This is a genomic window from Acidomonas methanolica (assembly GCF_004346035.1).
Classification (GTDB): domain Bacteria; phylum Pseudomonadota; class Alphaproteobacteria; order Acetobacterales; family Acetobacteraceae; genus Acidomonas; species Acidomonas methanolica.
Genome location: NZ_SLZN01000008.1, coordinates 57,672 through 115,342, shown reverse-complemented (window position 1 = coordinate 115,342; position 57,671 = coordinate 57,672). Strand labels below are relative to the sequence as shown.

The 57,671-nt window shown below is 66.2% G+C and carries 49 protein-coding genes and 1 other RNA gene (2 of these 50 cut by a window edge); 30 read left to right on the top strand and 20 right to left on the bottom strand.

All coding sequences use genetic code 11. The features are described 5' to 3' along the window. On the bottom strand, positions 1-1,148 hold the 5' portion of the coding sequence (locus tag EDC31_RS08530) for a malate synthase G (protein ID WP_042057487.1). It extends 1,012 nt beyond the left edge of the window; 1,148 of the gene's 2,160 nt are visible here — the first part of the coding sequence; the start codon lies at positions 1,146-1,148; the stop codon falls past the left edge of the window. Positions 1,149-1,338: 190 nt separating this feature from the next. Then, complete coding sequence (aceA, locus tag EDC31_RS08525; RefSeq protein ID WP_042057485.1) at positions 1,339-2,613, bottom strand: isocitrate lyase; 1,275 nt, start codon at positions 2,611-2,613, stop codon at positions 1,339-1,341. A 163-nt stretch (positions 2,614-2,776) separates the two neighbouring features. Between aceA and EDC31_RS08520 the strand changes: the two genes are divergently transcribed. Further along, positions 2,777-4,213 carry a helix-turn-helix domain-containing protein gene (locus tag EDC31_RS08520; protein WP_042057506.1) on the top strand — a complete coding sequence of 479 codons (1,437 nt, stop codon included), beginning with the start codon at positions 2,777-2,779 and terminating at the stop codon, positions 4,211-4,213. A 21-nt stretch (positions 4,214-4,234) separates the two neighbouring features. Here EDC31_RS08520 and EDC31_RS08515 read toward each other — a convergent pair whose 3' ends face one another. Then, positions 4,235-5,452 carry an NADP-dependent isocitrate dehydrogenase gene (locus EDC31_RS08515; protein ID WP_042057483.1) on the bottom strand — a complete coding sequence of 406 codons (1,218 nt, stop codon included), beginning with the start codon at positions 5,450-5,452 and terminating at the stop codon, positions 4,235-4,237. 354 nt (positions 5,453-5,806) lie between these two features. Between EDC31_RS08515 and EDC31_RS08510 the strand changes: the two genes are divergently transcribed. After that, complete coding sequence (locus tag EDC31_RS08510) at positions 5,807-7,384, top strand: inorganic phosphate transporter (protein WP_081797500.1); 1,578 nt, start codon at positions 5,807-5,809, stop codon at positions 7,382-7,384. An 85-nt stretch (positions 7,385-7,469) separates the two neighbouring features. Here the strand turns inward: EDC31_RS08510 and EDC31_RS08505 are convergent, their stop codons facing one another. Beyond that, positions 7,470-8,066 (bottom strand): nitroreductase family protein, encoded by a 597-nt coding sequence (locus EDC31_RS08505; RefSeq protein WP_042057478.1) that lies wholly within the window; start codon positions 8,064-8,066, stop codon positions 7,470-7,472. Between the two features lie 175 nt (positions 8,067-8,241). Between EDC31_RS08505 and EDC31_RS08500 the strand changes: the two genes are divergently transcribed. After that, the gene (locus EDC31_RS08500; RefSeq protein ID WP_042057504.1) at positions 8,242-9,486 is read left to right on the top strand and encodes an FAD-dependent oxidoreductase; all 1,245 of its coding nucleotides are present in this window, start codon (positions 8,242-8,244) and stop codon (positions 9,484-9,486) included. Continuing rightward, positions 9,486-9,920 (top strand): c-type cytochrome, encoded by a 435-nt coding sequence (locus EDC31_RS08495; RefSeq protein WP_052511797.1) that lies wholly within the window; start codon positions 9,486-9,488, stop codon positions 9,918-9,920. Before EDC31_RS08500 ends, EDC31_RS08495 begins: the two co-directional genes overlap by 1 nt. 64 nt (positions 9,921-9,984) lie before the next feature. On the opposite strand, the gene EDC31_RS08490 is transcribed toward EDC31_RS08495, so the two are convergent. The 3 genes from EDC31_RS08490 to xseA all read right to left on the bottom strand — a co-directional run bounded on the left by EDC31_RS08490 (position 9,985) and on the right by xseA (position 12,868). Next, positions 9,985-10,908: an MBL fold metallo-hydrolase gene (locus EDC31_RS08490; protein ID WP_042057476.1), complete on the bottom strand. Its 924-nt coding sequence runs from the start codon at positions 10,906-10,908 to the stop codon at positions 9,985-9,987. Between the two features lie 119 nt (positions 10,909-11,027). After that, on the bottom strand, positions 11,028-11,426 hold the full coding sequence (locus EDC31_RS18100) for a hypothetical protein (protein ID WP_239641602.1): 399 nt from the start codon (positions 11,424-11,426) through the stop codon (positions 11,028-11,030). Then, a complete protein-coding gene (xseA, locus tag EDC31_RS08480; RefSeq protein WP_042057475.1) occupies positions 11,423-12,868 on the bottom strand; it encodes an exodeoxyribonuclease VII large subunit in 1,446 nt (481 codons plus the stop codon). The genes EDC31_RS18100 and xseA overlap by 4 nt, the downstream gene beginning before the upstream one ends. A 54-nt stretch (positions 12,869-12,922) precedes the next feature. Here xseA and purD point away from each other — a divergent pair, with 54 nt between their 5' ends. Together purD and EDC31_RS08470 are read left to right on the top strand one after the other, a co-directional pair. Then, complete coding sequence (purD, locus tag EDC31_RS08475) at positions 12,923-14,179, top strand: phosphoribosylamine--glycine ligase (RefSeq protein ID WP_042057472.1); 1,257 nt, start codon at positions 12,923-12,925, stop codon at positions 14,177-14,179. After that, positions 14,176-15,102, top strand: a complete 927-nt coding sequence (locus EDC31_RS08470) for a hypothetical protein (protein WP_042057470.1) — start codon at positions 14,176-14,178, stop codon at positions 15,100-15,102. Before purD ends, EDC31_RS08470 begins: the two co-directional genes overlap by 4 nt. A gap of 22 nt (positions 15,103-15,124) precedes the next feature. Here EDC31_RS08470 and EDC31_RS08465 read toward each other — a convergent pair whose 3' ends face one another. The 5 genes from EDC31_RS08465 to EDC31_RS08445 form a co-directional block, all read right to left on the bottom strand. Next, positions 15,125-15,847, bottom strand: coding sequence for a class I SAM-dependent methyltransferase (locus EDC31_RS08465; RefSeq protein WP_158310319.1), 723 nt, complete (start codon positions 15,845-15,847; stop codon positions 15,125-15,127). Positions 15,848-15,959: 112 nt separating this feature from the next. Then, entirely contained in the window at positions 15,960-17,639 is a 1,680-nt protein-coding gene (locus EDC31_RS08460; RefSeq protein ID WP_042057497.1) for a M3 family oligoendopeptidase, read from the bottom strand. Positions 17,640-17,838: 199 nt separating this feature from the next. Continuing rightward, the gene (locus EDC31_RS08455; RefSeq protein WP_239641601.1) at positions 17,839-19,224 is read right to left on the bottom strand and encodes a cytochrome-c peroxidase; all 1,386 of its coding nucleotides are present in this window, start codon (positions 19,222-19,224) and stop codon (positions 17,839-17,841) included. Between the two features lie 22 nt (positions 19,225-19,246). Further along, positions 19,247-21,022, bottom strand: a complete 1,776-nt coding sequence (locus EDC31_RS08450) for a glycosyltransferase family 4 protein (protein WP_042057468.1) — start codon at positions 21,020-21,022, stop codon at positions 19,247-19,249. Further along, complete coding sequence (locus tag EDC31_RS08445; protein ID WP_132127001.1) at positions 20,985-23,186, bottom strand: glycosyltransferase; 2,202 nt, start codon at positions 23,184-23,186, stop codon at positions 20,985-20,987. Before EDC31_RS08445 ends, EDC31_RS08450 begins: the two co-directional genes overlap by 38 nt. Before the next feature lie 617 nt (positions 23,187-23,803). Between EDC31_RS08445 and EDC31_RS08440 the strand changes: the two genes are divergently transcribed. Further along, complete coding sequence (locus tag EDC31_RS08440) at positions 23,804-24,358, top strand: helix-turn-helix domain-containing protein (RefSeq protein WP_052511793.1); 555 nt, start codon at positions 23,804-23,806, stop codon at positions 24,356-24,358. Between the two features lie 26 nt (positions 24,359-24,384). Here the strand turns inward: EDC31_RS08440 and EDC31_RS08435 are convergent, their stop codons facing one another. After that, positions 24,385-26,532, bottom strand: coding sequence for an FUSC family protein (locus EDC31_RS08435; protein ID WP_158310318.1), 2,148 nt, complete (start codon positions 26,530-26,532; stop codon positions 24,385-24,387). A 174-nt stretch (positions 26,533-26,706) separates the two neighbouring features. Here EDC31_RS08435 and EDC31_RS08430 point away from each other — a divergent pair, with 174 nt between their 5' ends. Both EDC31_RS08430 and bfr read left to right on the top strand, forming a co-directional pair. Then, a complete protein-coding gene (locus tag EDC31_RS08430) occupies positions 26,707-28,473 on the top strand; it encodes a DEAD/DEAH box helicase (protein WP_042057464.1) in 1,767 nt (588 codons plus the stop codon). 98 nt (positions 28,474-28,571) lie between these two features. Continuing rightward, complete coding sequence (gene bfr, locus EDC31_RS08425) at positions 28,572-29,060, top strand: bacterioferritin (RefSeq protein ID WP_042057461.1); 489 nt, start codon at positions 28,572-28,574, stop codon at positions 29,058-29,060. Here bfr and EDC31_RS08420 read toward each other — a convergent pair. The 5 genes from EDC31_RS08420 to EDC31_RS08400 form a co-directional block, all read right to left on the bottom strand. Further along, entirely contained in the window at positions 29,051-29,656 is a 606-nt protein-coding gene (locus EDC31_RS08420) for a hypothetical protein (RefSeq protein WP_042057458.1), read from the bottom strand. The two genes, bfr and EDC31_RS08420, sit on opposite strands and share 10 nt — an antisense overlap. 53 nt (positions 29,657-29,709) lie before the next feature. Next, entirely contained in the window at positions 29,710-29,940 is a 231-nt protein-coding gene (locus EDC31_RS08415) for a (2Fe-2S)-binding protein (protein WP_186820001.1), read from the bottom strand. Between the two features lie 169 nt (positions 29,941-30,109). Further along, the gene (locus EDC31_RS08410) at positions 30,110-30,532 is read right to left on the bottom strand and encodes a hypothetical protein (protein ID WP_042057454.1); all 423 of its coding nucleotides are present in this window, start codon (positions 30,530-30,532) and stop codon (positions 30,110-30,112) included. Positions 30,533-30,566: 34 nt separating this feature from the next. Further along, positions 30,567-31,481 carry a PPK2 family polyphosphate kinase gene (locus EDC31_RS08405; protein ID WP_042057489.1) on the bottom strand — a complete coding sequence of 305 codons (915 nt, stop codon included), beginning with the start codon at positions 31,479-31,481 and terminating at the stop codon, positions 30,567-30,569. Then, positions 31,474-32,229, bottom strand: a complete 756-nt coding sequence (locus tag EDC31_RS08400) for an SDR family NAD(P)-dependent oxidoreductase (RefSeq protein WP_042057452.1) — start codon at positions 32,227-32,229, stop codon at positions 31,474-31,476. The genes EDC31_RS08405 and EDC31_RS08400 overlap by 8 nt, the downstream gene beginning before the upstream one ends. Positions 32,230-32,367: 138 nt before the next feature. Here EDC31_RS08400 and EDC31_RS08395 point away from each other — a divergent pair, with 138 nt between their 5' ends. After that, positions 32,368-32,985: a YqgE/AlgH family protein gene (locus EDC31_RS08395; protein WP_042057450.1), complete on the top strand. Its 618-nt coding sequence runs from the start codon at positions 32,368-32,370 to the stop codon at positions 32,983-32,985. Positions 32,986-33,039: 54 nt separating this feature from the next. Here EDC31_RS08395 and EDC31_RS08390 read toward each other — a convergent pair whose 3' ends face one another. Then, the gene (locus EDC31_RS08390; RefSeq protein ID WP_239641600.1) at positions 33,040-33,309 is read right to left on the bottom strand and encodes a carboxymuconolactone decarboxylase family protein; all 270 of its coding nucleotides are present in this window, start codon (positions 33,307-33,309) and stop codon (positions 33,040-33,042) included. A gap of 241 nt (positions 33,310-33,550) precedes the next feature. On the opposite strand from EDC31_RS08390, the gene efp reads away from it, so the two are divergent. The 10 genes from efp (at position 33,551) to EDC31_RS08340 (ending at position 45,827) form a co-directional block, all read left to right on the top strand. Continuing rightward, entirely contained in the window at positions 33,551-34,117 is a 567-nt protein-coding gene (efp, locus tag EDC31_RS08385) for an elongation factor P (RefSeq protein ID WP_042057446.1), read from the top strand. Between the two features lie 66 nt (positions 34,118-34,183). Further along, positions 34,184-35,014 carry an inositol monophosphatase family protein gene (locus EDC31_RS08380; protein WP_042057444.1) on the top strand — a complete coding sequence of 277 codons (831 nt, stop codon included), beginning with the start codon at positions 34,184-34,186 and terminating at the stop codon, positions 35,012-35,014. A gap of 63 nt (positions 35,015-35,077) precedes the next feature. Then, positions 35,078-35,827, top strand: a complete 750-nt coding sequence (locus EDC31_RS08375; protein WP_132127000.1) for an OmpA family protein — start codon at positions 35,078-35,080, stop codon at positions 35,825-35,827. Further along, positions 35,824-36,999: a hypothetical protein gene (locus EDC31_RS08370; RefSeq protein WP_042061064.1), complete on the top strand. Its 1,176-nt coding sequence runs from the start codon at positions 35,824-35,826 to the stop codon at positions 36,997-36,999. Before EDC31_RS08375 ends, EDC31_RS08370 begins: the two co-directional genes overlap by 4 nt. A 7-nt stretch (positions 37,000-37,006) precedes the next feature. Continuing rightward, the gene (locus EDC31_RS08365) at positions 37,007-38,011 is read left to right on the top strand and encodes a peptidoglycan -binding protein (protein WP_042061062.1); all 1,005 of its coding nucleotides are present in this window, start codon (positions 37,007-37,009) and stop codon (positions 38,009-38,011) included. A 205-nt stretch (positions 38,012-38,216) separates the two neighbouring features. Then, positions 38,217-40,019 (top strand): translation elongation factor 4, encoded by a 1,803-nt coding sequence (gene lepA / locus EDC31_RS08360; RefSeq protein WP_042061075.1) that lies wholly within the window; start codon positions 38,217-38,219, stop codon positions 40,017-40,019. A 94-nt stretch (positions 40,020-40,113) separates the two neighbouring features. After that, positions 40,114-42,255, top strand: coding sequence for an AsmA family protein (locus tag EDC31_RS08355; protein WP_081797806.1), 2,142 nt, complete (start codon positions 40,114-40,116; stop codon positions 42,253-42,255). An 86-nt stretch (positions 42,256-42,341) separates the two neighbouring features. Next, positions 42,342-43,592 carry an alkaline phosphatase family protein gene (locus EDC31_RS08350; RefSeq protein ID WP_132126999.1) on the top strand — a complete coding sequence of 417 codons (1,251 nt, stop codon included), beginning with the start codon at positions 42,342-42,344 and terminating at the stop codon, positions 43,590-43,592. 74 nt (positions 43,593-43,666) lie between these two features. Next, positions 43,667-45,025, top strand: coding sequence for an NCS2 family permease (locus EDC31_RS08345; RefSeq protein WP_042061059.1), 1,359 nt, complete (start codon positions 43,667-43,669; stop codon positions 45,023-45,025). A gap of 58 nt (positions 45,026-45,083) precedes the next feature. Beyond that, positions 45,084-45,827 carry a hypothetical protein gene (locus EDC31_RS08340; protein ID WP_042061057.1) on the top strand — a complete coding sequence of 248 codons (744 nt, stop codon included), beginning with the start codon at positions 45,084-45,086 and terminating at the stop codon, positions 45,825-45,827. Here the strand turns inward: EDC31_RS08340 and EDC31_RS08335 are convergent. Then, the gene (locus EDC31_RS08335) at positions 45,814-46,803 is read right to left on the bottom strand and encodes an alpha/beta hydrolase (protein WP_042061055.1); all 990 of its coding nucleotides are present in this window, start codon (positions 46,801-46,803) and stop codon (positions 45,814-45,816) included. The genes EDC31_RS08340 and EDC31_RS08335 overlap by 14 nt on opposite strands. A gap of 84 nt (positions 46,804-46,887) precedes the next feature. Between EDC31_RS08335 and rnpB the strand changes: the two genes are divergently transcribed. From rnpB to EDC31_RS08285, 10 genes are all read left to right on the top strand, one after another. Next, positions 46,888-47,287: RNase P RNA component class A (rnpB, locus tag EDC31_RS08330), an RNA gene on the top strand. A 377-nt stretch (positions 47,288-47,664) separates the two neighbouring features. After that, positions 47,665-48,129 (top strand): division/cell wall cluster transcriptional repressor MraZ, encoded by a 465-nt coding sequence (gene mraZ, locus EDC31_RS08325; protein ID WP_042061052.1) that lies wholly within the window; start codon positions 47,665-47,667, stop codon positions 48,127-48,129. Between the two features lie 29 nt (positions 48,130-48,158). Further along, positions 48,159-49,178, top strand: a complete 1,020-nt coding sequence (gene rsmH / locus EDC31_RS08320; protein ID WP_261753953.1) for a 16S rRNA (cytosine(1402)-N(4))-methyltransferase RsmH — start codon at positions 48,159-48,161, stop codon at positions 49,176-49,178. Further along, a complete protein-coding gene (gene ftsL, locus EDC31_RS08315) occupies positions 49,175-50,044 on the top strand; it encodes a cell division protein FtsL (protein ID WP_042061049.1) in 870 nt (289 codons plus the stop codon). The genes rsmH and ftsL overlap by 4 nt, the downstream gene beginning before the upstream one ends. A 10-nt stretch (positions 50,045-50,054) precedes the next feature. Then, complete coding sequence (locus EDC31_RS08310; RefSeq protein WP_042061046.1) at positions 50,055-52,028, top strand: peptidoglycan D,D-transpeptidase FtsI family protein; 1,974 nt, start codon at positions 50,055-50,057, stop codon at positions 52,026-52,028. A gap of 7 nt (positions 52,029-52,035) precedes the next feature. Continuing rightward, positions 52,036-53,499: a UDP-N-acetylmuramoyl-L-alanyl-D-glutamate--2,6-diaminopimelate ligase gene (locus EDC31_RS08305; protein ID WP_042061043.1), complete on the top strand. Its 1,464-nt coding sequence runs from the start codon at positions 52,036-52,038 to the stop codon at positions 53,497-53,499. Then, positions 53,496-54,875 (top strand): UDP-N-acetylmuramoyl-tripeptide--D-alanyl-D-alanine ligase, encoded by a 1,380-nt coding sequence (locus EDC31_RS08300; protein WP_042061041.1) that lies wholly within the window; start codon positions 53,496-53,498, stop codon positions 54,873-54,875. The genes EDC31_RS08305 and EDC31_RS08300 overlap by 4 nt, the downstream gene beginning before the upstream one ends. Next, positions 54,875-55,966 carry a phospho-N-acetylmuramoyl-pentapeptide-transferase gene (mraY, locus tag EDC31_RS08295; RefSeq protein ID WP_132126998.1) on the top strand — a complete coding sequence of 364 codons (1,092 nt, stop codon included), beginning with the start codon at positions 54,875-54,877 and terminating at the stop codon, positions 55,964-55,966. Before EDC31_RS08300 ends, mraY begins: the two co-directional genes overlap by 1 nt. Next, the gene (murD, locus tag EDC31_RS08290; RefSeq protein WP_042059886.1) at positions 55,966-57,384 is read left to right on the top strand and encodes a UDP-N-acetylmuramoyl-L-alanine--D-glutamate ligase; all 1,419 of its coding nucleotides are present in this window, start codon (positions 55,966-55,968) and stop codon (positions 57,382-57,384) included. The genes mraY and murD overlap by 1 nt, the downstream gene beginning before the upstream one ends. A 6-nt stretch (positions 57,385-57,390) precedes the next feature. Next, positions 57,391-57,671, top strand: the 5' portion of a protein-coding gene (locus EDC31_RS08285) for an FtsW/RodA/SpoVE family cell cycle protein (RefSeq protein WP_081797687.1). It continues 937 nt past the right edge of the window; only the first 281 of its 1,218 coding nucleotides appear in the window; the start codon lies at positions 57,391-57,393; the stop codon falls past the right edge of the window.

Here is a 57,671-nt window from a genome sequence, read left to right as displayed (position 1 = left end):
CTATTGCGATGAGGCGTCCTGCCGTCCAGATCCTGCTTCGCGATGGCGGCGGCGAGGACGACGTCAAGCAGCCCCTCGGGGATCTCCTTCCCGTCGCGATCCAGCACCGCATCGGTGAACATGTGCCAGCCGACGGAGCGGAACAGCATCACGCTGCGCCCCGACACCGTGTGGTCCGACCCGTCCGGCGCGGTATAGACGCGGTCCTCAGCCAGTTTGCGGAGCTTGACGCCGTCCTTGTCCGGCACTTCGGCGGAGAGCGAGCCGTCGATCAGCCCCAGCCAGTTGCCATAGACCAGCAGCTTGTCCTCGGCATCCACGGCGGAAACGCTGTCCTCGGCGTCGATGATCGTGGTCAGCGCGGATTCGAGGACCACATCCGCGATGCCCGCCTTGTCCTTCGCCCCGACCGGCGAATGGCGCGAACGGCGGATGTCGATGTGCAGGCCATTATGGACGAGCAGGATCGAACTCGGGGAAGCCGCGTCGCCCTGATAGCCGACGAGCTGGTCCGGATGCAGCAGCCCAGACGTGCGACCGCCCTCCAGATCCACATGAAGCCGGCCCTTGAGGATGGAATACGCGGTCGCGTCCGCATGGCTGCCGGAAAGCAGCGGCGCGGCCTCGTCGAGGAAGGCGCGCACACGGGCGACGACCGCGCGGCCGCGCGTCTCGTTATAGCCCCTGCCCGGCGCGAGATCGCCCTCGCGCGGAATCGCGTCCGTGCCGTACAGCGCGTCGTAGAGGCTGCCCCACCGGGCATTGACGGCGTTCAGCGCATAACGGGGATTGGTGACGGGCACGACGAGCTGCGGACCGGCCAGCGTCGCGATCTCCTCATCGACATCCGGCGTCGAGACGGTGAAGGCGGGCGGCACCGGCTCCAGATAGCCGATCTCCCGCAGGAAGGCGTCCTGACGTTCGGGCGCGCGGTTCGCCGGATCGGCCAGGAAGGTGTCGATCTGCTCCTGCATCCGGTCGCGCACGGCCAGCGCCTCGCGCGCGCGGGGGGCGATGTCGTGAACGATCGCAGCGAAGCCGCTCCAGAACGCCGCCTCGTCCAGACCGATGGCCGGCAGCACCTTCGCCGCCACGAAATCCTTCAGCCCCGCATCGACGCGCAGGCCGCCAATCTCACTGTACCCCATCTTCAATCCTCTTGAGAGTCTTTCCGGTGAGGGACCGATCGCGCTTCAGGCCGATAGCCTGAAGCGACCAGACCCTAACGGAAACAGCGGAGGACCGCCTCGCGCAGCCATCCGCCGTTCAACATAACGTCGCAGCAGGAGCGGCCGCCCCGGGCGATGATGCCCGGGGCCGTCGCCCGATCTCCGTCACTCAGTGATGGAACTGCTCCGTCTCGGTCGAGCCGGACATGGCCGTGGTGGAGGATGCCCCGCCCGAGGCCGCGACCGCAACCGCGTCGAACCAGCCCGTGCCGACCTCGCGCTGATGGCGGGTCGCCGTGTAGCCTTCCGATTCCGCCGCGAACTCGGCCTGCTGCAACTCGGAATACGCCGCCATGCCCGATGCGGCATAGCCCTTGGCGAGCTTGAACATCGAGTAGTTCAGCGCATGGAAGCCCGCCAGCGTGACGAACTGATACTTGTAGCCCATCGCGCCGATCGCCTTCTGGTACTCGGCGATCTCCTTGTCGGAGAGCTTCTTCTTCCAGTTGAAGGAAGGCGAGCAGTTATAGGCGAGCATCTTGCCGGGGAAGTGCTTGTGGACTTCGTTGGCGAACTCCTCGGCTTCCTGGATGTTCGGCTCGGAGGTCTCCCACCACAGCAGATCGGCATAGGGCGCATAGGCGAGGCCGCGGGCGATCGCGTATTTCACGCCGAGACCTTCCTTGATGCGGAAGAAGCCTTCCGCCGTGCGCTCGCCGGTGAGGAACGGACGGTCGCGCTCATCGACGTCGGAGGTCAGCAGCTGGGCCGAGTGCGCATCCGTGCGGCAGACCAGCACGGTCGGAACGCGCTCGATATCGGCGGCCAGACGCGCGGCGTTCAGCGAACGGATGTGCTGGGAGATGGGGATCAGCACCTTGCCGCCGAGATGGCCGCACTTCTTTTCGGAAGCGAGCTGGTCCTCATAATGGACGCCGGCGGCGCCGGCCTCGATCATCGACTTCATCAGCTCGAAGACGTTCAGCGGGCCGCCGAAACCGGCCTCGGCATCGGCCACGATCGGCGCCATCCAGTAGGTGTCGTCGCCCTTGCCTTCCAGATGGGCGATCTCATCGGCGCGGCGCAGCGCGTTGTTGATGCGCTTGACGACCATCGGCACCGAGTTCGCCGGATAGAGCGACTGGTCGGGATACATCTGGCCCGCGAGATTCGCGTCGCCCGCCACCTGCCAGCCGGAAAGATAGATCGCCTTCAGCCCGGCCTTGACCTGCTGCATGGCCTGGTTGCCGGTCAGCGCGCCGAGGGAGTTGATGTACGGCTCCTCGTGCAGCAGCTTCCAGAGACGCTCGGCGCCGCGGCGAGCGAGCGTGTGCTCGATGGTGAACGAACCGGAGAGCTTCTCGACATCAGCGGCCGTGTAGTCGCGCTTGATCCCCTTGAAGCGTTCGGAATTGAGGAATTCTTCCACGGAGCGAATGGTCACAGCCAGGCTTCCTTCTCGTTAAGCAAAACAGGCCACGGATAAAATGGCTGGCGCAGACCTTAGGCGCGGAAGCGGGGACGCCCTAGCGCAAATGCCGTGAGATGTGCGGAAATCTGTAAAACTCTTTACATATCGATGCGCTATTTTGTATAAATATAACATCATGAGCGGCACCCGCATCGGCAAGATCATCCGGCGACTTCGGCAGGAACGCAGTCTGACACAGCAGGCCCTTGCCCAGCGCCTCGGAATTTCGACCGGCTATCTCAACCTGATCGAACACGATCAGCGTTCCGTCACCGCGCCGCTCCTCATCAAGTTCACCCGCGTCTTCGACGTATCCATCGAAACACTGTCCGGCGTCGAGGAGCAACGGACCGAATCGCAGCTGCGCGAGGCGCTGCTCGATCCCGTCCTGACCGGCCAGACCGAAATCCCCTCCCATGAGCTGGAGGCGCTCGCCGCCCAGCCGGCGGTGGCACGCGCCGTGCTGGCGCTGCATCAGGCCGCCCGCGCCGCCCGCCACGACGCCGACAGGACGCAGCTTCCCGGCGAACGCTTCGTCATCCTGCCGCAGGAGGAAGTGCGGGAAATCTTCGACCACCGGCGCAACCACTTCGCCGAGCTGGAGGAAAAGGCGGAACTCATCCGCGAGATGCTCGCCCGCGAGATGGGGCTCTCCCGCGGCGAGGAACTCCCGCCCTCCGAGATGAACCACGCCATCGCCACCCGCCTGCGCCGTCATCATGGGCTGGTGGTGCGCGTCACGGCGCTCGACGGGGTGATGCGCCAGTACGACCCCGTCGCCCGCCTGCTGCTCGTATCCGACCTCATGCCGCGCGAAAGCCGGGGCTTCCTCCTGTGTTTCCAGTTGATGCTGCTCGAAGCCGGCGACGTCATCGACGCGATCATCGCGGAAGCCAATCCCAGCTCCTCGGAGGCGCGCACGTCGCTCCATATCGGATTGGGCAATTACGCCGCCGCCTCGGTCCTGATGCCCTATGCCACCTATCTCAGGGCGGCGACGGACCTGCGCTACGACATCGACTGCCTCGCCACACGGTTCGGCGTCTCGTTTCATCAGGCCGCGCATCGGCTGACGACGCTTCAGCGCCCCGGCGCGCGCGGCGTACCCCTCTTCTTCGCGCGGGTCGATCCGGCGGGGAATGTGAGCAAGAGCTTCTCGGCGTGCGATTTCCCGATCCTGCGCCAGGGCAATCCCTGCCCGCGCTGGAATGCCTGCTCCATCTTCGCAACACCCGGCCAATGGCGGGCGGAGACGGCGCAATTCTCCGACGGCCGGACCTTTCTCACCTTCGCCCGCACGGTCACGGGCGCATCGCTGACCTATAACGACATTCCGCCCGTCCACAGCATCGCCATGGGCTGCCCCATCGAACACGCGGCGGAGGTCGTCTATGCGGACCGTCTGAATCTGGATGCCGAACCCTCGCGGATCGGCCTATCCTGCTATCTCTGCGACTGGACGGACTGCCGCTCCCGCGCCTTTCCGCCTCTCAAGCACCGGCTTTCGCCGACGCTCGATCACCGTCTCTCCACCCCCTATGCGGCGGGGGTGGAGCAAGGCCCCGATCTCTGATCCGGCCGCGAGGCGCAGCCGCTATGCGCCGAGCACGCGCTTCAGCCGTCCGTCGATCGTGTCGAGAAAGGACTGCGTGTCGAGCCATTTCGTGCCGCTCCCGACCAGCAGGGCGAGATCCTTCGTCATCTCGCCGCCCTCGACGGCCTCGACGCAGACGCGCTCCAGCGTCTCGGCGAACCGCACCACCTCAGGCGTGTCGTCGAACCGGCCGCGATAGATCAGCCCGCGCGTCCAGGCATAGATCGAGGCGATGGGATTGGTGCTGGTCGAACGCCCCTTCTGATGCTCGCGATAATGGCGCGTCACCGTGCCATGCGCGGCCTCGGACTCCACGATCCGCCCCGTGGGATCGAGCAGCACCGAGGTCATCAGCCCCAGCGAACCGAAGCCCTGCGCAACGATGTCGCTCTCCACGTCGCCGTCATAGTTCTTGCAGGCCCAGACATAGCCGCCCTCCCATTTCAGGCACGACGCCACCATGTCGTCGATCAGGCGATGCTCGTAGGTCAGGCCCAGCGCGTCGAACTCCGCCTTGAACTCGCGGTCGAAAATCTCCTGGAACGTATCCTTGAACATGCCGTCATAGGCCTTGAGGATCGTGTTCTTGGTGGAGAGATAGACCGGCAGCTTCCGGTCGCGTCCATAATTGAACGAGGCGCGCGCGAAGCCCTCGATCGATTTCAGCGTGTTATGAATGCCCAGCGCGACGCCCGGCCCCGTGAAGTCATGGACGTTCAGCTCCACCGGCGCGCCCCCATCGGCGGGCGTATAGGTCAGGGCGACGCGCCCCGGCCCCGGCACCTTCATTTCCGCCGCGCGATAGATATCGCCATAGGCATGGCGGCCGATCACGATCGGCTTGCTCCAGTGCGGCACGAGACGCGGCACGTTGCTGCAAATGATCGGCTCACGGAAGATCGTGCCGTCGAGGATATTGCGGATCGTCCCGTTCGGCGAACGCCACATCGTCTTGAGGCCGAATTCGGCCACACGCGCCTCGTCCGGCGTGATGGTGGCGCATTTCACGCCCACGCGATGTTCCTTGATGGCGTTCGCCGCATCGACTGTCACCTGGTCGTCGGTGGCGTCCCGATGTTCGATGCCGAGATCGTAATATTTGAGATCGATGTCGAGATAGGGAAGAATCAGGCGGTCCTTGATGAAGTGCCAGATGATGCGCGTCATCTCGTCACCATCGAGTTCGACGACCGGATTTTTCACCGTGATCTTTGCCATAGGACCAACTCTCTTCAAGAATCCCACAGCAGGTGCGGGAACATTTTTCCGTGACCTCCACGTCGCGGGAACGTGACATTTTGGTCCGGGCATTGGGGTAACACGCCCGGGCGCATGAACCCACATCGGCGAAGGTCACAAATTCGACAACGTCGCGGCATCCGGCGAGGACGCGCAGGGGGACACGGGCCGAGGCGTTTTGGAAGAAAAATAGAGCGTAACACGCCAGCCTTCGGGGAGTTGTCATAATAAATTAACTTTCATCCCGGACCTCTTCTGGTGTCATTCCGGGCCGGTTCCCCCTTGCGATGAGGACTCATCTTGTCAGATACGAGCGCTCCCCACGGCCATTACATGCGCCCCCGCATGAACGCGGGTGAAACGCCCGCCTTCCGCCTGTTTTTCCTCTCGATCCTTGCCCTCGCCCTCGCCTTCGTGGGCTACAGCGTCTTCGCCGACCTGCAGGCGGCGGGCGAGCACGGCATCGCCGTCGGCGCCTTCGCGCTGCTGGGCCTCGCGCTGGTGATCGCGCTGGCCTTCGAGTTCGTCAACGGCTTCCACGACACCGCCAACGCGGTGGCGACGGTGATCTACACCAACAGCCTTCCGCCGCTGGTGGCCGTGGTCTGGTCCGGCATGTGGAACCTGTTCGGCGTGCTGGTCTCCTCCGGCGCGGTGGCCTACAGCGTCATCACGCTGCTGCCGGTGGAACTCATCCTGCAAGTCGGCTCCGGCGCGGGCTACGCGATGATCTTCGCGCTGCTGATCGCGGCCATCATCTGGAACCTCGCGACCTGGGCCGTCGGCATCCCCAACTCATCGTCGCACGCGCTCATCGGCTCCATCATGGGTGTGGGCATCGCCAACCAGCTCATGGCTCCGGCGGCGGCCACCTACGGCGTGGATTGGGGACAGGCCCGGAAAGTGTTCGCCTCCCTGCTGTTCAGCCCGATCTGCGGCTTCATCCTCTCCTTCGCCCTCCTCTGGATCTTCCGCCTGGCCCTGCGCCGTCACAAGAGCCTGTTCCAGGCCCCGGAAGGCCACAAGCCCCCGCCGGGATGGATTCGCGGCCTGCTGATCTTCACCTGCACCGGCGTCTCCTTCTTCCACGGCGGCAATGACGGGCAGAAGGGCATGGGCCTCATCATGCTCATCCTGATCGGCGCGGCGCCGACCGCCTATGCGCTCAACCGCGCCATGCCGGAATCCGCGATGCCCGCCTTCGTGCAGTCGGCCGACCGCGCGGCCGGGGTCTTCCATGCCCATGCGAACGGCGCGGATCAGATCGGCGTGGAGGCCGCGCGCAGCCTCGTGACCGACGCGCTGCGAAACAAGAACGCCGCGCAGCCGGGCGTCTATGGCGCGCTGGCGGTGATTTCCGACGATATCTCCCACTCCGTCGCCAGCTACAAGACGCTCGAAGCCATCCCCGCCAGCCAGGTGTCGAACGTCCGCACGGACATGTATCTGGTCTCCGACGCCATCCGCACGCTGAGCAAGGACGCGGCCTTCAGCGACGGCGACGCGGGCACGCTGAAGACGTTCATGGGCAAGCTCAACGCGGGCACGCGCTTCATCCCGATCTGGGTGAAGATCGCGGTCGCCGTGGCGCTGGGCATGGGCACCATGGTCGGCTGGAAGCGCATCGTCGTCACCGTCGGCGAGAAGATCGGCAAGACGCACCTGAATTACGCGCAGGGCGCCTCCGCGGAACTCGTCGCCATGGGCACGATCGGTCTGGCGGAAGGCTACGGCATGCCGGTCTCGACCACCCATATCCTGTCCAGCGGCGTCGCCGGCACCATGTCGGCCCAGGGATCGGGCCTCCAGTGGTCCACCCTGCGGAACATGGCGATGGCCTGGATCGTCACCCTGCCGGCCGCCATGCTGATCAGCGGGGTTCTGTTCTTCATCCTCCGGCACGTCTTCTGAAACCACGGCCGGAGCGGCGCGGGGAGCGCCGTTTCACCGGCTTGGCCTCCCCGTCAGGCGGGAAAGGCCATGCCGGCCACGATCGTCACGAGGGAAAACGGCCCTCGAAGACCAGCGTGTCGAGCGGGACACGATCCGACGGCACCTCCCGCGCGCGCAACCCTTCCGGCAGCGCTTCTGCCTTGCCCTGCCGTCCGATGGCCACCGCCGCATGCAGCGCGTAATCCTCCGGCAGTTCGAGCCCCGCCCGGGCGCGGGCGCCGTCGAAGCCGCTCATGGGATGGGTGGCCCAGCCCTCCCGCGCCGCCTGAAGCTCGATCATCGCCGAGGCCGCCCCCGCATCGAAGGCATGGGTCGGCGAGGGAACGGGCTCGGCGCCGCCCGGCGGGGTCATGACCATGTGCGAGGCGATATAGACGATGGCCGACGCATTGGACGCCCAGGACTGGTTGAACGGAATCAGCCAGGACAGGAAGCGGTCCCAGTCCGGCGTGCCGCGCCGTGCGTAAAGAAAACGCCAGGGCTGGCTGTTATAGGCCGACGGCGCCCAGCGCCCGGCTTCGAGCAGTCCCAGCAGATCCGTCACGCTGATCTCCACCGGCTCGAAGGCCCGGGGCGACCAGCGGTCCAGAATGAAAGGCGCGGCCGTTGATTTTTCCGCTCTGCTGGGAGCCTTGGTCATCTTGTCTCACTTTCTGTCGTGACGAGGGATGCGATGTCGCTCCCGGATCATAGCCGACGTCGTAGCCCCACTGTCCATAGAGCAGCCGCACGGCAGGCCATGGCGGCCAGTGACAGATTGAATCCCCACCCGGACATGCTATCCGTTGCATGTTGATAACAGTATCGGCGCGCCCATGCCCTCCACCCCCTCCCTCTCCCGCCGTTCCCTCGTCGCGGGTGGCATGGCTCTCGGCGGCGCGGCCACGCTGGCCGCCGAACGGTCGGGCCCGACCTTGAGCCGGGCCGAATCGCCGCCCGCGCCTCCGGCACACGGGCCGCGCCTCTTTCTTCCCCCCATGCGCGAGGACCAGATCGCCGACATCAAGGTCTGCCTGCGCCCGTTCCGCGCCGCCGGGCCGCGTTACGACGTCGAAAAACTGGGCGACAAGACCGTCTTCCATCACTACGGCCATGGCGGCAGCGGCTGGTCGCTCTCCTGGGGCTCGGCGGATTTCGTCGTCGGACGAATCGCCGCGACGCTGGAAAGGAGAATCGCGGTCATCGGCTGCGGGATCATCGGCCTGACGACCGCGCTGACCGCCCTGCGCGCGGGGATGGACGTCACGATCTATACGCGCGACCTGCTGCCGCGCACGCGCTCCGTGCGCGCCAACGGAAGCTGGACGCCATCCTCCCGCATCGCCCTCGCCAGCGCGGCCGGCCCCGCCTTTCCCGATCTCTGGGAGCGCATGGCCCGTTTCTCATGGGCGAGCTATCGCAGCTATCTCGGCCTGCCGGGCGAGCCGATCATGTTCCTGGACACCTATCGGCTGGAGGATCAGCGCAACGAGGCCAAGGCGAACGGCGAGGACCATTCCGCCGCTCCGGCACAACCCGGCAAGGACGATTTCGCGCGGTACGACACGCGTATCCGCGACATCATTCCCGCCGCGATCGACCTCCAGCCCTCCGAAAATCCGTTCCCCGTGCCTTATGCGAAGCGCGCGGCGATGATGATCTTCAATTTCGGCGCCTATGGCGATCACCTCCTCTCCGAATTCCACCAGTCCGGCGGCCGCATCGTCATGCGGGAATTCCACAGCCCCGCCGATCTGCGCCACCTGCCTGAGCGCGTGATCGTCAACTGTCCCGGCTATGCGGCGCATGACTGGTGGCAGGACCGCTCGCTGATCCCCGTGCGCGGCCAGACCACCTGGCTGCCGCCCTGTCCGCAGGGCCGATACGGCGTCGCCTATCGAGGGGCGGAGATGCTCTGCAAGACCGACGGCATCATGGTGCAGGGCTATGATCTCGACGGCCTCGGCGAGATGGCGGGGGTCGGCAATGCCTTCGAACATCCGGACCGGCGCGAGGCCGCCCGCGCCATCGGCGTCTTCACCGATCTCTTCCGCCGCACCGCCGCGAGCCGGAGCGCATGATGAGCTGGCGATCTTTCCTTCGCACGGCAGTCCTGCCCTGTGCCGCCCTGCTCTGCGCGCCGCTTCCCACCCAGGCCCGGACGCATCACGCCGCCGCACCCGGTTATACCGTTGCGCAGGCGGAACGCGGCGCTGAACTCTATGCGCGAAGCTGCGCGCTCTGCCACGGCGAAGATCTCGGCGGCACCTTCCAGACACCCCCTCTCACGGGCCGGTTCGTGCGAAACTGGGCGGGGACGCCGCTCTCGGAACTGGCGCGTTACATCCATGACGCCATGCCCCTCATGGCGCCGGGCACGTTGTCATCCGGGGACGTTCTGGCGCTGATCGCCTATCTCTTGCAGGAAAACGGCGCGAAACCGGGCAAATGGCCCCTCCCCGACCGGCCGGCGCGCCTCGACCATCTCGTTTTCCCCGCCAGCCCGGCACGCTGATTGGGCGCCGCCGCATAGGGGAAATTCACTTAAATACTTTAATTAAATAACAAGTCACCACCGCTCAGAGCGTGTCGAGCGGAATCTTCAGGTAGCGCGTCCCGTTTTCCTCCGGCTCCGGGAAGCGCCCGCCACGCATGTTGACCTGGACCGAGGGCATCAGCAGCCGCGGCATGCCGAGCGTCGCGTCCCGCGCGGTCCGCAGCGCCACGAACTCGTCTTCCGTGACTCCGTCATGCACATGGATGTTCCGCGCCCGCTCCGCGCCCACCGTCGTCTCCCAGACATACGCGTCGCGCCCGGGCGCCTTGTAATCATGGCAGAGAAACAGCCGCGTCTCCGGCGGCAGGGCCAGAAGCCGCCGGACCGAACGGAAGAGCTGCCGCGCATCCCCGCCGGGGAAGTCGGCGCGCGCCGTCCCGTAATCCGGCATGAACAGCGTGTCGCCGATAAACGCCGCATCCCCGATGATAAAGGCCATGTCGGCAGGCGTATGACCGGGCACATGCAGCGCGATGCCCGGTAACGCGCCGAGCGGCACGGCATCGCCGTCCTGGAACAACACGTCGAACTGCGAGCCGTCCCGCGCGAATTCCGTCCCGGCATTGAAGATCTTGCCGAACACGGTCTGCACGGTCATGATCGCCGCACCGATGCCGAGGCGGCCGCCCAGCTTCAGCTGGAGATGGGGCGCGGCCGAGAGATGATCCGCATGGGCATGCGTCTCGATCTGCCAGACGATTTTGAGGCCCGCTTCGCGGATATAGGCGATGATTTCGTCCGCGCCATGCGTGGAGGTCCGGCCCGAGGCCGGGTCGTAGTCCAGCACGCTGTCGATGACAGCCGCTTCGAGGGTCACGGGATCATGCGCGACATGAGTGGCCGTGAAGGTCGCCTCGTCAAAGAAGCTCCGTACCACCGGACAGGCCCCGCGCGCCCGGGCCAACTCGATCTGAGCAATCGCCCGCGCCAATGCCTCGTCCGTCATCCTGCGTTCTCCCTGGAACACGGACAGATTGAACGAGACTGGACGATTCTTCAAATATAAATTTAGTTAAGTGATAAACTGACACCGGAGGCCGCAGACATCTCGCGCCGCACGTCCCGTCAGCGGCAGACGCTGCGCGCGCCTGTCGCGGCAATGAACGTGCCGGTCAGCGGCTCGAAACACGCGTTTTGCGGGCAGGTGCTGCCACTCGTCAGCCCGTCCGGATAGACGGCGGCGGCGGTAGCGATCGCCTCCTTCGCCGCGCTGCCGCAGAGCGGCGTGTCGATCGGCGCGGAAGGATCGTTGGCCAGAACCGGCGCACCCGGCGCGGGCGGCGTCTCGGCGGTATATTCCGGCGCGAAACTCTGCGCCGTGACGGTCGGATGAGGCCTCGTCGCGGCAACCGGTCGGGCGGGCGTTTCCCCGCATCCGGCCAGACCTGCCGCCGTCAGAAGCAGCAGAGCCAGCCTCGCGCGATTCTCCATGCAATTCCCCACGCGCCCCATCCCCTTCGTCACAGGCTGAACTCCCCCTGAACCGACGGCTCGCCCCGCCCGGCCTTGTCCATACGCCCCACACGCTGCCCATCAGCGAATGCGATCACGATCCGGCCGCCTTCCGGATGCTGCGCCGCCCGCGTCAGCGGACGGCCCGACGCATCCTGCACCACCACATAGCCGCGTTCCAGCACCGCACGCGGCGAAACCGCCTCCAATTGCCCGGACAGCCCGCTCAGCCGCGCCTGATCGAGGCGCACCACCGCGCCGAGCATCTCGGGCGAAAGACGCGCCCGCGCCGCCCGCATCCGCCGCGCCTGCACCAGCCCCGTCACCGCGCCGTCCAGCCGCCCCGCGATCTTCCCCAGCGCCTCGCGCCGCCGCGCGATCAGCAGATCGGGCGAGGGAACACGCCGCTCGACCCCCACCAGACGCGCCCGCGCGCGCTCCGCGACCCGCGGCAACGCCAGCGACAGCCTCTGCGCCCGGTCATCCAGCCGCATCCGCGCCGTCTCCACCATGGCCGGGAGATCGGGCATCCGTCCCGCCGCCCGGTCGAGCGCGGACCGCGCCTCCTGGAGACGCCGCACCAAAGCGCCGGAGAGCCGCGCCGCGCGATGGGCGAGATCCGCCACCATCTCGGAGCGGAGCGGCACCGCCATCTCCGCCGCCGCCGTGGGCGTGGGCGCGCGCCGGTCGGAGGCGAAGTCGATCAGCGTCGTATCCGTCTCATGCCCGACCGCCGAAATCAGCGGAATCGGACTCGCCGCCGCCGCGCGGACGACGCGCTCGTCGTTGAACGCCATGAGATCCTCGAGCGAGCCGCCGCCGCGCGCGACGATCACCACATCGGGGCGCGGGGAAAGCCGCGCGAATCCTTCGATCGCCGCCGCGATCCGCGCCGCCGCTCCCTCGCCCTGCACCGGCACCGGCCAGACCAGCACCTCACGCGGGAAGCGCCGGGCGATGGTGGTGCGGATATCATGCAGCACCGCGCCGCGCGGCGAGGTCACGACCCCGACCAGACGCGGCAGAAACGGCAGCGGCTTCTTGCGCGCGACATCGAACAGCCCCTCGGCGAGGAACTGCTTGCGCAGCGCCTCGATCCGCGCGAGCAGCGCGCCCTCCCCGGCGAAGCTCATCTGCTCGATGATGAGCTGGTAGCTCGACCGCTCCCCATAGGACGAGACCTTGCCGGTCGCGATGACCTCGATCCCGTTCTCCGGCGTCAGCCCCAGCCGCGAGACCGAGCCCCGCCAGACCACTCCGGCGATCTTCGCGCCCTCGTCCTTCAAAGACAGATAGACATGGCCCGACGGATAACGCTTCAGCTCCGTGATCTCGCCGCGCACGCGCACGCGGGCGAATCCGCCCTCCAGCGTACGCCTGATCGCCCCGGAAATCTCACTGACGGAATATTCGGGCACATTGCCCGGGTTCCGCCGATCCTCGCTCTCACTCATGCCGCCAGTCTATGCTAGACGGCGGAACTCGGAAACAGAGGAAGGACGACAAGGATGAAGGTGCTGCTGGTCGGATCGGGCGGACGCGAACACGCGCTGGCCCGCGCCATCGCCCGCTCCCCGGAGCTGGACGCGCTCTTCATCGCCCCCGGCAACCCCGGCATGGCGGAACTCGGCACCCTCCTGCCCATCCGGGCGGATGACGTGGCGGCGCTGGTCCGCTTCGCCCGCGAGACAGGCATCGACCTCGTCGTGCCGGGGCCGGAAGCGCCGCTCGTCGCGGGTCTGGCCGACGCTTGCGCCGAGGCCGGGATTCCCTGCGCCGGGCCGAGCCGCGCCGCCGCCGCGCTCGAAGGCAGCAAGAGCTTCACCAAGGAGATCGCCGACGCGGCGGGCATTCCGACCGCCCGCTGGGAACGCTTCGAGGACGCCGACTCCGCGCTGGCCTTCCTCCGCCGCCGGGGGGCGCCGATCGTCGTCAAGGCGGACGGGCTGGCGGCGGGCAAGGGCGTGATCGTCGCCGGGACGCTCGCCGAGGCCGAGGCCGCGATCCGCGACATCATGACCGGCCGCACCTTCGGCGAGGCGGGCGCGTCGGTCGTCATCGAGGAATGCCTGTTCGGGCAGGAAGTCTCGCTCTTCGCCTTCTGCGCCGATGAACGGGCCGTGCTGATCGGCGCGGCGCGCGATCACAAGCGTATCGGCGAGGGCGATACGGGGCCGAATACCGGCGGCATGGGCGCGATCTCGCCGCCGCCCGGCTTCGGACGCGCGGAGCAGGAGGCGGCGCTGGACCTCCTCGTGCGCCCGATGCTGCGGGAGATGGCCCGGCGCGGCACGCCGTTCCGCGGGATCATCTTCGCCGGGCTGATGCTGACCGAAGACGGCCCGAAACTCATCGAATACAATGTCCGCTTCGGCGATCCCGAGGCGCAGGCCCTGCTGATCCGCCTGCGCTCCGATCTGCTGCCCGTGCTGAAGGCGCTCGCCGACGGCGATCTCGACCGTGCGGAGATCGCCTTTTCGGATGACGCCTCGATCTCCGTCGTCCTCGCCGCGCGCGGCTACCCAGGCACGCCCGCGCAGGGCGGCCGCATCGCCGGGATCGACCGCGCCGAGGCCGTGCCCGGCGTGCAGGTCTTCCAGGCCGGAACCGCGCTGAAGGATGGCGCGCTGGTCGCGTCGGGCGGCCGCGTGCTCACCGTCTGCGCCGCCGCCCCCACCGCCGGGGAAGCCCGCGCCCGCGCCTATCAGGGCGTCGAGGCGATCATCTGGGATGACAAGATCTTCCGCCGCGACATCGGTGCATGACGCGACGACGCGACGTTGTCGGACTTGAAGCGGTGCTGGCATTCCTCTGCGCCGTCATGGCGATTGCGGGGCTGTCGAGCGGCGTGGCCGAAGCGTCTTCCGGCCAAGAGCAAGACATAACCGTGTATGGTGTCTCGGCCGCTCGGTTGCGTGACTTTATTCATACAATGACCGGGCCGGTGACGGATCGCCAGCTTGCCCGCTGGAATGACAAGCTTCGAATTTGCGTATTCGGGCTCAAACCGGAGTTCGCGGCAATTCTTGTCAGAACGCTTCAAAGCGCGGCCGAGAGTACCAACTTGAAGTCATCAGTGGATTGCAATGATCCAAATGTTCTGATTGCCGCCGGCAACGGACATACCGAGATAATGAAAAGCATTATCGAAAAATATCCAGACATGCCATTTATCAACAACTATATCGGCATGATCTATCAAACGAGCAACGGCATTTCAGATCATCTCAGACAAAAACTTACGGAAGCAAAAGCCGTCCGGTGGTATTGGTCAACGGAGATGACACCAAATTCCGATTCATCGATCGGATTTTTCATCCAGACTGACCATGGAGTCGTCATGCAGCCCCATGTCGACCAGTCCGATATTTCAGCTCTGAGAGAAAGCAGCCATCGGGAAACGCATCTTGCAATTGTGACAATCAATACTGACCTGGCGCAGGGCGTCTCCTGGGGAGCGTTGGGCAGTTATGTCGCGATGGTTGCGCTGACTGATCCACCCATGGACGCCTCATATCCGGCCTATTCGATCATGTCCCTCTTTGAAGTCAAAATAGCCTCGAAGCCGGACAGGCTGACGGAGTTCGACACCAGGTTTCTGAAAGCCTTTTATGCCAGCGAAAACGATGTTTCCGCGAGCGATCAGGTGGACGAGATCTTTCGTGACATGACGCGGGGACGGCCGTGACCTGGTCGCGGCGTCGCGTTGCTCAAGCGAATTTTCCGCCTGACAGCGATCTCCCCTGAAATTCATGGACCGGCTGACCCTTGCACACACAAACCGGCCCAAGATTTACGGCGTGCGGCAGGGGCGACGAACTCGCGGGCATGTAGCGCCAGACGCTCGCGGGCGGGAAGTTCAGGGGGGTCCAGGCTTCACGCGCCTTCGACAGATCATGCGCCTTCGCCGGAAGCGGCGAGGTAACGCAATAGCTGTAATGCAGGAAACCCCGCCCCGGCGCGACGGCCTCGATCGCGTCAATGAAGCGGCGCTGCTCGCTCTTGCGCAGCAGGACGAGCGGAATCCCGCAAATCACATCGCCGATCCGGCCATGCCATTGACGCGGAATGAGAGTCGGCAGATCGCGCGCATCTCCCTCGATGACGTTCACACCGGGGAAACTCCGCCGCAATTGCGCCGCCATGCCGGGGACGATCTCCACGACGAAGAGTTTTTCCGGCGGCACGCCCGCGGCCAGAAGGGCGCGGCTGACCGGCCCGGTTCCCGCGCCGAGTTCGATCACCGCCTCGTCCGGAGCCCGGCGCGTCTGACGGACCAGCCGGGCGCACAAGGCCGGAGAGGATGGAACGACGGAACCCGTCCGGAGAGGATTTTTCATCCAGCGCGACAGGAGGCCGAAGCGGGACTCGTTTTCCACCGCGTCCCGGGCCAGATCCCCGTGCCGCGCGCTCTTGCGTAGTGCCTGGCTCATGCTGTCTCCGTCTGCCCGCGCCGCGCGGATCGGCGGTGCTAAAGCTGGAGTCTATGGCCGGAAGCGCGGCCCGCCACCAGCGACAGTTCCATGAAATCTCACCGCGAGGCTTTCACCGCAGAAGAACGGCCTCCGCCTCCTGCACCACCTCGACGATCGCTCCGGGCTCGAAGGGAGAGACCAGCCCGGCCTCCGCGAGCAGTTCGGTGAAGGGCTTGCTGCCCCCCGCCGCGCAGAGCGCCTTATAGGTCTCCATCGTGCCCTTGCGGTCCACCCGGCTGCCCAGCCAGAGTTGCAGGGCGCAGCACAGCGCAAGGGTGTAGTCGATATAATAGAACGGCGAGCGGTAGATGTGCATCTGTGCCTGCCAGCGGCCGCCCTTGCCGGGATAGGCGAGATCGCCCCAGTTGCGCCACGGCATGTAGAGCTTTTCGAGCCGCTGCCAGAGGGCATGACGCTCCTCCGGCGTCATGTCGGGGCGCGCGTAGATCTCGTGCTGGAAATGGTCGACGCAGGCGCCATAGGGCAGGAAGCACAGGCTGTCGATCAGATGCATGCGGCGGTAGCGGTCCGCCGCACCATCCTCCACCAGACGGCCGATCTCCGGCCAGGCGAGGAATTCGAGCCCCATGGAATGGATTTCCGCCGCCTCCATGGTCGGCCAGAGCATGTCCGCCAGAGGCAGGGTGCGGCTCTTCCAGTTCTGGAAGGCGTGCCCCATTTCATGGGTGAAGACGCCGATATCGTTATGCGTGCCGTTGAAATTGGCGAAAATGAACGGCATGCCGACCGTCGGGAAGGAGGTGCAGAACCCGCCCCCCGCCTTGGCCGGACGATTGCGGAGGTCCATATACCCCTCCCGCGTCATCTCCGCGAAGAATGGTCCCATCTCCCCGCCGGGATCGAGCGCCTCGAACATCGCCTGCGCGCGTTCGAGCAGCACATCATGATCCCCCGCCGGATCGGGATTGCCCTTGGGGTCGATCAGCGCCTCGTCCCAGGCCCGCAACTCGTCCCAGCCCATCTCCAGCGCCCGACGCTTCAGCAGCGACGCCACCAGCGGCACCACATGCGTCACGATGCGCTCGCGGAACGCCGCCACATCGGACGGACCGTAATCCGTCCGCCGCATCCGCCGGTATCCCAGCGGCGTGTAGCCCGGGAACCCGAGCGTTCCCGCCATTCCGGCGCGCAGCTTCACCAGCCGGTCGAAAAGCGAATCGAGCGTCGCGCCGTTCGCCTCGAAGAAGGCCCAGCGTGCCTGCTCCGCCGCATGCCGCGTTTCCCGGTCGGCGGATTGCAGATAGGGCACGAGGCCCGACAGGTTGAGCGTCTGGCCGTCGAAGGCGATCTGCGCGGAGGCCAGCAACGCCGTGTATTCCGCGCCCAGCCGCGCTTCCTCTTCCAGATCCCTGGCGATGCGCGGGTCGAAGGTGGTGATATCCGCCTCCCAGAGCCGCGCGACATAAGGCCCGACGACCGCCTCCAGCGCCGGGCGCTCGTCGAGCAGGCGGCGCTTCAGCGCCACCTCATGCGCCGCCGCCGCCGGCGCGAGCGCGTCCGCATAGTCGCGTTCGGCCTTCGCCGCCTCGTCCGCCGTGTCGCGAGAGAACTGGAGATGCACGAGCGAGGCCCAGGAATCGAAGCGTCGCCGCGTCAGATCGAACGCGGCGACCGCGCCCGCGAGGTCGCCCGCGTCGAGCAGACGGCCGATGGCGTCATATTCGGCGGCGAGAGTCTCTGCCGTCGGCCGATCGAACCGCAATGAGGAAAAAGCTGGCATTGTCGTCATGGGCTGATGCTCGCATTCATAGGCCCGCGCGTCCAGTCTTTCAGCACATGACTGTATTTCAAGCAAAAACAGAAAAACGACGAAGCGCACTATTAAAAAATAATTTCTTTCTACTTTCAGTGACATGACTGCCGTCGCAACGCAGCGGGGTTTGACTGAAACTCTCTGATAAGTCTATAGTATTTTCAAAACATACGCGTCACGGCTGCGTCGTTTTCCGGTCCGTCAGCGTCTTGAGAAACGCGATGACGGCTTGGCGCTCGTTCTCGTCCAGCGCCGGTTTGTCTCCGGGCTTGCGATCGAACGGCGCATCCGTCGTGTCGAGATTGTCCCGATACGGCGCGGGAAGATCGTCATAGGCATGCACCCTGCCATGCGCGTCCTTGCCGTAGAAGCGCGCGGGGTCGATGTCGCGCAGGACGTAGAAATCCATCACGTCGTCCAGCGAGTGGAACACGCCGTTATGGAAGAAGACCTTGCGCGCGGCGACATTGCGCAAGGTCGGCGTCGCGAACATGCCGCAATAGGGCGCCAGCAGCTTCTTGCCGTCCGGCTGACGGTCACAGACCCCGAGATCGAAATAGGCGGGATTTCTGTTCTGCACCAGATCCATGTTGCGCGGCACGCCGAGCGATTCATATTGATGATCGGTGAACAGCGGCGGCAAATGATCCGGCTTCATCTGATCGACATGACAGGCCGCGCAATTGCCTTTCTTCGGATCGTTGAAGAGCAGATAGCCGCGCCGTTCCTCCGGCGTGAACCGCGCCTTTCCTTCCAGCCAGTCATCGAATTTGCTGGAATAGGAGTGGAAATCCGTCTCCTCGATCTGGTAGCGCGCCAGGGCGAACAGCGCCTCGGCCACGAGATAATCCGGATAGCGCCGCCCCTGATAGCCCGCGAAATCCATCAGCGCTCCGGCATAAGGCGCGGTGCGCAGCCGGTGGAGCACCCTGTCGCGCGTGGCGGCCATTTCCGCCGGATCATAGAGCGGCCCGGTCGCCTGTTGCTGGAGCGTATCGGCGCGACCGTCCCAGAACAGGCCGCCCTGCGGCACGAGTTGCACGGCCGACGCCGCCGTATTGCTCGCACTCTTCGCCGAACCGCGCACGACATCGTGCGGAGCCTGAATCGGCGCCACCGTGTCGTCGGCGACGGCGTCATCGGGGCCGATGCTGAAATTGGGCTGACGTTCGAGATAGGTCAGCGACAGGATGGCGCGATGCCCCTGCCGGTCGAGTCCGACGCCGCCGGTGAAGACCGAATCCGCGCGCGCGGGGCCATAATGCGCGGCCGGATCATGACAACTGGCGCAGGAGATCTTCCCCGAGCCGGACAGCTCCCTGTCATAGAACAGCGCCTTGCCGATCTGCGCCATCGCCGAAAGCGGACGGCGCGGCGGCCGCCGCAACTGGCGCGGACAGGGGTTGCTCCCGTCCTCGCGCGGATCGCAGGCGGCCACGGACGCAACGTCGGTCCTCGGCTGAGCAAGCATCGGCCGCGCAAGCGCCGGCATCCCTTCGAACACCAGGACGACGCCCGTCAGCGCCACGATACTCGACCGCCAGACCGGAAAACACGACACGCTGGACCTGCCCCGTCAAAAATCAGTGTGAAGATGTCTGGCGCAGCAATACCCCGCGAAACACGATTTCTCCATCAAAAGCCTGTTTCGCCTTGACGCGGAATTCGAACTCATCCTCCGTGCTGTCACAGCGGAACCGCAGGCTTGGCATTGTCGTCGAAAGATTGGCGAGCGAAATGGCACGCTGGATGATCAGACCCTTGTCGCGCGAGTTGACGTCCACAACGATTTTCTTGAGGTTCCGGCTGATGACGGAAAGATCAAAGGTGACGGTATAGTCGCCGAGCGGAAAATCCCGGTAGGGCCCGAAGATCAGGTGGCCGTTAGGGTAACGACCGAAAGCGAACCGGAGGATGTCACCTTCCAGCTTGCCATTGTGATGGCGAAATTCGCGCGGCTCCAGCCGATAATTGCCGCCGTTCTTGAAGTTTTCGAACTGCGCGAACCGCAGACGCTCCGCGCGATCGAAGAATTTTCGGAATGTCTCGATGTCATATCGCGAAAAAAGATTGTAACCGCTGTCACGGATGGCGGGCTGTACAACTGTCGGCGTTGATTCCCCTTTTTGCATCTGCTCCATAACGGCATGCGCAAGCTCGGGTTCTGCCCGAAGCGCGGCGGGAAGAGCGGCCTGGATATGAGTCGTGCTTCCGCGCTGAAGCAATGCCAGCGCATCCAGTATCTGCGCGTCCACGATTTCCTCCGTATAGGACTCCAGGACGCGCTCCTGAGCCGCGAGGACTGTCTTGTAGACTGTTTCATCCTGCAAGGCGATGACGGCGGCAGCGAACATGTTCAGATCGTAATAATGGAACCCCAGCGGATGATCGACCATCAGTTCACGCAGGGCGGTTGTCGACCAGACGATGGTCGGCAGCCCGCAACGCATCGCCTCAAAAACCGGAAGGCCGAAGCCTTCGTGCTCGGACAGGCAGAGGAAGACATCGGAAATTCGATACAGCTCTTCCAGTTCCGAGTCGGATACTTCTCCATGGAAGACAGTTTCGACGTCAGGATGATTGCCTGCGTGATTTTCGATCTCGCTCTTGACGTCGTCTTCACGCCCGGCGAAGCGCACGACGACTGGTTTGCCTGTTTCCTGACGCACGCGCTCGGCGACCGAGATAATGGATTTGTGGCCCTTGTGCTGCACGACGCGGCCGACGAAGAGCATGTTGATCACGCCGTCCGGGGCAAACCGGCGCTCCGGCCTCCGCCGGTCGAATGTGTTTTCCAGATATCGGCTGGCCGGGTAGACGACGGCCGAGCGGGAAGCCTGACCTCCCAATGCGATAAACTGATCGCGTGTGAACAGTGAATTGACCCAGAAGAACAGATTCGGCTTGTCCGCGATCGCGACGATATTCTCGAAACCTTCGAGCGTGTGAACGAGATAGATTTCCTTGGAGAAATAGAACCAGGGCGACGTGTTGTTGTGCCAGCGAATGACAGAGGGCGTCGGTCGATCTGTCAGAAACGCATCCATTTCTCTCCAGGCGCCGCAATAATGATAAACGACGGTACCTTCGGGATTTTTTGCACACCATTCATGGAAGGCCTCAAGGCCCTCGACAGGGACGTCGGGATGACGCGCAAGGTCGAAGCGTTCGGCAAAGATACGGATATCGCTCCCGGCGTCGGCGAAGAGATTGATGGCCCGCTTGTATTCATACACGCAGTCGAAACCGATCGAGTCGCTCTTTTCGAACAGTCCCTGAACGAGGAACGCAAGTTTCATGGTGAAGGAGACCTTGATAAAGTCAGAGCGGCGGAAGCGCGAGCAATTCCGCACCAGCATCGGTTGCAACGGAACCGTAGACGCTCAGAGCCTTCAAATAGAACTGCCGCGCCATTATTGCATCACCGGATCGTTTGTAAAAATGACCGATCCGCAGACACAGATCGGCGTCGTTCGGCAGCAGGCTCAGGGCCCGGCTGTAAAGGGTACGGGCCGCTTCGAGGTTCCCCGCCTCTTCGTGCATCTGGGCCGCCTGCATGATATAGGCATATCGGTCGGGTTCGAGATGGAGACCCATATCGTAGAAACGGGCCGCTTCCGCCCATGCTCCGCTGTCTCTGGCGGCATCCCCCTTGCGGAACAGGGATTTCGCCTGTCTCTTGCTGGAAAGTTGAGCCAAAGGTCCGAATGCGGGGAGACGCGTCAGCCAGCGATGGGCTCCAGACGAGGGCGTTGTAACGATGGCATTCCCGCTTCCCTCCGTTTGCGCGAGAGTGATGCCGGAGAAAATGACGTTGCCCTCAAACGCGTCGACGGCTCGCAGCCGAATTTCGACCCTCGGCGCATCACCAACAAGCGTGAAGGGAATCGGGGCATGATCCGTGTGCTCGCCAGGGGGCAGTGTAACGATCCGGCTCGCGACCTGTTGGCCGTCTGAATTCACATCGATTTCGAATGGAACGTCCTTTTCGGAAAGGATCTTTATCGTGGCATGTAACGTCGCCCGATATTGCCCGGGCGGCATTTGAGCATAGGGCCCGAAAATCAAGTGATCGGCCTCGACGGCAATTGGTGCAGGCGGTTTGGCTTTCTCTTCCGGCAGTCTGGTATAAACGCCCTTGCACATGGAGAATTCCTCCGGCCGGAAAGTGACGGAGGGTTCATGCGCCGGCACTGTAAGGACGCGGACAAGTTCTCTGCCCTGCGTCAAGTAATCCTTGAACATCCTCAGATCATGGAGAGAGGTGACGTTCATGTGGGAGTCAAAGGTCAGGTTTGCGTCAAAACCATGCCGATAACGTTCGTATAAAGACGAACGTGCCACGTCAATCGCATTGGCAGCCCGGGGCAGGTAACGAATTGCGGGACGCGACAGATCATCCGGAACCGGTTGGCCCCAGCGACTTTCCTGTGCGGCGAGGGCGGTGAGAATCTGGTCTTTCAAAATATCTGATGAATAGGTCTGGAGAACCGCATACTGAATTTCGAGAAGGCGGTTTCTGACGCTCGGTGTTTCCAAAGCGCCGATGGCAGCCGCAAAGAGGTCCAGATCGAAGTTTGGAAAAGCGAACGGGTGCGCTGCAAGGAGTTCACGAAAAGCCGTGGCCGCCCACGCGATGACGGGCAGCTGGTAGCGCATGGCTTCGAAGACCGGAAGCCCGAAACCCTCATGTTCGGACACGCAAACGAAGATGTCGGCGGTTTGATAGAGGTGAACGAGGGCATCGTCGGAAACCGGGCCATGAACGATGATGTCTGCCCGGGCATCCTCTATGGCCAGTCGCAAACGCGCGGAGAAGGCGCTCGGCTCATCGAGGCCTTTGCCGACGATGTGCAGCCTGACTTTCCGGCCAATGATCTCCTGCGCGCGCTCGGCCACGGCGATGGCATTCAGGTGGCCCTTATGCGCAACGACATCGCTGACAAAGAGAAGATCGACCGTATCTTTATCATGCCGCTTTTGGTCCGCCATGTTCTGACCGCTGGCAACAGGAAGGGTCAGGTAACGACTCGCCGGAAAGACGATGTGGCACCGCTCCGGCGCGGCGCCCAAGGCGACGAGCTGATCGCGCGTAAAGGCGGAGTTCGCCCAGAAAGACACATGGGTGCGGTTAATGAATTGGATGATGTTTTCGTAACCGAGCAGTGCATGGTGCGCGTTCTGGTTCTGCACGCCGAACGTGAACCAAGGCGGGGTGGCGTTGTACCAGCGGATAATGACGCGTTGACATTTTTCGCGCAGAAAATCATCGAAGGGCGAGCGACTATCGCAGTAATGAAACAGAACGACAGTCTCAGGCTCTTCAGTCAGCCATTTTTCGAAGGCTGATGCATTTTCGACCGGAAGGTCAGGAAAAGCTGACGGGTCGTAACTGCCGGCAAAGAGGCGGACCGTGCCGTCATTCGTATTTCGCGATGACAGAACTCTATAATGGTGGGCGACATCATTGCACACGGAGTCATTCTTTTCCGCCATGCCGATGGATAATATTGCCAAACGCACCTAAAGCTCTCCCAAAGCCCATAGAATACAATAAAAATTGTCGTGATATTTTGATGTCATCATTTCATAACTTGGTAACTTCTCTATCTGATGTCTGTCGATCCGTTATATGAAAGCATGCCATTCACTTCTTCGGGCGGGAATATGACGTGTGCGCATTCGACCTGAATTTGCGACGCTTGCCAACCCCCGGCAATATGAAGGGGCTGGAGACGTATTGTTTCCATGAGCGACCGCACAGATTCAAGTGATACGCAGGATGATATACTGTTTTTATTGCATGCCCTACCAAAAATTCTTCGTAAAAATGGCGCGCCATCCGCTACGAGATAAAAACATTTAAGAATCTCCGATCATTTTAATCAGGAATATTTTCAGCCCATCGTGGTGATATTGTCTAGACCGATCTTCATGGTCGCGTCCGCAGATCGGGCGATAACGTGTCTTCCGCAGGGTGGCGTCAAAGCGCTCGGACACGGATTTCGTCACGGGAAAGGACGTCAGGAAAGCGTCGCCACGCCGCCTGACCAACGGCGACGCCGTGCCCCCCACGGCGCACGGCGGCCCGAAACGATCAGACCCTAGCGGAAACAGGACGTTCCTGACAAAATGCCGGGATGGCATCCCGTATTCTCATCCAGCCCGGCCAGATCTGGCAGCCGTCCTCTTCCGCCGTGCCGTCCCGACGCATCGTCGATCTCGTGAAGGGTATAGTCTCCTACACGTGCGATCTGGCGGCGCCTCCGGGCGAAGCGTCCCAAATGGTCAGCCAGCAATTGTTCCGGCGCTGGATTCGCGAAAACGATGTCAGCCTCGTCGGCAATACCGGCGAGAAAGTCTCCCCTTCCGCGGAACTGGCCAAGAAGATCGTCTCCCTGCGCAAGGCGCATGGCATGACCCAGGAGGATCTCGCCGAGAAACTGGGACTGTCCCGCTCCGCCGTCGCCGCGCTGGAAACGGGACGGAGCAGCAGCACGCGCAAACACGTCCCCACCCTGGCGGAGATTTTCGGCGTGCCGGTCGATTTCTTCCTGACCGGCATGGTGGAGGCGGAGACGTCCATGACCGTCACGGCGGACGAGGCGGATCTGCTTGGCCTCTATCGCACGCTCTCCCCCGAACTCAAACTCAAGCTCCAGCGCCTCGCCGAGACCCTCACCCGGCAGGCCTGACGACCAGCCGCCCCGGGCCACCCGGTTCACGCCCGCCGCAACATGGCGTTCGCGAAGAGCCGGTCGTCCAGAAACGCCTCGTTGCGATCGAGTTCGACGCTGACGATGAGCAGCGAACCCAGAGCCTGGGTGAGATCGCTGCGCTGCTCTTCCCCCGTATCGTCATGCTCCATCCGCCGCAGCACCCCGAGCACGCGCGCCACTTCCTCGCGCAGATGGCCCAGCGTCACCCCGCTTCCACAAAGCCGCGCCATCATCGTCTCGATCTCCGCCCGCGCTTCGGGGGGAAGCGCGACCGACCGCGCCCGCAGGGCCAGAAGATTGCGCCCCATCGTCATCACCGCCAGCGCCCCGCCCAGATACGTGTCGAAGACCGGCGTGACCTGCAATCCGGCATAGCGGATGAGCCGTTGCATGGACTGCGTGATCATCCCCACCCAGTCGGCATCATCCGGCGCATGACGCCCGCCGCGCAGGATGCGCCGCAACCCGCCCAGCGTCCGGCGGCGCATGACCATGCAGACGCGATACTCGTCGAACGGCAGCACGCATTTGAACACCAGCACGCCGCCGCCCAGACTCAGCAGCAGCGTGACGGCCGTGTTGAACCACGTCAAATCCGCCATCTTCGTCGCATTGCCCAATCCGAGCATGACGGGGAAGAACATGGAGTAGGACGCCGCCTGGCTTTGCGTCGCGGGATTTCGCAGCGCCAGCCCGCCCAGCAGCATGAAGGGCGCGATAGCAAGGGTGAGCGCGCCGAAGCCGTCCGCCAGCGGAATGAGAAAGAAAACAGGGACGATCGACGCCAGAACCGCCCAGCAGGCACCGTAGAAGAAGCGGTTGCTCGCCAGAACCGTATTCTCCACCGCCGCGAAACGCCCGCACACCACCGCGACGAGCGAGACGAAGACCGCCCCGTTCGTCCAGGCCGTCATCTCCCAGACCATCCCTGCGATGAGGATCGCCGCCGTCGCCCGCACGCCGTTATGCCAGGCCGCGCGCCAGTTGGGCAGCGCCTTCAGCCTGTAGCGCCCCGGCGCCGCCAACGCAGCGGGATCGGCGGCGAAACAGGTGAGCAGCCTCTGATATTCACGCAGGAGAAAAGCGAGCCCCTGCAAGGCCACACGGTCGCGAATGGCCTGCTCGCGCCCCGCCTCGTCCCCCTCCGCCGCATTCTCAACGGCGATCGTCCGCGCCTCCGCCCGATGGCAGAGTTCGGCCTGCGCGTCGATCTCCGCCCGCACGCCCGCCACCTCCGCCGGATCGGCCAGCCGCGCCGCCATGCCCTCCAGCAGCGTCGCCGCCGCGCCGATCACCTCCTCCGACAGCGCCGACCGATCCGGCACCGCGCGCAACCGCGCCCTCATCCCCAGAGCCCGCGACATGAGACGGGAGATCAGCCCGATCGTCTCATAGGCGCAGACCACCTGCCGGTCGCGCCGCCCGATCTCGACCGCGATGAACTCCATCTGGTCGTTCAGGGCCAGCGTCCGGCTGAAGACGGCGCGCACGTCGTTCTCCGGCGGCGTGCTCCCGCGCAATATGTCGGCCAGCGTCGCCGTGGCAGAAGCGATGGCCGAGAGCAGCTCCGCCCGCATGAAGCGCCGCGCCCGCGCGTCAAGCCCGGCGGCGAAGAGCAGCCCCGCCACCATCTCGCAGATCACGCCGATGACGATATAGGTGCCGCGATCCATCGCCACGGAGAACACGGTGCCGGGATGCGCGCTCGAATCCATCGCGATGATCGCCCCCGTATAGGCGGCGAGCACGAAGGCGTAAGAGCGGAAATTCTGCACCAGCGTCGCCAGCCCCGCGCAGAGTCCCGCCCAGATTGCCAGAGCGGGCAGGAACAGCCAGGGCTGCTGCGGGAAACAGGCGATGATCAGAATCGCCGCCACCATGCCCGCCGCCGTGCCGACGATCCGCCACCGCCCTTTCGAAAGACTTTCCCCCCGCGACCCTTGCGCGACGATCCACACCGTCATCGCCGCCCATTGCGGCTCGCTCAGTTCCATGGCGAAGGCGATCCACAACGCCACCAGCGACGCGATCGTGTTCCGCACCGCGAAGAGCAGCGCCGACATATCGGGGTTCCAGAGCCAGGCCAGCGGCCATTCCGCGGCCAGCGCGCGCAACGCGCTCCGGCCAGTTGATACGATACGTGCGGACATCGGCGTCAACCTACACGAGCCCGCGCGCCGCGTCGCGCCCCCAAGACGTCGCACTCCCCAGGGCAGCATAGTTTCCGGGGCGCGTCACGCTTTCATCTGGCTTTTGCGCGCCATCGCCTCTATGCAGCATCCTCCATACGCCCCTTTTCCAGTTGCAGACAGAGTCCGAGCCTGATGAGTTTCCCCGCTACCGTTCCTTCCCTGAGCCGCGCCCTCGTCGCGCGCGGCTATGAGACACCGACCCCGGTGCAGGACGCCGTCCTGCGCCCCGGGCTGGAGGAGCGCGACCTGCTGGTCTCCGCCCAGACCGGCTCGGGCAAGACCGTCGCCTTCGGCCTGGCCATCGCGCCGACCCTGTTTCCCGAAGGGGCCGAGCGCCTGCCGCCGACGGAACATCCGCTCGCTCTCGTCATCGCGCCGACGCGCGAACTCGCCATGCAGGTGCAAAGCGAGCTTCAGTGGCTCTATGCGGAAGCCGGCGCGCGCATCGCGAGCTGCATCGGCGGCACGGACGCCAGGCGCGAGGCCCGCGCGCTGGGGAACGGCGCGCATATCGTCGTCGGCACGCCCGGCCGCCTCTGCGATCACCTGTCCCGCGGCACACTCGACCTCTCCGGCCTGCGCGCCGTGGTGCTCGACGAGGCGGACGAGATGCTGGACATGGGCTTCCGAGAAGAGCTCGAACAGCTTCTGGACGCCACGCCGGAGTCCCGCCGCACCCTGCTCTTCTCCGCGACGATCGCGCGGGACATCGCCGCACTCGCCCGGCGCTACCAGAAGAACGCGGAACGTATCGACACGGCCTCCGGCGCGAAGCAGCATGCCGACATCGCCTATGAATGCGTCGTGACGCCGCCGAGCGATCTCGGCCGCGCGGTGATCAACGTGCTCCGCTATCACGAGAGCCCGACGGCGCTGCTCTTCTGCAACACCCGCGCCATGGTCGCCGACGTGCAGGCCGCGCTGCTCGCGCGCGGGTTCGCCTCGGTCGCCATCTCCGGCGAGATGGGGCAGAACGAGCGCAGCCGCGCCATCGAGGCGCTGCGCTCCGGTGTCGCGCGCGTCTGCGTCGCCACCGACGTCGCCGCCCGCGGCATCGACATTCCCGCCCTCAGCCTCGTCATCCACGGCAATCTCCCCAGCGACCCCGCCACCCTGCTGCATCGCTCGGGCCGCACGGGCCGGGCGGGGCGCAAGGGCACGAGCGTGCTCATGGTGCCGATGACCCAGCGCCGCAAGGCGGAGCGGCTGCTGGCCATGGCGAAGATCACCAATGCCGAATGGATCGCCATACCGACGGCCGAGGCCATTCACGAGCGCGACGCCACGAGGCTTCTCGAGGACGAAACGCTCTTCGCCCCGTCCAGCGCCGCCGAGGACCAGCTGGCTTCCCGCCTGGCCGAGGCGCATGACGCCCATGGGCTCGCCACGGCCCTCGCCCGCCTCTGGCAGTCCCGCCTTCCGCGCGTGGAACATATCCGCCCCGTGAGCGTCGAGGCCCCCGCGCGCCCTGCCCGCACGGACCGCCCGGCGCGCGCGCATGACGCACATGACGAGCATGCCCAGGGCGGCGAATGGTTCAGCCTCTCGATCGGCCGCAGCGAGCGCGCCGACCCGAAATGGCTGATCCCGCTGATCTGCCGCCTGGGCAACGTCACCAAGCGCGAGATCGGCTCCATCCGCATCAACGGCGACCACACGCTGTTCGAGATCGCCGCCGACAGCGCGGAGCGTTTCCGCGCCTGCATCGAGGGACAGGACGCCGACGAGGCGCGCATCGAACCCGCGTCTGCGCCAGAGGCGGGAGCGGCCCGTCCGCCGCGTCGCGACGGGGGACGTCCGCCTTTCCGCAAGAACGCGGCACCCGGACGCGGGCCGGTCCGCAGGAACGGCCCCGCGACGGCAGGAAAAGGCAAGGCATCCTCGCGCAAGCGGGGTTGATCCCGCCGCGACTTTTTCTCGCTGGCCAACATCGCCGGTTTGCGACACTCTGCGCGCCGGCAGACCGAATTTGAACCATACCGTCACGGAGGGGAGTCATGCCCGTCAAAGACCCGAAAGTCATCGAGCATCTCAATACGCAGCTCACCAACGAGCTGACGGCGATCAACCAGTATTTCCTTCACGCCCGCACCCTGCGGCACTGGGGCGTGACCCTTCTGGGCAAGAAGGAATACGAGGAATCGATCGAGGAGATGCATCACGCCGACTGGCTGATCGAACGAATCCTCTATCTCGGCGGTTTGCCCAACGTTCAGCGGCTGAACACCATCATGATCGGCCAGAACGTCGAGGAAATCCTCAAATGCGACCTCAAGCTGGAGGAAAAGGCGCTGGCCGATCTCCGCGAGGGCATCGCCTATTGCGAGAGCGTGCGCGATTTCGTCTCACGCGACCTGCTGCTGAAGATCCTCGACAATGAGGAAGAGCACGAGGATTATCTGGACCGCCAGTTCGACCTCATCAAGCAGATCGGCATCGAGCGCTATATCCAGCTCAACGCCGCCCCCGCGCCCGATCAGGAATAGGACGGAAAGCCGCGCGACCGCGGCCACATGACATAGCTCCGCGCGAGCGGCGGACCAGCCTGCCGCCGCACCGTTCCGAGCGCCGCGGCGCCGATGATCCGCTCCGGGCCCTCCGCCCGATCCGTCCAGCGCTCCTGTTCCACCCCGAAGCACTGGCCATCCCCCCACGCCCGATGCTCGGCGGGCAGCCAGTGCCCGGCACAGGCGAGCCGCGTGGCGAGCAATGTCACGGCGGAGAGGAACACACCGCCACGTCCGTCGAAAGCGGCGGCCAGACAGGCCCGCGCCATCTCGTCCTCGCCCGTCTGGATGCAGGCCGTCGCCGCGAGCAGGCTCACCTCCACCGCCGTCAGCACAGGCGCGCCGGCCTCGCCGACCGCGATCGGCGCGTTATGCGACCCGGCATGGCGCGCGAACGCCTCGGCCAGCACTTCCGCGACGCCGTCGAAATCCTCCCCGAAACAGGGCCAGAAAATCCCTTTCATGAGACACATCTGCCCGGCGCATCGCGAACTCCGCTCGCGCGCGAAACGGCGGATCACCCAGAGCGTCAGCCTCTCGCTACAGGAGAGGTCGATCAATCGCACATCGCTCATGGCACGCCTCCTTTCCCTCGCTCCTTCACGCAGCCGTGAACCGGAGACGGGTTTCAGTGACAGGCCGCAGCCTCCGTCGTCATGACGGCCCGACGGGCGGCGGCCATCACGGCCCGGCGCGCATCGCGAATCTCGCGCAGCATACAGACCACGCCCGGAACGCAATTCCCACACTCTGCGCGGCACCCGCGCGCGGCATAGATTTCCGCCGGCCGCGACGCCCCGCCCTCCACTGCATGTTCGACATCGTGGTGGGTCAGCGCATTGCAGGAACAAACAATCATTCGGCCCATTCCGTCATGAGATGCAGATGCCCCGGACAGACGAGTCCTAACTCGGAATGGGAAGGAGTCGCAATACCAAATGCGACAAATTCTTAATTACGACACGGCAATCCCAAAACTCTCTCCGCCCCGCCTCAGGATTCCGGTCTCCGGCCAGTCCCGGCCCCGCCTATTTCGGAGCGGGGTAAGGCCCTTTCGGCGCGGGCCCGGGCAGAAGCGACGGCGTTCCCGCCGCCCGTCGCCCGGGTCCCGCCACCGTCCGGCGATATTGGTCCGCGCCCTTGATGTAATCCATGTGCTTCTGGCGCGCCTCGTTCAGCTCCGCGATCCGGCTCTGCTGCGCCGCGATCTGCTTGTCCAGATGCGCGCGCTCCGCACCTGTCGCGGAATCGCGCCGCGCCTTCAGATGCTCGACCTCCTGCGTCCGCCGGTTCAGTTCCTGCTCGTCGGCATGGTGATAGCCCGCGCCTCCCCGTTCCGGCGTGACGGGCAGGCGAGAGGACGGAGTCTCCGCCAGTTGGGCGGCCATCGCCGTCGTCATCGGCGATCCGCCGAGCATCATGACGGCCATCAATGCGTTGCGGCTTTTCATGCCTTGTCCTTTTCCTCTCGGGTCGGTTTTTCTGTCAGGCGGGATGAACGATCGTGTCCTTTTCCAACGCCCTGCGAAACTCGGCGATCTTTCTGACCAGATCGGACGTGGCCGGCGGCGGCTCGGGATTCAGCGATTCGAGACACCCGACCAGCGCCTCCATCGTGACCAGACGCGACAGCCATTTGTGATCGGACGGCACCACCAGCCATGGCGCGTCTTCCGTCGCCGTCGCCCGGATCGCCTCCTCATACGCGACCTGATAGCGGGGCCAGAACTGCCGCTCGACCAGATCGCCCTCATCGAACTTCCAGCGCTTCTCGGGACGGTCCAGCCGCCGCAGGATGCGCCTGCGCTGCTCGTCGAAGGAAATATGCAGGAATATCTTGAGAAACAAGAACCCCTGCCGCGTCATGTACTGCTCGAAATGCCGGATATCCTCCAGCCGCCTGTCCCAGAATTCGGGATGCGACGGATCGCCCGGCAGGCCGTCCATCGCCAGCCGTTCGGCGTGAACCCGCGCGACCAGCACGTCCTCATAATGGCTGCGATTGAACACCCCGACCTTCCCGCGCGGGGGCGCCGCCGCATGAACCCGCCACAGGAAGTCATGAGCCTGCTCCTCCGGCGTCGGCGCCTTGAAGGAGGTGACATCGGTGCCCTGCGGATTCATCCCACTCATGACATGGCGGATGAGACTGTCCTTTCCCGCCGTATCCATGCCCTGCAACACCACGACGATCCCGCGTGTCCGCGCCGCCGCGAAATTCTCCTGCAGGACGGCCAGATGATGCCTGCGCGCCTTGACGAAACGCTTGGCGGTCACCTTGTCCAGCCCCGCCTTGTCGTCCGTCGCATGGTCGACGATACGGAATTTCTCCCCGTCGGTCACGCGGTACCGCGCGACCAGACCGGCGACGGCCTTGCCGATGGGATCGTCCTCAGCCAAGGCCGCGATCCACCGCAAGACCCGCCGGCGCCTGACAGACCGGCATCATCTCGATCCGGTTCACATTCATATGCGGCGGCAATCCGGTCAGCCAGGAGACGGTCTCCGCGATATCCTCCGGCGTCAACGGCGTGGTGTCCTTGTAGACGGCCGCCGCCCGCCCGTCGTCACGCAGCCGCACGTTGCTGAACTCGCTCCCCCCGCACAATCCCGGCTCGATATCCGTCACCCGGATGCGGGTTCCGAGCAGATCCGTCCGCAGGTTCATCATGAACTGCCGCACGAAGGCCTTAGTCGCGCCATAGACGTTCCCGCCCTTGTAGGCATAGGTGCCCGCGATGCTGCCGATCGAAATGACATAACCCCTGTCGCGCGCGACCATCCCCGGCAGCACCGCCCGCGTCAGCGCGGCCAGACCGATGACATTGGTGCCGATCATCGTCTCCCAATCCGCCCATTCGGCATCTTGCGCTGGACCGATCCCGAGCGCCAGACCGGCATTGTTCACCAGCACGTCGATCTCGCGCCAGGCTTCCGGAAGCGTTTCAGGGAGAGCGGACACGGCGGGACGATCCAGCATATCCAGGGTGACGGGCAGGCAGTGATCCGCGCCGAGTTCGTCGCGCAGGGCCGCCAGCCGCTCCGCGCGACGCCCGGTGGCGATCACGCGATGCCCGTCGGCGACGCAACGGCGCGCGATGGCCTGGCCGAAACCCGCCGTCGCCCCCGTCACCAGAATGATCGCCATGCGTTCTCCCTTCCACACTGTCGCGCCACATCATATGCTGGGCGGCGTTGCCCCCCGGCCGATGAAACGTGACTGATTCTGGCAAAGCCGATCGGGCGAATCTTGTAAATTCGTCGCAACTTGCCGAAATAAGGATACATGACGGCCCGTTCTTCCGACACCCCGGTTCCCGACAATTCAGATGCCGCCCCAGACGCCGACAGCCTGGCCGGCCTGCTTCTCGTCGCCAGCCCTTCCCTTTCCGACACGGAATTCGCCCGGAGCGTCATCTATCTCTGCCTCCATACGGCGGAGAGCGGAGCGATGGGCGTCATCGTCAACAAGCGACAGGCCCAGCCGGGACAGGACGCGCTGTTCGAGCAGCTCGGAATCGAGCCGACTCCTCCCCGCCGCAGGATCGGCATCTGCAATGGCGGCCCGCTCGACCCTCATCGCGGATTCGTGCTGCATTCCGCCGACTGGTCGGGGAAAGACAGCATCGCCATCAACGAGGACACGCGATTGAGCGCGGATCTCGACGTGCTGCGCCGGATCGCCGCGGGAGAGGGTCCGCGCCGGGCCTTGCTCGCCCTGGGTCATGCGGCCTGGGAGGCCGGCCAACTGGAGAACGAACTCATCCACGGGAACGCCTGGTTCGTCGTCCAGCCGACATCCGAACTGATCTTCGGCGCGGATCACGGCGCCAAATGGCGGCGGGCGCTGGCGAGTCTGGATCTGGACCCGCTCGCCATGCCCGACGCCGTCGGGCACGCCTGAAAGACGGGCTCCGATGGTCCGGCGGGGCCCGAAACCCCGCCCGGAACGGCGCTTTCAGCCCTTGAACATATGCGTCGCGTGGGTGATCGCCCCGCCGGCGCGGATGGCGGCGGCGACCAGCCCCGTCTCGCTCAGCTGCGCATCCGTCGCACCGGCCTTGCGCGCGGCCTGGGTGTGCAGCTCGATGCAATAGGGGCACTGCGTCGTCAGCGCGACGCCCAGCGCGATCAGCTCCTTGGTCAGCACATCCAGGGCGCCGGGCGCGAATGCCGCCTCGTTGAACGACCAGAACGCCTTCATCCCCGGCTCGGCCGCTGTGTTCATCGTCTGGAGTTTCTCGAGGTTTTTCATGTCATACATGTCAAGCGCACCCTTTCGCGAAAACGGACCCGGCATGAAGCCAGCCCCGGCGGTTCATGATACCGGCGATCCTATAATCGCGTGAAGGCCCGCGCGGTTCACAGCTTGAAGAGCGCGTTCCGCTTGCCCTTCCGGCCTCGGAGCGTTAGAAGCCCGCGTCATTCCGCGTACCATGCGCGCCATTCCAGATCCGGGAAACATATTAATGAAGCAGCAGGCGAACCTCATCCGCGCCGGCCAGGTCATCGAGCATGACGGCCGCCGCTGGACCGTGCTGAAACAGCAGATCATCACCCCCGGCAAGGGCGGCGCGTTCATCCAGGTCGAGATGCGCGACCTCAAGACCGGCAACAAGACCAACGAGCGCTGGCGCACCGCCGACACGGTCGAGCGCCTGATGACCGAGGACAAGGACTACACGTACTCCTACGAGGAAGGCGACAACATCGTCGTCATGGACCCGGAGAGCTTCGATCAGGTCATGCTGCCGAAGGATCTGTTCGGCGACCAGCTTCCGTTCCTCCAGGACAACATGCCCCTCAACGTCAAGCTGGTGGAGGGCGACCCGGTCGGCGTTTCCCTGCCGCCCAGCGTCGTGCTGGAAATCGTCGAGGCCGATCCGGTGGTGAAGGGCCAGACGGCCTCCTCCTCCTACAAGCCCGCCAAGCTGTCCAACGGCGTCAAGACCATGGTGCCTCCCTTCATCGAGGCCGGCGAACGGGTCGTCATCCGCACGGACGACGCCTCCTATGTGGAACGCGCGAAGGACTGATCCCGCCCTTTCGGCCCCTCGACCCGCCTTTCGCTCTTTCGACCTCATGAACCGGAACCCCACGCCATGCGCCTCTCGCCGCACATGACCATCATGCAGACCGCCGCGGCCAAGGCGGCCAAGCGCCTCGTCCGCGATTTCGCGGAGGTCGAGCAGCTTCAGGTCAGCGTCAAGGGGCCGGGCGATTTCGTCTCGCAGGCCGATCTGCGCGCGGAGAAAGTGATCCGCGAGGAGCTGGACCGCGCCCGTCCCGGCTACGGCTTCCTCATGGAGGAAAGCGGCGCGTCCGGCAGCGACAACTGGACGTGGCGCTGGATCGTCGATCCGCTGGACGGGACGACGAACTTCCTGCACGGCATTCCGCACTGGGCGATCTCCATCGGCCTCCAGCGCCGCCTGTCCGACGGCCAGACCGAGATGGCGGCGGGCATCGTCTACAATCCCGTGGCCGACGAGATGTTCTGGGCGGAAAAAGGCGTGGGCGCCTTCCTCAACGACCGGCGCCTCCGCGTCTCCGCGCGGCGCAACATGGGCGAGGCGCTCTTCGCCACCGGCATCCCTTTCGCCAGGGTGCCCGCCCAGCGCCGCCTGCCCTTCGCCCGCGCGCTCGGCGCGCTCATGCCGCAGGTCGCGGGGATTCGCCGCTTCGGCGCGGCGGCGCTCGACCTCGCATGGGTGGCGGCGGGACGATATGACGGATTCTGGGAATTCGGGTTGAAAGGCTGGGACGTGGCGGCCGGGCTGCTCCTGGTCCGCGAGGCGGGCGGCTACGCGACCGATCCCGACGGTCACGAGATCACCGATCTTGACGACGACGTGAACGTGGTGGCGGGCAACACACATCTTCACGGTCCGCTGCGCGGCGTCGTTCACGAAGCGCTCAATCGGCAGGCATGATCTAACGAAACGGGGAGAGGGCATTGCTCTTCCCCGCCACGGGCGTTTAGGATCGCGCCCGTCATGAAACGGCTGCTTCCCGCCCTGCTCCTCGCCGCCCCCTCCGCATTCACCGCGGGGGCGTACGCGCAGGTATCGACCAATATCGACGCGCTCCCCGCCGCCCCCGCCTCTCCTCCGGCGGCGCGGGCGGCCGCGCCGCCGCGCAGGCCGCCCGCCACGTCCGCCGCCACGTCCCATGCCGCCGCCTCGCATATGGAGCCACGCAGGACCTCCACCGCATCGGTGACTCCGCCCGACGTCCCGCCGCAGCCGCCGGCGCCCGTTGTCATCCCCCCCCCCGCCGTTGCGGTCCAGACTTATCCGCCGGTGCCGCCGACGCCGGTCAAGCCGGTGGCGGGCGCCCCGGGCAGCGCGGAGACCGAGCCGGACGGGATGCGTCTGACCTTCGGCTCAGGCAGCGCCAACCTCAACCCCGCGAGCCTCGACGCGCTGACCGCCCTGGCGAAGACGCTCGCCACCGAGCCCACCCGGCGGATTTCCCTGCTCGCCTATGCGGCGGGGAGCGAAGATGACCGCTCCACCTCGCGTCGCGTGGCGCTGGCGCGCGCGCTGACCGTCCGCGCCGTGCTGGTGAACGAGGGCGTCGCCACCACCCGCATCTACCCCCGCGCCATCGGCCTGCCGCCACATGGCGACGCGAGCACGCCCGACCGCCTCGATCTCATCGCCTCCGGCACAGTCCCCGCCGGACCCGAACAGGCGCAATTCGGCGCCGTCCCCCCTTCCTCGCCCGCGAAAGCCACGCCGTGACGAAACCCACGCTCTTTCTCCTCCGCATGGTGATTTTCCTTGCCGCCGTCGGCGGCGCCTGCGCGATGTTGCGGCAGACGCTCTATGCCGCCTTCTTCAGCAACCCGATCCTCGACGGCCTCATCCTCGCCATCCTGTTCATCGGCATCGTCTGGAACCTCCGCACCGTGCAGAGGCTGATGCCGGAGGTGAAATGGGTCGAGATGCTGCGCCAGCCGCGCACCGGCCTCGCACCGCCGAGCCCGCCGCGCCTGCTCGCGCCGATGGCGTCCATGCTGGCCTCCCGCAACCGCACGGACCGGTTCTCGCTCTCCACCCAGGCGACCCAGGTGATGCTGGACAGCCTCTCCGCCCGCATGGACGAATCGCGTGAAATCTCACGCTACATGACACAGTTGCTGATCTTCCTCGGTCTGCTCGGCACGTTCTACGGCCTGCTGCTGACGGTCAGCTCCATCGCCAACGTGATCGGCGGCATGTCGGTCGGCAGCGGCAATCTCGATGCGATGTTCGGCCAGTTGAAGAGCGGCCTCGCCCAGCCGCTGCACGGCATGTCCACCGCCTTCTCCGGCTCGATGTTCGGTCTCGCGGGCGCGCTGGTGCTTGGCTTCCTCGACCTGACCGCCGGACAGGCGCAGAACCGCTTCTTCAACGAGCTCGAGGAATGGCTGGCCGGGGTGACGCGCTTCGGCGGCGCGGGACCGGACCTTTCCGAGGCGCCGATTCCCGCCTATGTGCAGGCCCTGCTGGAGCAGACGGCGGAAAATCTCGAAACGCTGCAAAATGCCGTCTCGCGCGGCGAGGAAGGCCGCGTGCGTCAGACGCAGCTTCTCGACGGTTTGCAGGAGCGCCTGCGCGGCATGACGGAACTGCTCACCGCCAACCAGATGCTCATGACCCGCGTGGCCGAGGCCCAGGTGGCGCTGGTTCCCTTCCTCAAGCAGGTGGGCGAGGCCTCCACGCCCGGCACCAGCGCCTTCGAGGACGCCCGCGCCAATCGCGAACAATTCGCCCGCATCGAGGGCCATCTCGTCCGGCTGATCCAGGAACTCCATGAAGGCCGCGCTCATATGAGCGGCGAAATCCGCAACGACCTGCGCGTCCTCGCCCGCACCATCGCGGCGAGCACGGGCACGACGAACCCCGCCGCGCCCGGCGGGGCGCAGGGCTGACCGCGCCGTGGCCCGCCGAATCCGCCGTTCGACCCATGGCGGCCTGGATGCCTGGCCCGGCTACGTGGACGCGCTGTCCACGCTGCTCATGGTCGTCACCTTCGTCCTGCTCGTCTTCGTGCTCGGCCAGCAATTCCTCTCGGTCGCGCTGAGCCGCCGTACCCACGCGCTGGACGCGCTCTCGGGCGAACTGGCGCAACTCCAGCGCACCCTCTCCCTGACCGAAAACCAGAACCAGAAGCTGGGGAACATGGTGGCCTCGCTCACGGTCGAACGCGACAAGGTCAAGACGCAGGCGGATGCGCTGGCCGCCCAGATCGCCGCGCTGAACGGCCTGATGGCGCAGAAGGATCAGGCGCTGACCGCGGCGGGCGACACCGCGAAAGCCGATCAGGCCTCCATCGCCCAGCTCAAGACCGAACTCAGCCAGCTCAACACCCAGCTTCAGGCCATCGCCCAGGCGCTGGAGGCCGCGAAGAAGGACAGCTCCGCCAAGGATCTGCAGATCGCCGATCTCGGCAACAAGCTGAACATCGCCCTCGCGAACAAGGTGAACCAGCTTCAGAAATACCGGTCGGAATTCTTCGGCCGCCTGCGTGACCTGCTCAAGAACCAGAAAGGCGTCGAAATCGTGGGAGACCGCTTCGTCTTCCAGAGTTCGGTCCTCTTCCCGGAGGGAAGCGCCGACCTCACGCCTGAAGGCGTCGAGGAGATCAAAGCCCTCGCCCAGACCTTCAAGCAGGTGGCCCGCCAGATCCCGCCGGATATCCCATGGATTCTCCGCGTGGACGGCCACGCCGACAAGCAGCCGATCCACAGTCGATTCCCGAGCAACTGGGAACTTTCGTCGGAACGCGCCATCACCGTCGTCAAGCTGCTGATCGCCGAGGGCGTGGACCCCCATCACCTCGCCGCAACGGGCTTCTCCGACTACCAGCCGCTGGACAACGCCGACACCTCGGCCGCCTATGCCCGCAACCGCCGCATCGAGTTCCGCCTGACGGATCGCTGAACACGGAGCTTCAAAGGCGGTTGTACGGGAACCGGCGTTCCCGGCAATGTCGCGCTTTTTGACCCCGCGCCGTTGACGTCAAGCGTTGCGAAAGGGCAACCGCCCTTTCGCGGATGCAGGGGAGAGCCCTGTATCGAAGCACCGCCGATCAAACCCGTGCAGGACCCGATTTCCTCCCGGCGCGACTTGCTCTATGTATCGCGCCATGACCGCCACACCGCTCGCCCTCATCCGCAACTTCTCCATCATCGCCCATATCGACCACGGGAAATCCACACTTGCCGACCGGCTGATCCAGGCCTGCGGCGCGCTGACCGAGCGCGAGATGAAGGATCAGGTGCTCGATTCCATGGAGTTGGAGCAGGAGCGCGGCATCACCATCAAGGCGCAGACCGTCCGCCTCACCTATCCGGCGAAGGACGGAAAGACCTACATCCTCAACCTCATGGACACGCCGGGCCATGTGGATTTCGCCTATGAGGTGAGCCGCTCGCTCGCCGCCTGCGAAGGCTCGCTGCTGGTGGTGGACGCGTCCCAGGGCGTCGAGGCGCAGACGCTCGCCAATGTCTATCAGGCCATCGACGCGGGACACGAGATCGTCCCCGTGCTCAACAAGGTCGATCTCCCGGCGGCGGATGTCGAGCGCACGCGCGCGCAGATCGAGGAAGTCATCGGCATCCCGGCGGATGACGCGGTGGAGGTCTCGGCCAAGACAGGGCTGAACATCGCGGGCGTGCTCGAAGCCCTCGTCACCCGCCTGCCCCCGCCGAAGGGCGACCGCGCGGCCCCGCTCCAGGCATTGCTGGTCGATAGCTGGTACGACCCCTATCTCGGCGTCATCATCCTCATCCGCGTCGTGAACGGCACGGTCAAGCGCGGCGACCGCATCCGCATGATGCAGGCGGGCTCGACCTATCACGTCGATCAGGTCGGCGTGTTCCTGCCCAAGATGACGAATGTGGACGAGCTCGGCCCCGGCGAGATGGGCTTCATCAACGCCGCGATCAAGACGGTGGCCGATGTGGCGGTGGGCGACACGGTGACGCTGGACCGTCACCCCGCCGCGGCCCCGCTCGCCGGGTTCAAGCCCTCGATCCCGGTGGTCTGGTGCGGTCTCTTCCCCGTCAATGCCGATGATTTCGACAAGCTGCGCGATTCGCTCTCCAAGCTTCGGCTGAACGACGCCTCCTTCCATTTCGAGGCGGAAACCTCGGCGGCGCTCGGCTTCGGCTTCCGCTGCGGCTTCCTCGGCCTGTTGCATCTGGAGATCGTCCAGGAGCGCCTCTCGCGCGAATTCGACCTCGACCTGATCGCGACCGCCCCCTCCGTCGTCTACAAGATGACGCTGACGGACGGCACGAAGGAAGAGCTGCACAACCCCGCCGACATGCCGGATTCCGGCAAGATCGCCACCATCGAGGAACCGTGGATCAAGGCCACCATCCTCGTGCAGGACGAATATCTCGGCTCCGTGCTGACCCTCTGCTCGGAGCGGCGCGGCGTGCAGTTGGACCTTACCTATGTCGGCAACCGCGCCATGGCGGTGTACAAGCTGCCGCTCAACGAGGTGGTGTTCGATTTCTACGACCGGCTGAAATCGCTCACCCGCGGCTATGCCAGTTTCGATTATCAGATGGACGAGTACGAGGAGAGCGATCTCGTGCGCATCTCCATCCTCGTCAATCAGGAGCCGGTGGACGCGCTGGCCTTCATCGCGCACCGCTCCGTCGCCGAGACGCGCGGGCGCGCCATCTGCATCAAGCTCAAGGATCTCATCCCCCGCCAGCTTTTCAAGATCGCCATCCAGGCCGCCATCGGCTCGCGCGTGATCGCCCGCGAAACCATCGGCGCGCTGTCCAAGGACGTGACGGCCAAATGCTATGGCGGCGACATCAGTCGCAAGCGCAAGCTCCTGGAAAAGCAGAAAGAGGGCAAGAAGCGGATGCGCCAGTTCGGCAAGGTCGAGATCCCCCAGAGCGCGTTCCTGGCCGCGCTCAAGATGGATTGAGCATTCCCTGACAGGACGATCGCGCCAAAAGGAGAACTCCACGCGCCGGAAACCGTCATAACGAAGCCTATCAGGGACGAGCGAGGAATGACGAATGGAGAGCCGCGTGACTCCGCCCCCGCATGCCGCAGACCGCCGCCGTCATCCCGCCCTGCGCGTGGCGGGCGGGGCCGTCGGCGCGATCGTCCTCGCGCTCCTGCTGCTGATCCTGCTCTGGCGCTGGGACTGGTTCGTCCCCCTCATCAACCGCAAGGCCAGCGCGGCGCTCCATCGCCCCGTGACCATCGCTCATCTGCACGTGTCGCTCGGCCTGAACACCGTCGTCACCCTCGACGAGCTCGACATCAAACAGCCTGAGAATTTCGCGGACGAGAAAGAGGATTTCGCCTCCGCGAAACACATCACGGTCGCGGTAAAACTCTGGCGTTACGTCACCGGCCACGGGCTCGAAATACCGCGCATCGTGATCGACGCTCCGCGGGGAGACATCGTCGCGCGGGCTGACGGCACAGCCAACTACATTTTCGGCGACGCTTCCGCCTCATCCGGCAAAAGCAGCGACGCGACGCCCGTGCCGCGCATCGACTCGCTGACGATCACCGATGGCGACATCCGCGTCGCGCTGGCGAAATTCCACGCCGACATGCGTCTCCTCGTCCATATGCTGCCGCCACGGAACGGGCCGCAAAGCGAGGATGACGGCAGGATCGTCGTGGACGCGAAAGGCCGCTACGCCGGCCAGCCAATCACGGGCCATCTCGTCGGCGGCGCGCTGCTTTCGCTCGCGAACCGCACCCATCCCTATCCGATCGACGCCTATATCGAAAATGGCCGGACCCACATCTCCCTCAAGGGCACGGTGGACGATCCCCTCCATTTCGCGGGCACGAAGCTGACCCTGCATCTCACCGGGCCGGACATGGCCCTGCTCTACCCGCTGACCGGCGTGCCCATCCCGCATACGCCGGCCTATTCCGTCGCCGGGAAGCTGAACTATACGGCCGACCATATCCGCTTCGACGATTTCGAGGGCCGCATGGGCACATCGGATATCGGCGGCGACATCGCCGTGGACCCGCACGATCATCCGCCGACGCTCGACGCCCGGCTGCATTCCCATCGCGTCGATCTCACCGATCTGGGCGGCTTCATCGGCGCGTCGCCGCGCGGCGAGAAAGCCCCGCCGCCGACCTCGCCCGCCGGGCACGTCCTGCCGGACCAGCCGATCGACGTTCCGAAGCTGAACGCCATCAACGCCCATCTCGTCTATCATGGCGACCATATCGAGAACCGCAAGGCGCCGCTGGACGATATCGATGCCGATATCGTCGTGAAGGACGGCAGCATCGACATGCGCAAGCTGGCTTTCGCGGTCGGCAGCGGCACGCTCGGCATGGCCGCGACCCTCGATCCGGCCCCGCACGACCAGTTCACCACGAAGCTGCGCGTCGATGTGTCCCGCCTCGACATCGCCCGGCTGATGCGCGCGACCGGCACTTTCAAGGGCAAGGGCACGCTGGGCGGCCACGTCACCCTGAACGCTACCGGCAATTCCGTCGCCAGCCTCGTCGCGAACGGAAATGGCGGCGTCACCCTGGTGGTCGATCACGGCGGCGACGTCTCCGCCCTGCTGCCCGATCTGGCCGGGCTGAAACTCGGTAGCGCCCTCCTCTCGGCCATGGGCGTGCCGGACCGTTCGAAACTTCTGTGTTTCATCGCCAACATGCCCCTGCGTCAGGGCGTATTGCACACCGACACGCTGCTGCTGCTGACCGACGCCACGCGCAGCACGGGCGAAGGCACGGTGAATTTCCGCACGAACCGGATGGATTACAGCATCACCACCCGGTCGGTGCACATGAACATTCTCTCCATTCCCGGGGCGATTCATGTCACCGGGCCGATCGACGCCCCCTCGATCATGCCGGGGGCGGAGGTGATTGGCCGCACGGCGGCCGCCGTCGGACTGGGCGTGCTCTTTCCGCCCGCCGCGCTGATCCCGACGATTCAATTCGGCGTCGGCAAGGGCGGCGTCTGCGAGGCCGCCCTGCAGGAGGCCGACACGCGTCCCGCCGCCGGCATCGCCCCCGGCTCCACCACGGGAAAGGGCCGGCCGGTCGTGAAAGCCGCCCCGTCTGCGCATCATGGTGCCCATCATGCTCCCCCGAAGCGGACGCATCTGTCATCCGGCGACGTGCATGCCGCCTGGGAGCGCAAGCTCCACGGCCATCCATGAGCGCGGCGACCGGCTGAAGAGTAAAAAACGCGACAGGGAATGGCTGGCGGATTGATCGCCCCCCTCTCGCCTGTCAGTCTCCCGCCATGATGCGCCGCCTCGCCCTTCTCGCCACGATTCTGGTGACGATTCCGCTCGCCGCCTGCCAAGACGACGCCGCGCCTTCCAGCGTGACGCCGCTCAGCAACGGGCCGCCTCCGGTGATCCTGATCTCGATCGACGGCTTCCGCCCCGATTATCTCCATCGCGGCGACACGCCCACGCTCGACCACCTCGCGGAAACCGGCGTGTCCGGCGCGATGCGGCCCGCCTTTCCGTCCGTCACCTTTCCCAATCACACGACCCTCGTCACCGGCCTGACGCCGGACCATCACGGCATCGTCAGCAATACGATGCGCGATCCGGCCATCCCCGGCGAAACCTTCAGCGTGGGCAAGCGGACGGGATTGAACGACCCGCGCTGGTGGGCGGGCAGCGAGCCGGTCTGGATCACGGCGGAAGCGCACGGGCTGCGCACCGCGACGATGTTCTGGCCGGGCTCCGAAGTGCCTTTCCACGGCTTGCGCCCGCATGACTGGAGAGCTTTCGATCCGCAGGTGACGCCGCAGGAGCGCGTCGATCAGGTGCTCGCCTGGTTCCGCCGCCCCGGCAACGCCCGCCCCGCCTTCACGACGCTGTATTTCGACGGGGTGGACCATGCGGGCCACAAATACGGCCCCGATTCGGCGGCCGTCCGCCGCGCCGCGCGCAAGGTGGACGACGCCATCGGCGCGCTCGTCGCCGGGCTGGGCGACGAAGGCGTCACGCCGGATCTCATCATCGTGTCGGATCACGGGATGACCGCGATCAGCCCGAAACGGGTCATCCCGCTGACCGATCTCGCCCCCGCCGACGACATGGAGATCGTCACCTCCGGCGCCTATGCCGGGCTCGACCCCCGTCCCGGACACGAACACGCCCTCGCCACAGCCCTCGCCCGGCCGCACGCCCATGTGCAATGCTGGCCCAAATCCCGCATTCCGGCGCGTTTCGCCTATGGGCAGAACCCGCGCGTGCCCGCCTTCCTCTGCCTCGCCCAGACGGGCTGGATGCTGACGGCGCCGGGCGCGCATCCGCCCTCCGGCGGCACGCACGGCTATGACAACGCCGATCCCGCCATGGCCGCGCTCTTCATCGGCCATGGACCGGCCTTCGCCTCGGACAAGACGATTCCGGAATTCGACAATGTGGACATCTACCCGCTGACCATGGAGCTGCTTGGGCTGATGCCGCTTCCCGATGACGGCACGGTGACGCCCTTCGCGCCCTATCTGCGTGGGGTCTACGCGAATTTCTGAGTACCCGACCGGCTTGCGTGCCGGGAGCGCAACGAACATCATGGCCGGCCCCACGACCCGACCGGACGCCGCCCTTGCCCCACGCCTTCGCCTCCTGGCTCGACCGCCGCTTCGCCCTCTCCGCGCGCGGCACCACCCCCGCGCGTGAACTCCTCGCCGGGGTCACGACCTTCGGGGCGATGGCCTATATCATGGCCGTGAACCCGGCGATCATGAGCCTGGCAGGACTCGACCGGCACGACATGATCATGACGACCATCGCCGCCGCCTTCTGCGGCACGATGCTGATGGCGCTGCTGGCCAACATGCCGATCGCCCTCGCCCCCGCCATGAGCAGCAACGCGATCTTCGCGCAGATCGTGGTGAAGCAGATGCATGTGAAACCCGCCACCGCCTTCACCATCATCCTGATCAGCGGGCTCGCCTTCACCCTCCTCTCCGTCACCAGCCTGCGGCAAAAGATGGTCCGCAGCTTCCCCGAGCCGATCGTGATGGGCATCCAGGTGTCGATCGGCATCTTCATCACGCGGATCGGCATGGTGACGGGCGGGCTGGCCGTGCCCGGCGCGGACGGCTTCCATTTCGGCGATCTGGCCGATCCCGCCGTGCTGCTCTGCCTGGGCGGCGTGCTGATGGCCGCCGTCGCCACGGTCCTGCGCCTCCCCGGCGGGCTGCTGCTGACCATCGCCGCCGTCACCCTGACCGGCCTCTTCGTCTCCAGCCGGGGACATCCCGTCACCCCATGGCCGTCCCGCCTCGCCGACTGGCCGCATTACCCGACGCACCTGCTCCTGCCCTTCGATTTCGGCGATTTCCTTTCCCATCTCGGCCTGCTGCTGCCCATCACGCTCTATTTCTTCCTCAGCGATTTCTTCGACGCCACGGGCACCATGTTCAGCGTCGCCAACCGGGCCGGACTGCGCCATCCGAACGGAGAAACGCTGCTGGGCCGCCGCGCCTTCGCCGCCGACGGCGCGGCGAGCGTGATTGGCAGCGCGCTGGGCACCTGCACCGTCTCGGCCTATGTCGAAAGCCTCGTGGGCGCGGAGGCGGGCGGAAAGACCGGGCTCACCGCCGTGACCGTGGCGCTGCTCTTCCTCGCCTCCTCGGTGTTCTGGCCGGTCATCACCATCATCCCCGCCGTGGCGACGGCCCCGATCCTCATCCTCGTGGGCCTCGGGATGCTCTCCCATCTGAGCCATGTCACGGACCGCTCCACGGAGGCGATTCTCACTCCGCTGGCGATGCTGCTGACCACCGTGCTGACCGGCAATTTCATGTATGCGCTCTGCTTCGGCGTGCTCTTCTATTCGGTCCTGCTGGCCGCCACGCGGCAGTTCGCCCGGCTGACGCCCATGCTGCTGGGGCTCGACACCGTCTTCCTCTTCTATCTCATCCTGGTCACGAAGATGGGACTCGGCGCCTCCGGCTAGGCGTTAACCCGGCGGAAACCTCTCCCGCGATACAGTCCCTCCGCAACCCGGAGGATTCATGCCGCACATCTTCATCGCCACTCCGTGCTATGGCGGAATGGTCACGCAAAGCTACATGCAGTCCGTCATCGGCTGCCTCGGCGAGGCGGGCGCGCTGGGGCTGACCCTCACCCTCGGCATGATCGGCGATGACGCCCTCGTCACCCGCGCCCGCAACACGCTTCTGCACCAGTTCTTCACCCGCACGGACGCCTCTCACATCCTGTTCGTGGACAGCGATATCGGCTTCACCGCCCACGACATCGCCGCCCTCGCCGCGTCCGGGAAATCCGTGATCGGCGGCGCCTACCCGCTGAAATCGCAGTACTGGGACGCGGCGACCACGCGCCTCGTCGCCGCGGGCGAAGCGCCCGCCACCGCCGGCCTGCGCTATGTCGGCGAATGCCGCGCGCTCTACGACCGGCCGGACGCCCCGCTGTCCCGGGTCTCCTATGTCGGCACGGGGTTCATGCTCATCGCGCGGGAAACCGTCGCGGCCCTGCGCGCCGCCTGCCCGGAGACGCGCTACCGCCGCATCGATGCGCCCGGAGACCGGGAACGCATGGGCGGCGACGCCTACGCGTTGTTCGATTGCGCCATCGACCCGGACACGGGCACCTATCTGAGCGAGGATTTCGCCTTCTGCCGACGCTGGACACGGATCGGCGGCGAGGTCTGGCTGCATCGTGGCCTGAAGCTGAGCCATACCGGCGCCAGCACCTTCCTCGGCGATCCCGCCGCCCGCCGGATCAGCCCCTTTTGACGCGCGCCTCCGCGAAGCAGCGGGACAGGAACCGCGCCCCCTCGCGCAACGCTTTTCTTCCATCCGCCGTCATCGCATAGAAATTGAGGAAGCCGTGAATCGCCCCCGGCACCATCCGATAAATGACCGGCACGCCGGCGGCGGCCAGACGATCGCGATAGATTTCGCCCTCCCCGCGCAGGGGATCGAATTCCGCCGTGATCACCATGGCGGGCGGAAGACCGTCGAAACGTTCGGCCAGGGCGGGCGCGAAACGCCGATGGGTCAGGAGCGATTCAGCGGCGAGATAGGCCCGCACATACCATTCCATCACCGCCGTGGTGAGCATGTAGCCGTCGCCGTAGCGCAACCGGCTGTCCGGCTCCAGCGCTCCGGTCAGGGCGGGGTAATAGAGAAGCTGCCCGGCAATCACCGGACCGCCCTCGTCCCGCGCGATCTGCGCCGCCACCGCCGCCAGATTGCCACCCGCGCTGTCCCCCGCCACGGCGACTGGCAGATCGTAAAGCCGCGCCATCCCGGCAACCCATCGCAATGCCGCCCGCACGTCCTCCACCGCCGCGGGGAAAGGATGCTCGGGCGCGAGACGGTAATCGAGCGAAACGATCATCGCATGGGACTGCCGCGCCAGACGGCAGCAGATCCCGTGATGCGAGACGAGATCGCAATGCACGAACCCGCCGCCATGCAGGAAGAGCACCACACCGTCCACCCGCCCGCGCGGACGATAGAGCCGAGCCCGGCACACTCCGTCGCCGCCGGGGACGAGCACATCCGACCAGTCCCTGATCTGAAGGGACGAAAGCGCCACGGGAAAACTCGGCCGCCCCGTCGCCGCGCGCAGGGCCGCGAGAGTCTGGGCGTCGGACGGGACGAAACCGGATGCGCGGACCTTCTCCCGCCGCGCGGCGCGCCACATTCCAACGAACCGGAGAAAGGCGAGAAGCGCGCGGTAGAACAACGACGGACGGGACGACATCCGCTCATGATGGCGGCGAACCCTTCGCCCCGCAAGCGGAGCCGCGCCTTGACCCTGCCCGGCGTTTGGGCCAGTTTCCGCCCGCCAGACGGTCGGGCGGCCGCTGTCGCGTCGATGCGAATCGGCGCGATGGAGGAAAGTCCGGGCTCCACGGGAGAACGATGCCGGTTAACGACCGGCGGGGGCGACCCCAGGGAAAGTGCCACAGAAAACAAACCGCCCGCCTGACCTCACCGTCGCGGGTAAGGGTGAAACGGTGCGGTAAGAGCGCACCGCCTGCCTGGCAACAGGGAGGGCAGGGCAAACCCCATCGGGAGCAAGACCGAATAGGAACGGCTGGCGGCGTCTCCGGATGCCGCCGGAGGGCTCTCCCGCCTCGTCGTTCGGGTTGGTCGCGTGAGGCGCGCCGCAAGGCGCGTCCCAGAGGAATGGCCGCCCCGTCAGCAATGACGGACAGAACCCGGCTTACAGACCGTCTGGCAATTTCCCCCTTTGTTCTCGTCAGGACAGTATTGATCCGGTCTCGACCCCGCAGACGGGCAGAGAACAAAACAAAAACATAGCAGCAAATCGTAAACACTTTGCTAATGCGCGCGTGAATTTCCATCTCCGCTGAACAATCGCCTCTAAAGGGACGAAAAACTTCGATTTTTGGCGGTTCGACACGCGCGAATTGTTTGACCGCCCATGAAATCCCATGTTATCCCATGCATACCGCGTATGAAAACCATGTCATCCCACGCCACCCTGCCCACCGCAGCCCGCATTCCGGAGATGGCCTGACAGTTTTCCCGCAGCACGATTCACCGCTCTGTCCGGTTATGGCGGGACAGGCTGAACACCAGGGAGGACCCGTCCGGCGTGAGCGCGTTTCTCGGCACGCACCAGAACCGTTTCGACGCCAAGGGCCGCGTGTCCATTCCCGCGCCCTTCCGGACGCTCCTGCGCGCCCAGGCCGATGAGGGCACGCCGCTGGTGATCCTGCGCCCCTCGCCGCTCCACCCCTGCATCGAGGCCTGGCCCAACGCCGCCTTCGCCTCCCTGGGCGCGCCGCTGGATGCGATCGACATCTTCTCCGAGGACCATGACGATCTCGCCACCAGCCTCTACGCCGACGCCTATCCGCTCGACCCGGACAAGGAAGGCCGCATCATCCTTCCCGAGTCCCTGCGCCAGCACGCGGCGCTGACGGACGAGGTCGCCTTCATGGGCACGGGCCGCACCTTCCAGATCTGGGAACCCGCCGCCGCCGCCCGCCGCCGCGAGGACGCGCGCAACCGTTCCCGCGCGCTGATGGGCCGCAAGAACGGGGGAGACGCCGCATGAGCGCCGTATTCTCCCGCCATGGCACGGATATGTTTCCCACCTTCGCCCCGGCCTCCGGCACCGACCACCCGCATCCGACGCAGGAGCGGCCGGGCCATGTTCCCGTCATGCTGCCGGAGGTTCTCGCCGCGCTCGCCCCGCGCGACGGCGGGCGCTATGTGGACGGCACGTTCGGCGGCGGCGGCTACACGGCGGCGATCCTCGCTCACGCGGCCTGCGGCGTCTGGGCCATCGACCGCGACCCCGACGCGCTGGCGCGCGGCGCGGCGATGGCCGCCCGGTTCAACACGCCGGACGCGACACGCCTGCACCTGATCGCGGGGAATTTCGGCGCGATGGCCGACCTGCTCGGCGACGCCGCGCCCTTCGACGGGATCGTGCTCGATATCGGCGTCTCCTCCTATCAGATCGACGAGGCGGAGCGCGGCTTCTCCTTCCGTCACAACGGGCCGCTGGACATGCGCATGTCCCGCGACGGGCGCAGCGCCGCCGATATCGTCAATCAAGAGGACGAGCACGCCCTCGCCGATATCCTCTATCATTACGGCGAGGAGCGGATGTCCCGCCGCATCGCCCGCGCCATCGTCGCCGCCCGCGCCGAAGCACGCTTCGAGACGACCGAGCAGCTCGCCGCGCTCATCCGCAAGGTCGTGCGCCCGGACCGCTCGGGCATCGACCCTGCGACGCGCAGCTTCCAGGCGCTGCGCATCGCGGTGAATGACGAGCTCGGCGCGTTGCAATCCGCTCTGGAACAGGCCCCCGCCCTGCTCGCCCCGGGCGGAAAGCTGGTGATCGTGACCTTTCATTCGCTGGAGGACCGTCTGGTCAAGCAGGCCATGGCGACGCTCGCCGGACGCAACAGCCGCCCGTCCCGTCACGAGCCGATGGCGCTGTCGCCCTCGGCCGGCCCCGCTTTCGCGCTGGGCCATTCCCGTCCCGTCACCGCCTCCACCGAGGAGGTGCGCGCCAATCCCCGCGCCCGCAGCGCCCGCCTGCGGACCCTCATCCGCCTTCCCGTCCCCACCGCTCCGACCGGACAAATGCCATGATCAGGCCCTTCACCGTTCTCTGCGCCCTCCTCGCCGGCGGTTCCGGACTGTTTCTCTATACGAAGAAGCATGAGACGACCGTGCTGGACCAGAACATCACGCAGATCGTCCAGTCGACGGAGCGTGTTCGTCAGCAGACGGCCATGCTGCGGACGCAATGGGCGCTGCTGAACCAGCCCGACCGGCTGGCCTCGCTGGCCACGCGCTTCCTGCCGCATCTCCGGCCCATGGCGCCGCAGCAATATGTCCGCCTGGCCAGCGCCATGGACATGCTGCCCGCGCCCGGCTCGCATCTCGTCACGGTCGATCCGCGCGCGGCGATGGACGGACAGATCGCACCCGCCGCCGCGACGCCCGCGCCCCGGCAGAGCCCGCCCCAGACCCTGTCTCAGATTTCGCCCCAGACGCCGACGCGGCGTCCGGCTGCCGCGGCGGTCGCCGTCATCGCCTCCGCCGCGCCGCCGCCCCCGCGCGTCGCGGCGCATGGCGACGCCCCATCGCCCGTTTCCCAAGCGCCCGCATCGACGCGCGGCGCCACGTCCCGCATTCAGCCGTCCAGGGCGACGGCCGCGCCGGTCGAACTCGCGCGGCTCGAACCCCGCGCCGTCGACGAGTCCCGTTTCGCCCACCGCGCGCCGATGCCGTCCCGTCTGCATGACGAGGCCCGTTCGACGGCGAAACCCGATCGTGTCATTCGCCCGGCGGTTTACGCGGAGCATTATCATCCGCCGCGTCCGACGCCGATGATGGTCGCCGCGTGGCGTCCGGCGTCACAGCCGCGCGTCTCGCATCATACGATCAACGACATCGGCTCGGCGCTCGGCGGTTCCGGAAGCGCGCTGCCGCCACCCATGCCCCTGAACTGATCGCATCGCCATGCGGCTGCGCGGCCCCTCCTTCCCCGGCAAACCCAGCTCCCGACGCCTCCAGGCGTCGCTGGAGCAGATGCATGTCCGGCTTCTGGCAGTGGGAGGGGGCTTCCTGGCCCTGTTCGGCGCCGTCTCGCTCAAGCTGGCCTTCGCGACCGTCCTCATGCCGATGGCGCCCGAGCAGCGCCAGATCGCCCCGCAGGTTCCGGACATTCCGAAAAGCGACCCGAAAGGCCAGATCGCCGGGGATTTCGCTCTTCCCAACGTGCATCGCGCGACCATCGTGGACCGCAACGGCCAGACTCTCGCGCTTTCCCTTCCGGTGGCGCAGGTCTACGCCAATCCCATGGAGATGATCGACCCTGCGGACGCGGCGAAAAAGCTCCGCGCCGTCCTGCCGCAACTCGATGAAGCCGAGACCGTCCGCCGCCTCTCGCTGAAGAAGCAGTTCGTCTACCTGGCCCGCGACATCGCCCCGGCGCAGGAGATCGCCATCAACAATCTCGGCATTCCCGGCATCTATTTCGAGCCAGGCGAACGCCGTCATTACCCGCTGGGCCGCACGGCCGCGCAGATTCTCGGCAGCGTGGACATCGACGATCACGGCATCGCGGGCGTCGAGCGCCATTTCGACCAGCGCCTGAACACGGACAGAACCCCTCTGCGCCTGTCGCTCGACGTGCGCGTCCAGGCCGTCGCGCGTGACGTGTTGCAGGACGCCGTGGCCGAGTTCCAGCCCATCGGCGCGGCGGCCATCGTCATGGACGTGCGGACGGGCGAAGTCCTCGCCATGGTCAGCCTGCCGGATTTCGACGCGAATGACTTCGCCCATGCCGACCCGAACGCGCGCTTCAACCGCGCCGTGACCGGCGTGTACGAGCCCGGCTCGACCTTCAAGCTCCAGACCGCCGCGATGGGGCTGCAATACGGCGTCATCCATATCTGGGACCGGTTCTCGACCACGCCGATCCATATCGGACGATTCACCATCTCCGACATGAAGACGGACCATTTCGCCCCCTATCTCGCCCTCCCCGACGTGCTGGCCAAATCGTCCAACCCCGCCGCCGCCCATATCGCGCTGGATGTCGGCGCGACGCGCCAGCAGGAATGGCTGAAGACCATGGGGTTCTTCGACCGCGTGCCGATCGAGCTGCCTGAAGCGGCGCGCCCGATCATCCCGTCCCGCGCGAACTGGGGCGTCTCGGCGGTGATGACCGTCGGCTTCGGCCATGGCGTGGCCGAGCCGCCGCTCTCGATCGTCCGCGCCACGGCGGCGGCGGTCAATGGCGGCATCCTCGTCACGCCGACCCTGCTCGCGAAGACGCCCGAGGCCGACACCCCGGCCTCCGCCGGCGCGCCGGCGCTGACCAGCCCCAGCGGCGCGCCCATCCGCCCCGTCGTCTACGCTCCCGCCGCGGAGAGCGCCGACCCGGCCGAGATCCCGAACGGCAGGCGCGTCCTGTCCCAGGAAAACTCCACCCTCCTGCGGAAGATGCTGCGCCTCGACGTTACTCAGGGCACCGGCAAGACCGCCGAGGTGCCGGGCTATTACGTCGGCGGCAAGACCGGCACGGCGGAGAAGATCGGCCCGCATGGCGGCTATCTCAAGCATGTCAACGTCTCCGCCTTCACCTCGATCTTCCCGATGAACGCGCCGCGCTACGCGGTCTATGTGATGCTCGACGCGCCCCACGCGACACCCAGAACGTACGGCTTCACCACCGCCGCGTGGAACGCCGCCCCCACCGTGGGCAAGATCATCTCCCGCATCGCCCCCATCCTCGGCATGTTCCCGGACACGAAGGACGCGGCGCGCATCGGCGCCGAACTGGCCATACCGCTGGAACCCCGCGTGCCCGCGGGATATCGCGCCCTCGGTCCCGGCAACGATCCCGGCGATCCCCGCGCGGCGGCACAGCGGAAAGCCGCGGAGGCCAGAACCGCGCATCTCGTCCGTCACAGCGTCAAGCGCGGCTGATCGGATCATGCGGCTTTCCGATCTTCTCGCCGCCGCCGCGCTTTCCCTCCCGGACGGCACGGGCGATCCCGAGATTGCGACGCTGACCGCCGACAGCCGCGCCGTCACGCCGGGTTCGCTCTTCGCCGCGCTCCCCGGCGCGAAAGCCGACGGCGCCCGTTTCATCGCGGATGCGGCGGCGAAGGGCGCGGTCGCGCTGCTGACGCCGCCGGGCGTCCCCGTCCCGCCCGGTCTCGTCCATGTCGCGACCCCCGAACCGCGCCGCGCCCTCGCTTTGATGGCGGCCTCCCTCGCCGGGCCGCAGCCGGCGCGCATCGCCGCCGTCACCGGCACGAACGGCAAGAGCAGCACGGCGGAGTTCATCCGCCAGCTCCGCCACGCGCGCGGCGATCTCTCCGCAAGCCTCGGCACGCTCGGGCTGATTTCCGACCGTCCGGTCCCGCCGCCGCCCGCCCTGACGACGCCCGATCCGGTCGCGCTGGCCGAGACGCTGGCCGCCCTCGAACGCGCCGGGGTGGAGTCGGTCGCGCTGGAAGCCTCGTCGCACGGGCTCGACCAGCACCGGCTGGACGGGGTGGCGATCGCGAGCGCGGGCTTCTCCAACCTCACCCGCGATCACCTCGATTATCACGGCACGCTGGACGCCTATCGCGACGCCAAGCTCCGCCTGTTCCGCGATCTCCTCCCCGAGGGCCGCATCGCCGCGCTGAACGCGGACATGGACCCGGAGACCGTCGCCGCCGTCACCTCCATCGCCGCCGCCCGCCGCCACCGGCTGCGGACGGTCGGGCTGGCGGGCGAAACGCTGCGCCTCGTCACGGCCCGCCCCCTGCCGGAAGGACAGGTGCTGACGCTCGATCTGTTCGGCACACGCCTCCCCGACATCACCCTGGCGCTGCCGGGCCGTTTCCAGGCGGACAACGCGCTGCTCGCCGCCGCGCTGGCCTGGGAGGACGATGACGAGGCGCGCGCCGTACTCGATCTCTTGCCCAGGCTGACGGGCGTGCGCGGACGCTGCGAGCGCGCCGTCCTCCGCGCCGACGGCGCCGCCGCCTATGTCGACTACGCCCACACGCCGGACGCGCTGGAGCGCGTGCTGGTCAGTCTCCGCCCGCATGCGGCGGGACGGCTGATCGCGGTGTTCGGCGCGGGCGGCGACCGCGATCGCGGGAAGCGCCCACTCATGGCCGCGGCGGCAGGAAAATTCGCGGATATCGCCATCGTCACCGACGACAATCCGCGCGGCGAAGACCCCGCCGCCATCCGCGCCGAGGTCAGGGCGGGCTTTCCGGACGCGCTGGAAATCGGCGACCGCCGGGCGGCCATCGCCGCCGCGCTGGACATGCTGCGCCCCGGCGACGTGCTCGTCGTCGCGGGCAAAGGCCATGAGCAGGGCCAGATCATCCAGGGCGTCGTCCATCCCTTCGACGATCGCGGCGTCCTCCGCGAACTGGCGGGAGTCGCGCCGTGAGAAGTGACGCCGCGCCCCTCTGGTCCAGCGCCGAACTCCGCGCCGCCACCGGCGGCACGCTGGCCGCCGAAACCGGCGTCAGGGGCGTCTCCATCGACACGCGCACGATTCAGCCGGGCGATCTCTTCATCGCGCTGGCGGGCGACAACAGCGACGGCCACGTCCATCTCGACACCGCCTTCGCGCGCGGGGCCGCCATCGCCATGGCACATCGCGACGGCGACGATCCCCGCCTGCTCCATGTGGCCGACACGATGCGCGGCTTGCAGGATCTCGGCCGGGCCGGGCGCGCGCGCTTCGGCGGCACAGCGATCGGCGTCACCGGCAGCGTCGGCAAGACGACCACCAAGGACATGCTGAAGCTGGCCCTCGCCGCCTACGGCCCGGCCCATGCCTCCGTCGCGTCCTATAACAACCATTGGGGCGTGCCGCTCACCCTCGCCCGCCTGCCGCGCGACGCCGCGTTCTGCATCGCGGAGATCGGCATGAACCATCCGGGCGAGATCGCCCCGCTGGCAGCACTGGCCGCGCCGCATCACGCGGTCATCTCCAGTATCGGCACGAGCCATCTCGGCCATATGGGCAGCATCCATGCGATCGCGCTGGAAAAATCGGCCCTCATCGCCGCGCTTCCGCCCGGCGGCGTCGCCTTCGTGCCGGATGACGCGCCGGGGCAGGACTGCTTCGAGGCGGCGGCGGCGCGGTCCGGCGCCAGTCTCAGGCGCGTCGGGGCGGGCAGGAGCGCCGATTTCCGCCTGATCGACCTCACCTGCACCGCCGAAGGCAGCCGCTTCACCCTCGGGGGCCATGAGGTGACGCTCGAAGCGCCGGGACGCCACCTCGCGCGCAACGCCGCCGCCGTTCTGGCCGTCATCCTGTCCCTCGGTCTCGATCTCGCCCCGGCGATCGCTTCCCTGCGCGGCTATCGTCCCGGCGCCGGGCGCGGCCTGACCGAGCCGCTCCCCTGCGGCGCGGCGCTGATGGATGAGAGCTACAACGCGTCCTCCCTTTCCATGCGCGCGGCCTTCGACACGCTGGCCCTCCTGCCCGCCACGCGCCGCATCGCCGTGCTGGGCGACATGCTCGAACTCGGCCCCTTCGCGGAAGCCGAACATGCGGGGCTCGCGCCCGACGCGGCGCGCGCGGCCGATCTCGTTTTCTGCTGCGGTCCGGCGATGAACGCACTTTTCACGGCTTTGCCGCCGGAAAAACGTGGCGCTTGGGCGCCCGATGCGGCATCACTCGCGCCTCTTCTCAAACCTTTCCTGACGAATGGGGATCTCGTGCTGATCAAAGGCAGCAACGGCAGCCGGATGCGTGACATCGTGGCGGCGCTCAAGACGCCGGAACCGGAGACGCGCGAGGGCGCGCACTGATGTTCTATGATCTCATCGCGGCCCACGCCACATCGCATGGCGGCATCTTCAATCTCTTCCACTACATCACCTTTCGCTCCGGTTGCGCCTGCGTCACGGCCCTGTTCGTCAGCATGGTCCTCGGCAAACCCTTCATCGCGCAGCTCAAGCGCATCCAGCGCGAAGGCCAGCCGATCCGCGCCCTCGGGCCGGAGCGGCATATTCTGGAAAAGGCCGGCACGCCGACCATGGGCGGCCTGCTGACGCTGATCGCGCTCTTCACCTCGACCCTGCTCTGGGCCGACCTGACGAACGGCTTCGTCTGGGCCGTGATGACGATCACCGCCGTCTTCGGCGCGGTAGGCTTCGCAGACGATTATCTCAAGCTCTCGCGGCGCAACACCAAGGGCGTTTCCGGCCGCGTCCGCCTGGCCATCGAATTCGCTGCCTCGCTCGTCGGCGGCTACTGGCTGGAGAGCCTGATGCCCGCCGACCTGAGGAACACGGTGGCCTTTCCCTTCGTGAAGGATCTGCTGCTCCCCCTGGGGTTCGCGTTCCCGCTCTTCGCCATGGTGACGATCGCCGGCTTCGGCAACGCGGTGAATTTCACCGACGGGCTGGACGGTCTGGCGATTGTCCCCGTCATCATCGCCGCGCTGGTCTTCGCGCTGATCTCCTATCTCGTCGGCAATCACGTCTTCGCCGACTATCTCCAGCTCCATCATGTCCCCGGCACGGGCGAACTCTCGGTCTTCTGCGCCGCGCTGATCGGGGCGGGGCTCGGCTTCCTCTGGTTCAACGCCCCGCCCGCCGAGGTCTTCATGGGCGATACCGGCTCGCTCGCGCTGGGCGGCGCGCTCGGCTCCGTCGCCGTCGCCACCAAGCATGAACTCGTGCTCTGCATCGTCGGCGGGCTGTTCGTGGTCGAGACGCTCTCCGTCATCATCCAGGTCTTCTGGTTCAAGCGGACCGGGCGCCGGGTGTTCCTCATGGCGCCGCTGCACCATCATTTCGAGAAGAAAGGCTGGAAGGAACCGAAGATCGTCGTGCGCTTCTGGATCGTGTCGATCATCCTGGGGCTCTGCGGCCTCGCGACGCTGAAGCTGCGCTGATGAGCACGCCCCGCCCCTTCCCCGCCGCTCTCCTCGCCGGACGGCGCTTCGCCGTGCTGGGGCTGGGACGCAACGGGGGCGCGGCGGTGGACGCGCTGCTCGCCATGGGGGCGAGCGTGCAGGCTTGGGACGACCGGAACCCGGCCCACCCCGTCTCTCCCCCGGCGCAGGACCGGCTGACGCTGGCTCCCTTCACGACGCTGAAGGGGATGGACGCGCTGATCCTGTCCCCCGGCATCCCGCACACGCTGCCCGCCCCGCATCCCGCCGCCGTCCTGGCGCGCGAGGCGGCCGTGCCGATCCTCTCCGACGCCGAGATCCTGTTCCGCTGCGTCCGCGCCGCCGGTTCGCGGGCCCGCTTCGCCTCCGTCACCGGGACGAACGGCAAATCCACCACCACCGCGCTGCTCGCCCATATCGTCGAACAGGCCGGCTGGCCCGTCGCCGCGGGCGGCAATCTCGGCACGGCCGCGCTCGCCCTGCCTCTCCTGCCCGATGACGGCGCGTACGTCATCGAGATGTCCTCCTACATGCTGGAGCGCCTCGACCGCTATCACGCCGCCACATCCTGCCTGCTCAACCTGACGCCGGACCATCTCGACCGCCACGGCGACATGGCGGGCTACGCCGCCGCGAAGGCGCATGTTTTCGACCATATGGACGCCCGGGACCGCGCGGTGATCGGCGTGGACGATCCATGGTGCGCCGCCATCGCCGAGAGCGTGACCGCGCGCGGCGTGCCCGTCACGCGCCTCTCCCTCGCCGGCGCGCCCGCCACGCTCACCTTTGACGGAACGACGCTGAAATCGGACGGCCGGGCGCTCTTCGCCATGGCCGAGGCCCCGGCGCTTCCCGGCGCGCACAACGCCCAGAACGCGCTCGCCGCCTGGGCGATGGCGGCGCATCTCGGCCTTTCCGCCGAGGCCATCGCCGCCGGGCTGCGTTCCTATCCCGGCCTGCCGCACCGTCAGGAGCGTGTCGGCACGTTCCAGGGCGTCACCTTCGTCAATGACAGCAAGGCCACCAACGCCGAGGCGGCGGAGAAAGCGCTGGGCTGCTATGACCGCGTGATCTGGATCGCCGGGGGCACCGCGAAATCCGGCGGGATCGAGAGCCTCGCCCCACTCTTTCCGCGCATCGCCCGAGCCTTTCTCATCGGCCGCGACGCGCCGGTCCTGGCGGACACGCTCGCCCGCCATGGCGTTCCATTCGAGATCGCCGTCACGCTGGATCGCGCCGTGCCCGCCGCTCACGCCGCCGCGCGGGCGGAAAACGCGCCCGTCGTGCTGCTTTCACCCGCCTGTGCGAGCTTCGATCAATTTTCGAGCTTTGAGGCGCGCGGTTCACAGTTTATTCATCTTTTTGGCAATCTTATAGAATCAAACACTTCAACCGAGCCGTTGCCACGAGAGGACTGACGCCCCATGCCAGCCATTTCCCGCGTCGATGCGTCGCGCCTGGCCCGCTGGTGGCGGAATATCGATCGTGTGACCCTTTCCTGCGTCGGCATCCTCATCGCGTTCGGCTACATCCTCATGCTCGCCGCGAGCCCCGCCGTGGCGGTGCGAATCGGCGCGTCGCGCGAGATGTTCATCCTCAAGCAGGTGGTCTTCCTCGCCTTCTCCGGGATGACCGTGCTGGCCGTCTCCACCCTCTCGACCAAAGGCGTCAAGCGGCTGGGCCTGATCGGCGGCGTGATCGCGCT

What these genes read in the sequence shown, in the direction of transcription:
- rsmH (WP_261753953.1), top strand. Translation starts at nt 48,159, where the DNA reads ATGTTTCCCACCTTCGCCCCGGCCTCCGGCACCGACCACCCGCATCCG.
- EDC31_RS08305 (WP_042061043.1), top strand. Translation starts at nt 52,036, where the DNA reads ATGCGGCTTTCCGATCTTCTCGCCGCCGCCGCGCTTTCCCTCCCGGAC.
- murD (WP_042059886.1), top strand. Translation starts at nt 55,966, where the DNA reads ATGAGCACGCCCCGCCCCTTCCCCGCCGCTCTCCTCGCCGGACGGCGC.
- EDC31_RS08495 (WP_052511797.1), top strand. Translation starts at nt 9,486, where the DNA reads ATGAGCTGGCGATCTTTCCTTCGCACGGCAGTCCTGCCCTGTGCCGCC.
- EDC31_RS08510 (WP_081797500.1), top strand. Translation starts at nt 5,807, where the DNA reads ATGCGCCCCCGCATGAACGCGGGTGAAACGCCCGCCTTCCGCCTGTTT.
- EDC31_RS08440 (WP_052511793.1), top strand. Translation starts at nt 23,804, where the DNA reads ATGGCATCCCGTATTCTCATCCAGCCCGGCCAGATCTGGCAGCCGTCC.
- EDC31_RS08415 (WP_186820001.1), bottom strand. Translation starts at nt 29,940, where the DNA reads ATGATTGTTTGTTCCTGCAATGCGCTGACCCACCACGATGTCGAACAT.
- EDC31_RS08420 (WP_042057458.1), bottom strand. Translation starts at nt 29,656, where the DNA reads ATGAGCGATGTGCGATTGATCGACCTCTCCTGTAGCGAGAGGCTGACG.
- EDC31_RS08435 (WP_158310318.1), bottom strand. Translation starts at nt 26,532, where the DNA reads ATGTCCGCACGTATCGTATCAACTGGCCGGAGCGCGTTGCGCGCGCTG.
- EDC31_RS08350 (WP_132126999.1), top strand. Translation starts at nt 42,342, where the DNA reads ATGATGCGCCGCCTCGCCCTTCTCGCCACGATTCTGGTGACGATTCCG.
- EDC31_RS08500 (WP_042057504.1), top strand. Translation starts at nt 8,242, where the DNA reads ATGCCCTCCACCCCCTCCCTCTCCCGCCGTTCCCTCGTCGCGGGTGGC.
- ftsL (WP_042061049.1), top strand. Translation starts at nt 49,175, where the DNA reads ATGATCAGGCCCTTCACCGTTCTCTGCGCCCTCCTCGCCGGCGGTTCC.
- EDC31_RS08430 (WP_042057464.1), top strand. Translation starts at nt 26,707, where the DNA reads ATGAGTTTCCCCGCTACCGTTCCTTCCCTGAGCCGCGCCCTCGTCGCG.
- EDC31_RS08450 (WP_042057468.1), bottom strand. Translation starts at nt 21,022, where the DNA reads ATGCTGGTGCGGAATTGCTCGCGCTTCCGCCGCTCTGACTTTATCAAG.
- EDC31_RS08460 (WP_042057497.1), bottom strand. Translation starts at nt 17,639, where the DNA reads ATGACGACAATGCCAGCTTTTTCCTCATTGCGGTTCGATCGGCCGACG.
- xseA (WP_042057475.1), bottom strand. Translation starts at nt 12,868, where the DNA reads ATGAGTGAGAGCGAGGATCGGCGGAACCCGGGCAATGTGCCCGAATAT.
- bfr (WP_042057461.1), top strand. Translation starts at nt 28,572, where the DNA reads ATGCCCGTCAAAGACCCGAAAGTCATCGAGCATCTCAATACGCAGCTC.
- EDC31_RS08520 (WP_042057506.1), top strand. Translation starts at nt 2,777, where the DNA reads ATGAGCGGCACCCGCATCGGCAAGATCATCCGGCGACTTCGGCAGGAA.
- EDC31_RS08505 (WP_042057478.1), bottom strand. Translation starts at nt 8,066, where the DNA reads ATGACCAAGGCTCCCAGCAGAGCGGAAAAATCAACGGCCGCGCCTTTC.
- EDC31_RS08380 (WP_042057444.1), top strand. Translation starts at nt 34,184, where the DNA reads ATGCGCCTCTCGCCGCACATGACCATCATGCAGACCGCCGCGGCCAAG.
- EDC31_RS08310 (WP_042061046.1), top strand. Translation starts at nt 50,055, where the DNA reads ATGCGGCTGCGCGGCCCCTCCTTCCCCGGCAAACCCAGCTCCCGACGC.
- efp (WP_042057446.1), top strand. Translation starts at nt 33,551, where the DNA reads ATGAAGCAGCAGGCGAACCTCATCCGCGCCGGCCAGGTCATCGAGCAT.
- EDC31_RS08335 (WP_042061055.1), bottom strand. Translation starts at nt 46,803, where the DNA reads ATGTCGTCCCGTCCGTCGTTGTTCTACCGCGCGCTTCTCGCCTTTCTC.
- EDC31_RS08515 (WP_042057483.1), bottom strand. Translation starts at nt 5,452, where the DNA reads ATGGCAAAGATCACGGTGAAAAATCCGGTCGTCGAACTCGATGGTGAC.
- EDC31_RS08465 (WP_158310319.1), bottom strand. Translation starts at nt 15,847, where the DNA reads ATGAGCCAGGCACTACGCAAGAGCGCGCGGCACGGGGATCTGGCCCGG.
- EDC31_RS08340 (WP_042061057.1), top strand. Translation starts at nt 45,084, where the DNA reads ATGCCGCACATCTTCATCGCCACTCCGTGCTATGGCGGAATGGTCACG.
- EDC31_RS08355 (WP_081797806.1), top strand. Translation starts at nt 40,114, where the DNA reads ATGGAGAGCCGCGTGACTCCGCCCCCGCATGCCGCAGACCGCCGCCGT.
- lepA (WP_042061075.1), top strand. Translation starts at nt 38,217, where the DNA reads ATGACCGCCACACCGCTCGCCCTCATCCGCAACTTCTCCATCATCGCC.
- EDC31_RS08395 (WP_042057450.1), top strand. Translation starts at nt 32,368, where the DNA reads ATGACGGCCCGTTCTTCCGACACCCCGGTTCCCGACAATTCAGATGCC.
- EDC31_RS08390 (WP_239641600.1), bottom strand. Translation starts at nt 33,309, where the DNA reads ATGAACACAGCGGCCGAGCCGGGGATGAAGGCGTTCTGGTCGTTCAAC.
- EDC31_RS08490 (WP_042057476.1), bottom strand. Translation starts at nt 10,908, where the DNA reads ATGACGGACGAGGCATTGGCGCGGGCGATTGCTCAGATCGAGTTGGCC.
- mraY (WP_132126998.1), top strand. Translation starts at nt 54,875, where the DNA reads ATGTTCTATGATCTCATCGCGGCCCACGCCACATCGCATGGCGGCATC.
- EDC31_RS08375 (WP_132127000.1), top strand. Translation starts at nt 35,078, where the DNA reads ATGAAACGGCTGCTTCCCGCCCTGCTCCTCGCCGCCCCCTCCGCATTC.
- purD (WP_042057472.1), top strand. Translation starts at nt 12,923, where the DNA reads ATGAAGGTGCTGCTGGTCGGATCGGGCGGACGCGAACACGCGCTGGCC.
- EDC31_RS08410 (WP_042057454.1), bottom strand. Translation starts at nt 30,532, where the DNA reads ATGAAAAGCCGCAACGCATTGATGGCCGTCATGATGCTCGGCGGATCG.
- EDC31_RS08400 (WP_042057452.1), bottom strand. Translation starts at nt 32,229, where the DNA reads ATGGCGATCATTCTGGTGACGGGGGCGACGGCGGGTTTCGGCCAGGCC.
- EDC31_RS08470 (WP_042057470.1), top strand. Translation starts at nt 14,176, where the DNA reads ATGACGCGACGACGCGACGTTGTCGGACTTGAAGCGGTGCTGGCATTC.